Origin of the sequence: Pseudogemmobacter bohemicus (genome assembly GCF_003290025.1) — a bacterium.
Lineage (GTDB): Bacteria > Pseudomonadota > Alphaproteobacteria > Rhodobacterales > Rhodobacteraceae > Pseudogemmobacter > Pseudogemmobacter bohemicus.
On record NZ_QNHG01000002.1, the window covers coordinates 167,119 to 222,173 of the forward strand.

59 protein-coding genes (2 of these 59 only partly in view) are annotated in these 55,055 nt (G+C 63.3%); 30 read left to right on the forward strand and 29 right to left on the reverse strand.

Annotated features, from left to right (window positions below; translation table 11 throughout):
- From DRF71_RS08815 to DRF71_RS08830, 4 genes are all read left to right on the forward strand, one after another.
- A protein-coding gene (locus DRF71_RS08815) for a sugar-binding transcriptional regulator (protein ID WP_112310215.1) crosses the window boundary here: on the forward strand, positions 1-475 show its 3' portion. Its footprint begins 473 nt before the window's first position; only the last 475 of its 948 coding nucleotides appear in the window; its start codon lies off the left edge, out of view; it ends in the stop codon at positions 473-475.
- Positions 476-487: 12 nt separating this feature from the next.
- The gene (locus tag DRF71_RS08820; protein WP_112310216.1) at positions 488-1,267 is read left to right on the forward strand and encodes a triose-phosphate isomerase; all 780 of its coding nucleotides are present in this window, start codon (positions 488-490) and stop codon (positions 1,265-1,267) included.
- Positions 1,268-1,277: 10 nt separating this feature from the next.
- Positions 1,278-1,739 carry a D-erythrulose-4-phosphate isomerase gene (gene derI, locus DRF71_RS08825; protein WP_112310217.1) on the forward strand — a complete coding sequence of 154 codons (462 nt, stop codon included), beginning with the start codon at positions 1,278-1,280 and terminating at the stop codon, positions 1,737-1,739.
- A gap of 106 nt (positions 1,740-1,845) precedes the next feature.
- Positions 1,846-2,823: a class 1 fructose-bisphosphatase gene (locus DRF71_RS08830; protein ID WP_112310218.1), complete on the forward strand. Its 978-nt coding sequence runs from the start codon at positions 1,846-1,848 to the stop codon at positions 2,821-2,823.
- A 9-nt stretch (positions 2,824-2,832) separates the two neighbouring features.
- Here the strand turns inward: DRF71_RS08830 and DRF71_RS08835 are convergent, their stop codons facing one another.
- The 5 genes from DRF71_RS08835 to DRF71_RS08855 form a co-directional block, all read right to left on the reverse strand.
- Positions 2,833-3,759, reverse strand: coding sequence for a glutaminase (locus DRF71_RS08835; protein ID WP_112310219.1), 927 nt, complete (start codon positions 3,757-3,759; stop codon positions 2,833-2,835).
- Positions 3,760-3,798: 39 nt separating this feature from the next.
- On the reverse strand, positions 3,799-5,082 hold the full coding sequence (locus DRF71_RS08840; protein ID WP_112310220.1) for a F390 synthetase-related protein: 1,284 nt from the start codon (positions 5,080-5,082) through the stop codon (positions 3,799-3,801).
- Entirely contained in the window at positions 5,079-5,807 is a 729-nt protein-coding gene (locus DRF71_RS08845) for an MBL fold metallo-hydrolase (RefSeq protein ID WP_232831404.1), read from the reverse strand. Before DRF71_RS08845 ends, DRF71_RS08840 begins: the two co-directional genes overlap by 4 nt.
- A 73-nt stretch (positions 5,808-5,880) precedes the next feature.
- Positions 5,881-6,855, reverse strand: coding sequence for an NAD-dependent epimerase/dehydratase family protein (locus tag DRF71_RS08850; RefSeq protein ID WP_112310222.1), 975 nt, complete (start codon positions 6,853-6,855; stop codon positions 5,881-5,883).
- Positions 6,855-7,868, reverse strand: a complete 1,014-nt coding sequence (locus DRF71_RS08855) for a 3-oxoacyl-[acyl-carrier-protein] synthase III C-terminal domain-containing protein (protein ID WP_112310223.1) — start codon at positions 7,866-7,868, stop codon at positions 6,855-6,857. The genes DRF71_RS08850 and DRF71_RS08855 overlap by 1 nt, the downstream gene beginning before the upstream one ends.
- Before the next feature lie 106 nt (positions 7,869-7,974).
- Between DRF71_RS08855 and DRF71_RS08860 the strand changes: the two genes are divergently transcribed.
- From DRF71_RS08860 to tnpB, 5 genes are all read left to right on the forward strand, one after another.
- Positions 7,975-8,574, forward strand: coding sequence for a TetR/AcrR family transcriptional regulator (locus DRF71_RS08860; RefSeq protein ID WP_112310224.1), 600 nt, complete (start codon positions 7,975-7,977; stop codon positions 8,572-8,574).
- 3 nt (positions 8,575-8,577) lie between these two features.
- Positions 8,578-9,612, forward strand: coding sequence for a sulfotransferase (locus DRF71_RS08865; protein WP_112310225.1), 1,035 nt, complete (start codon positions 8,578-8,580; stop codon positions 9,610-9,612).
- Positions 9,613-9,789: 177 nt separating this feature from the next.
- The gene (locus tag DRF71_RS08870) at positions 9,790-10,293 is read left to right on the forward strand and encodes a hypothetical protein (protein ID WP_112310226.1); all 504 of its coding nucleotides are present in this window, start codon (positions 9,790-9,792) and stop codon (positions 10,291-10,293) included.
- Positions 10,294-10,488: 195 nt separating this feature from the next.
- Positions 10,489-10,878, forward strand: coding sequence for a transposase (locus DRF71_RS08875; protein ID WP_112310227.1), 390 nt, complete (start codon positions 10,489-10,491; stop codon positions 10,876-10,878).
- A gap of 26 nt (positions 10,879-10,904) precedes the next feature.
- Entirely contained in the window at positions 10,905-11,060 is a 156-nt protein-coding gene (gene tnpB / locus DRF71_RS08880; RefSeq protein WP_157971000.1) for an IS66 family insertion sequence element accessory protein TnpB, read from the forward strand.
- Positions 11,061-11,259: 199 nt separating this feature from the next.
- Here tnpB and DRF71_RS08885 read toward each other — a convergent pair whose 3' ends face one another.
- The 6 genes from DRF71_RS08885 to DRF71_RS08910 all read right to left on the reverse strand — a co-directional run bounded on the left by DRF71_RS08885 (position 11,260) and on the right by DRF71_RS08910 (position 15,351).
- Complete coding sequence (locus DRF71_RS08885; RefSeq protein WP_112310229.1) at positions 11,260-12,054, reverse strand: DUF1217 domain-containing protein; 795 nt, start codon at positions 12,052-12,054, stop codon at positions 11,260-11,262.
- A 1-nt stretch (position 12,055) separates the two neighbouring features.
- Positions 12,056-12,460 (reverse strand): flagellar biosynthesis repressor FlbT, encoded by a 405-nt coding sequence (gene flbT / locus DRF71_RS08890; protein WP_112310230.1) that lies wholly within the window; start codon positions 12,458-12,460, stop codon positions 12,056-12,058.
- Entirely contained in the window at positions 12,457-12,828 is a 372-nt protein-coding gene (flaF, locus tag DRF71_RS08895) for a flagellar biosynthesis regulator FlaF (protein WP_112310231.1), read from the reverse strand. Before flaF ends, flbT begins: the two co-directional genes overlap by 4 nt.
- A 68-nt stretch (positions 12,829-12,896) precedes the next feature.
- On the reverse strand, positions 12,897-14,453 hold the full coding sequence (locus DRF71_RS08900; protein WP_112310232.1) for a flagellin N-terminal helical domain-containing protein: 1,557 nt from the start codon (positions 14,451-14,453) through the stop codon (positions 12,897-12,899).
- 375 nt (positions 14,454-14,828) lie between these two features.
- Entirely contained in the window at positions 14,829-15,143 is a 315-nt protein-coding gene (locus DRF71_RS08905; RefSeq protein WP_112310233.1) for a flagellar biosynthesis protein FlgN, read from the reverse strand.
- Positions 15,133-15,351 (reverse strand): rod-binding protein, encoded by a 219-nt coding sequence (locus tag DRF71_RS08910; protein ID WP_408634535.1) that lies wholly within the window; start codon positions 15,349-15,351, stop codon positions 15,133-15,135. The genes DRF71_RS08905 and DRF71_RS08910 overlap by 11 nt, the downstream gene beginning before the upstream one ends.
- A gap of 1,329 nt (positions 15,352-16,680) precedes the next feature.
- On the opposite strand from DRF71_RS08910, the gene DRF71_RS27360 reads away from it, so the two are divergent.
- Both DRF71_RS27360 and DRF71_RS08920 read left to right on the forward strand, forming a co-directional pair.
- On the forward strand, positions 16,681-17,502 hold the full coding sequence (locus DRF71_RS27360; protein WP_157971001.1) for a flagellar hook-length control protein FliK: 822 nt from the start codon (positions 16,681-16,683) through the stop codon (positions 17,500-17,502).
- An 8-nt stretch (positions 17,503-17,510) separates the two neighbouring features.
- The gene (locus DRF71_RS08920) at positions 17,511-18,170 is read left to right on the forward strand and encodes a flagellar hook capping FlgD N-terminal domain-containing protein (protein WP_112310236.1); all 660 of its coding nucleotides are present in this window, start codon (positions 17,511-17,513) and stop codon (positions 18,168-18,170) included.
- A gap of 24 nt (positions 18,171-18,194) precedes the next feature.
- Here the strand turns inward: DRF71_RS08920 and ubiB are convergent, their stop codons facing one another.
- Together ubiB and ubiE are read right to left on the reverse strand one after the other, a co-directional pair.
- Positions 18,195-19,736 carry a 2-polyprenylphenol 6-hydroxylase gene (gene ubiB, locus DRF71_RS08925; RefSeq protein ID WP_112310237.1) on the reverse strand — a complete coding sequence of 514 codons (1,542 nt, stop codon included), beginning with the start codon at positions 19,734-19,736 and terminating at the stop codon, positions 18,195-18,197.
- A 1-nt stretch (position 19,737) separates the two neighbouring features.
- Positions 19,738-20,487, reverse strand: coding sequence for a bifunctional demethylmenaquinone methyltransferase/2-methoxy-6-polyprenyl-1,4-benzoquinol methylase UbiE (gene ubiE, locus DRF71_RS08930; protein ID WP_112310238.1), 750 nt, complete (start codon positions 20,485-20,487; stop codon positions 19,738-19,740).
- Between the two features lie 147 nt (positions 20,488-20,634).
- On the opposite strand from ubiE, the gene mutM reads away from it, so the two are divergent.
- From mutM to gyrB, 9 genes are all read left to right on the forward strand, one after another.
- Complete coding sequence (gene mutM, locus DRF71_RS08935; protein ID WP_112310239.1) at positions 20,635-21,501, forward strand: bifunctional DNA-formamidopyrimidine glycosylase/DNA-(apurinic or apyrimidinic site) lyase; 867 nt, start codon at positions 20,635-20,637, stop codon at positions 21,499-21,501.
- Positions 21,502-21,568: 67 nt separating this feature from the next.
- The gene (locus DRF71_RS08940; RefSeq protein WP_112310240.1) at positions 21,569-22,345 is read left to right on the forward strand and encodes an enoyl-CoA hydratase; all 777 of its coding nucleotides are present in this window, start codon (positions 21,569-21,571) and stop codon (positions 22,343-22,345) included.
- A gap of 163 nt (positions 22,346-22,508) precedes the next feature.
- On the forward strand, positions 22,509-22,781 hold the full coding sequence (gene rpsT / locus DRF71_RS08945; protein ID WP_112310241.1) for a 30S ribosomal protein S20: 273 nt from the start codon (positions 22,509-22,511) through the stop codon (positions 22,779-22,781).
- A gap of 668 nt (positions 22,782-23,449) precedes the next feature.
- On the forward strand, positions 23,450-24,841 hold the full coding sequence (dnaA, locus tag DRF71_RS08950; RefSeq protein ID WP_112310242.1) for a chromosomal replication initiator protein DnaA: 1,392 nt from the start codon (positions 23,450-23,452) through the stop codon (positions 24,839-24,841).
- 178 nt (positions 24,842-25,019) lie between these two features.
- On the forward strand, positions 25,020-26,138 hold the full coding sequence (gene dnaN / locus DRF71_RS08955; protein WP_112310243.1) for a DNA polymerase III subunit beta: 1,119 nt from the start codon (positions 25,020-25,022) through the stop codon (positions 26,136-26,138).
- 64 nt (positions 26,139-26,202) lie between these two features.
- A complete protein-coding gene (gene recF / locus DRF71_RS08960) occupies positions 26,203-27,291 on the forward strand; it encodes a DNA replication/repair protein RecF (protein WP_112310244.1) in 1,089 nt (362 codons plus the stop codon).
- Complete coding sequence (locus tag DRF71_RS08965) at positions 27,288-27,716, forward strand: VOC family protein (protein WP_112310245.1); 429 nt, start codon at positions 27,288-27,290, stop codon at positions 27,714-27,716. The genes recF and DRF71_RS08965 overlap by 4 nt, the downstream gene beginning before the upstream one ends.
- A 4-nt stretch (positions 27,717-27,720) precedes the next feature.
- Positions 27,721-28,341, forward strand: coding sequence for a LysE family translocator (locus DRF71_RS08970; protein ID WP_112310246.1), 621 nt, complete (start codon positions 27,721-27,723; stop codon positions 28,339-28,341).
- Positions 28,342-28,422: 81 nt separating this feature from the next.
- On the forward strand, positions 28,423-30,873 hold the full coding sequence (gene gyrB / locus DRF71_RS08975) for a DNA topoisomerase (ATP-hydrolyzing) subunit B (protein WP_112310247.1): 2,451 nt from the start codon (positions 28,423-28,425) through the stop codon (positions 30,871-30,873).
- Between the two features lie 57 nt (positions 30,874-30,930).
- Here the strand turns inward: gyrB and DRF71_RS08980 are convergent, their stop codons facing one another.
- The 5 genes from DRF71_RS08980 to DRF71_RS09000 all read right to left on the reverse strand — a co-directional run bounded on the left by DRF71_RS08980 (position 30,931) and on the right by DRF71_RS09000 (position 35,373).
- Positions 30,931-32,166 carry a saccharopine dehydrogenase family protein gene (locus DRF71_RS08980; RefSeq protein ID WP_112310248.1) on the reverse strand — a complete coding sequence of 412 codons (1,236 nt, stop codon included), beginning with the start codon at positions 32,164-32,166 and terminating at the stop codon, positions 30,931-30,933.
- Between the two features lie 50 nt (positions 32,167-32,216).
- On the reverse strand, positions 32,217-33,311 hold the full coding sequence (locus DRF71_RS08985) for a carboxynorspermidine decarboxylase (RefSeq protein ID WP_112310249.1): 1,095 nt from the start codon (positions 33,309-33,311) through the stop codon (positions 32,217-32,219).
- Positions 33,312-33,447: 136 nt separating this feature from the next.
- Positions 33,448-34,290, reverse strand: coding sequence for an alpha/beta hydrolase family esterase (locus DRF71_RS08990; protein WP_112310250.1), 843 nt, complete (start codon positions 34,288-34,290; stop codon positions 33,448-33,450).
- A gap of 122 nt (positions 34,291-34,412) precedes the next feature.
- A complete protein-coding gene (locus tag DRF71_RS08995; protein ID WP_112310251.1) occupies positions 34,413-35,117 on the reverse strand; it encodes a winged helix-turn-helix domain-containing protein in 705 nt (234 codons plus the stop codon).
- Entirely contained in the window at positions 35,089-35,373 is a 285-nt protein-coding gene (locus DRF71_RS09000) for a hypothetical protein (protein WP_112311230.1), read from the reverse strand. Before DRF71_RS09000 ends, DRF71_RS08995 begins: the two co-directional genes overlap by 29 nt.
- A gap of 292 nt (positions 35,374-35,665) precedes the next feature.
- On the opposite strand from DRF71_RS09000, the gene DRF71_RS09005 reads away from it, so the two are divergent.
- Entirely contained in the window at positions 35,666-36,181 is a 516-nt protein-coding gene (locus DRF71_RS09005; RefSeq protein WP_112310252.1) for a hypothetical protein, read from the forward strand.
- On the opposite strand, the gene DRF71_RS09010 is transcribed toward DRF71_RS09005, so the two are convergent.
- Positions 36,175-36,519, reverse strand: coding sequence for an ArsR/SmtB family transcription factor (locus tag DRF71_RS09010; protein WP_112310253.1), 345 nt, complete (start codon positions 36,517-36,519; stop codon positions 36,175-36,177). The genes DRF71_RS09005 and DRF71_RS09010 overlap by 7 nt on opposite strands.
- Before the next feature lie 513 nt (positions 36,520-37,032).
- Here DRF71_RS09010 and DRF71_RS09015 point away from each other — a divergent pair.
- Genes DRF71_RS09015 through DRF71_RS09035 form a run of 5 tightly spaced genes read left to right on the forward strand, consistent with a single transcriptional unit; the run spans position 37,033 to position 42,449 of the window.
- Positions 37,033-39,405: an ATP-binding protein gene (locus DRF71_RS09015; RefSeq protein WP_112310254.1), complete on the forward strand. Its 2,373-nt coding sequence runs from the start codon at positions 37,033-37,035 to the stop codon at positions 39,403-39,405.
- Positions 39,402-40,055 (forward strand): response regulator transcription factor, encoded by a 654-nt coding sequence (locus tag DRF71_RS09020; RefSeq protein ID WP_112310255.1) that lies wholly within the window; start codon positions 39,402-39,404, stop codon positions 40,053-40,055. Before DRF71_RS09015 ends, DRF71_RS09020 begins: the two co-directional genes overlap by 4 nt.
- Positions 40,056-40,057: 2 nt before the next feature.
- Positions 40,058-40,822: a LamB/YcsF family protein gene (locus DRF71_RS09025; RefSeq protein WP_112310256.1), complete on the forward strand. Its 765-nt coding sequence runs from the start codon at positions 40,058-40,060 to the stop codon at positions 40,820-40,822.
- A 6-nt stretch (positions 40,823-40,828) separates the two neighbouring features.
- The gene (locus DRF71_RS09030; protein WP_112310257.1) at positions 40,829-41,506 is read left to right on the forward strand and encodes a 5-oxoprolinase subunit B family protein; all 678 of its coding nucleotides are present in this window, start codon (positions 40,829-40,831) and stop codon (positions 41,504-41,506) included.
- Positions 41,499-42,449: a 5-oxoprolinase subunit C family protein gene (locus tag DRF71_RS09035; protein WP_112310258.1), complete on the forward strand. Its 951-nt coding sequence runs from the start codon at positions 41,499-41,501 to the stop codon at positions 42,447-42,449. Before DRF71_RS09030 ends, DRF71_RS09035 begins: the two co-directional genes overlap by 8 nt.
- Here DRF71_RS09035 and DRF71_RS09040 read toward each other — a convergent pair.
- The 10 genes from DRF71_RS09040 to DRF71_RS09085 form a co-directional block, all read right to left on the reverse strand.
- On the reverse strand, positions 42,446-42,790 hold the full coding sequence (locus tag DRF71_RS09040) for a hypothetical protein (RefSeq protein WP_112310259.1): 345 nt from the start codon (positions 42,788-42,790) through the stop codon (positions 42,446-42,448). The genes DRF71_RS09035 and DRF71_RS09040 overlap by 4 nt on opposite strands.
- 2 nt (positions 42,791-42,792) lie before the next feature.
- Positions 42,793-43,878, reverse strand: a complete 1,086-nt coding sequence (flhB, locus tag DRF71_RS09045; RefSeq protein ID WP_112310260.1) for a flagellar type III secretion system protein FlhB — start codon at positions 43,876-43,878, stop codon at positions 42,793-42,795.
- Positions 43,878-44,669 (reverse strand): flagellar biosynthetic protein FliR, encoded by a 792-nt coding sequence (locus DRF71_RS09050; protein WP_232831406.1) that lies wholly within the window; start codon positions 44,667-44,669, stop codon positions 43,878-43,880. The genes flhB and DRF71_RS09050 overlap by 1 nt, the downstream gene beginning before the upstream one ends.
- The gene (flhA, locus tag DRF71_RS09055; protein WP_112310261.1) at positions 44,666-46,738 is read right to left on the reverse strand and encodes a flagellar biosynthesis protein FlhA; all 2,073 of its coding nucleotides are present in this window, start codon (positions 46,736-46,738) and stop codon (positions 44,666-44,668) included. The genes DRF71_RS09050 and flhA overlap by 4 nt, the downstream gene beginning before the upstream one ends.
- A gap of 10 nt (positions 46,739-46,748) precedes the next feature.
- On the reverse strand, positions 46,749-47,432 hold the full coding sequence (locus DRF71_RS09060; RefSeq protein ID WP_157971002.1) for a transglycosylase SLT domain-containing protein: 684 nt from the start codon (positions 47,430-47,432) through the stop codon (positions 46,749-46,751).
- A gap of 82 nt (positions 47,433-47,514) precedes the next feature.
- A complete protein-coding gene (locus DRF71_RS09065; protein WP_157971003.1) occupies positions 47,515-49,728 on the reverse strand; it encodes a hypothetical protein in 2,214 nt (737 codons plus the stop codon).
- A gap of 26 nt (positions 49,729-49,754) precedes the next feature.
- Positions 49,755-50,624, reverse strand: coding sequence for a flagellar motor stator protein MotA (gene motA / locus DRF71_RS09070; RefSeq protein WP_112310264.1), 870 nt, complete (start codon positions 50,622-50,624; stop codon positions 49,755-49,757).
- Between the two features lie 91 nt (positions 50,625-50,715).
- Positions 50,716-51,276, reverse strand: coding sequence for a MotE family protein (locus DRF71_RS09075; protein ID WP_112310265.1), 561 nt, complete (start codon positions 51,274-51,276; stop codon positions 50,716-50,718).
- Entirely contained in the window at positions 51,273-51,689 is a 417-nt protein-coding gene (locus tag DRF71_RS09080; RefSeq protein ID WP_112310266.1) for a hypothetical protein, read from the reverse strand. Before DRF71_RS09080 ends, DRF71_RS09075 begins: the two co-directional genes overlap by 4 nt.
- Before the next feature lie 9 nt (positions 51,690-51,698).
- Positions 51,699-52,184: a flagellar basal body-associated FliL family protein gene (locus DRF71_RS09085; RefSeq protein WP_232831408.1), complete on the reverse strand. Its 486-nt coding sequence runs from the start codon at positions 52,182-52,184 to the stop codon at positions 51,699-51,701.
- Between the two features lie 113 nt (positions 52,185-52,297).
- Between DRF71_RS09085 and fliF the strand changes: the two genes are divergently transcribed.
- The 4 genes in view from fliF to fliP are tightly spaced (at most 38 nt apart) and all read left to right on the forward strand, a layout consistent with a single transcriptional unit that may run on beyond the window.
- Positions 52,298-53,890 (forward strand): flagellar basal-body MS-ring/collar protein FliF, encoded by a 1,593-nt coding sequence (fliF, locus tag DRF71_RS09090; RefSeq protein WP_112310267.1) that lies wholly within the window; start codon positions 52,298-52,300, stop codon positions 53,888-53,890.
- Positions 53,890-54,483 (forward strand): flagellar biosynthesis protein, encoded by a 594-nt coding sequence (locus tag DRF71_RS09095; protein WP_112310268.1) that lies wholly within the window; start codon positions 53,890-53,892, stop codon positions 54,481-54,483. Before fliF ends, DRF71_RS09095 begins: the two co-directional genes overlap by 1 nt.
- Positions 54,476-54,745, forward strand: a complete 270-nt coding sequence (locus tag DRF71_RS09100) for a FliM/FliN family flagellar motor switch protein (RefSeq protein WP_112310269.1) — start codon at positions 54,476-54,478, stop codon at positions 54,743-54,745. The genes DRF71_RS09095 and DRF71_RS09100 overlap by 8 nt, the downstream gene beginning before the upstream one ends.
- 38 nt (positions 54,746-54,783) lie before the next feature.
- Positions 54,784-55,055: the start of a flagellar type III secretion system pore protein FliP gene (fliP, locus tag DRF71_RS09105; protein ID WP_112311233.1), read on the forward strand. Its footprint extends 445 nt past the window's final position; 272 of the gene's 717 nt are visible here — the first part of the coding sequence; the start codon lies at positions 54,784-54,786; its stop codon lies beyond the right edge, outside the window.

Consider the following 55,055-nt stretch of genomic DNA (forward strand, 5'->3'; position numbering starts at 1 on the left):
GCATGATGTGATGCACAGCCTGGCCGAGAAAACCGGTGCGAAATCCTTCGTGCTGCCAGTACCGTTCTTCGCCCGCTCGGCGGCGGATCGCGAGGTGCTGCTGTCGCAACCCGGCGTACGCGAGATTTTCGACATGTCTGCCAGCGCCGGGCTGAAACTCGTGGGGATCGGCACGGCGGATGCCGGGGCGGGGCTGGTCGCTTCGGGCATGATAGAGCCGCGCGAGATCGACGAGATCACCGCCGCCGGCGGCATGGGCGAGATGCTGGGTCACTTCTTCGACCCGCTCGGGCGCGAGGTGGAAACCAGCCTGACCGCCCGCACGCTTTCGGTCGGCTTCCGGCCGGGGGCGGACCGCATCGTCGCCATCGCGGGCGGCACCGACAAACACCGCGCCATCCGCGCCGTGCTGGCCAGCGGGCGGCTTTCGGGCCTGATCACCGACGAGCCGACGGCGCGCGCGCTGCTGAACTGAAAAGGGGCAAGAATGGACCAGAAGACCTGGACGGGGAAAACCTGGATCGGCACCAACTGGAAGATGCACAAGGACTGGGCGGCGGCGAAGCGCTTTGCCGAGGGGTTGATCGCGTCTGACAAAGACCGCGATCCGCGCATCCAGCGTTTCATCATCCCGCCCTATCTTTATCTGCGTGAAATCAAAGAGATGCTGAAGGATACTTCGGTGAGGGTCGGCGCGCAGAACATGCATTGGGAATCGGAAGGCGCCTTTACCGGCGAGATTTCCCCGATGATGCTGAAGGATGCCGGGCTCGATATGGTCGAGCTGGGCCATTCCGAGCGGCGCGAGATGTTTGGCGAAACCGATGAGGGCGTCGGCCTGAAAACCGAAGCTGCGATCCGGCATGGTCTCACGCCGCTGATCTGCATTGGCGAAACGCTCGAAGACCGCAATTCGGGCCGCGCAACCGAGGTGCTGGCGAAACAGACCCGCGCCGCGCTGGCGCGCCTTTCGTCCGAGCAGAAACAGGCCGAAATCCTGCTGGCCTATGAGCCGGTCTGGGCCATTGGCGTCAATGGCATCCCGGCAAAAGCCGATTACGCCGATCAACGCCAGGCAGAGATCATCGCTGTCGCCACCGAGGTTCTGGGCCGCCGCGTGGCCTGTCTTTATGGCGGCTCTGTCAATCCCGGCAATTGCGAGGAGCTGATCCAGTGCCCGCATATTGACGGTCTTTTCGTCGGTCGCTCGGCCTGGGAGGTCGAGGGCTATCTGGGTATCATGGCGCAAGTCAGCGCCAAACTGTGAGGGAAACCACATGAAACTCGCAATCGCAGGCGACAGCGCCGGTGAAGGTCTGGCGAAAGTGCTCGCCGAACACCTGAAGGGAAAATTCGAGGTCTCGGAAATCTCGCGCACCGATGCGGGTCCGGATGCGTTTTACGCAAACCTCTCGGACCGGGTGGCCTCGGAAGTCATCGCCGGCAAATATGACCGCGCGATCCTTGTCTGCGGCACCGGCATCGGCGTCTGCATCGCGGCGAATAAAGTGCCGGGCATCCGCGCCGCGCTGACGCATGACACCTATTCCGCCACTCGCGCGGCCTTGTCGAACAATGCCCAGATCATCACCATGGGGGCGCGCGTGATCGGCTCGGAACTCGCGAAAGCCATCGCGGATGCCTGGCTGGCCGAGACCGAAAACTTCGACGCCGCCGGCAAATCGGCCAGCAATGTCGATGCCATCGACGCGGTTGATGCCAAATACAATAAGGGCTGAGCCCCATTGAACAACAAGCCCCCGGGGTCTATCCCCGGCCGGGCTTGTCGGGGCGCGAACCTCCTCCTCCTCCTCTCGCGCCCCGCTTCTTTTGCGGGAGAAGACCATGCTGCGCCTGCCTGCCGACCATGCGCCCGAAGGGATGCTGCTTGAGGATTTTCTCACCGGCAAATCCGGGCCGGTTTCTGTGGTTCGCGCTTTCGCCCAGGCGCTGCCCGGCATTGCGGGGCGGCTGGCGGCGGGGCGGCTTTATTCCGATCCGGCGGCGGTGATCGGCATCAATGAAAGCGGCGACAAGCAAAAGGCGATGGATGACGCGGCGCATCACTATGTGCTGCCCTATCTGCGCGCGGCGGGCGTACGGCTGGTCCTGTCCGAGGAAGCCGAAGAAATCGTCACGCTGAACCCGGAGGGGCTTTGGGATGTGTCGATGGACCCGATTGACGGGTCGAACTCCATCGGGATCGGCGCGCCTTTGGGCATGTTTTTTGCCGTGTTCCCGGCGGGTGGTGCGGATTTCCTGCGCCCCGGGTCTGAGATCGTCGCGGCGGGCTATGCCTCGATCGGCCATTCGCTGGATTATGGGTTCACGCTGGGCCAGGGGGTGAACCTCTTCGGCTACGACCCCGAAGGCCGCGCCTTCCGCCAGACCCATGCCAATGTCACGCTGAAGCCCAGGGCCTCGACCATTGCCTATAATGCCTCGAACCAGCGGCATTGGGCGAAAGGGTTGCAGGACTGGGTCTGCGATGTCGAACTGGGTCGCGACGGCCCCCGCGGGCGCGATTTCAACATGCGCTGGCTGGCAGCGGCGGCGGGGGAGTTGCACCGTATCCTGATCGAGGGCGGTGCCTTTCTGTACCCCGCCGACAGCCGCAAGGGTTACGCGCATGGCCGGCTGCGCACACTTTATGAGGCCTTCCCGATTGCCTTCCTGATCGAACAGGCGGGCGGCAAGGCCACGGATGGCGTCAACACGATCCTGACCCGCCTGCCTCAGGCGCATCACGAACATACGCCGCTGGTATTCGGCGCGGCGGAAGAGGTTGATATCATCCGCGATTACCTGACGCGCCCTGTCTGAACGCTGGCGTCAGAACACCGACCAGCCCATCCGGTGCGACAGCATCTCCAGCGCCTCTGACCCCAGCAGGGAATTCCCGTTGGCGTTCAGCCCCGGCGACCAGACCGCGACCGAGGCCACCCCTGGCACAATCGCCAGAATTCCGCCTCCGACCCCGCTTTTCCCTGGGATACCAACGCGGTAAGCGAAATCACCCGAACCGTCATAATGGCCGCAGGTCATCATCAGCGCATTGATCCGCCGCGCCCGCACAGACGAGATCACCGAGCGCCCGGTGACCGGATTGCGCCCCGCATTGGCCAGAAAGCCGCCGGCCCGGGCCAGTTGGGCGCAGCTCATGGTCACGGCGCAATGGTGGAAATAGACGCCCAGAACATGGTCGGGCGGGTTCATCAGATTGCCCCAGGAATGCAGGTAATTCGCCAGCGCTGCATTGCGAAACCCGGTCGCTTTTTCCGCCCGCGCCACCAAAGGATCGGCGCTGATGGTCTCATCATCCGAGACGAAGCGCAGAAAGCGCAGGATCTCGCCAATCGTCTCGCGCGGCGCGCGGGCATGGGCCAGCAAGGCATCCGCCACCACCAGCGCGCCGGGATTGATGAACGGATTGCGCGGGATGCCCTTTTCCTGCTCCAGCAGCACGATGGAGTTGAAGGCGCTGCCCGACGGCTCCCGCCCGACCCGGCGCCAGAGTGCATCGCCATACATGCCAAGCGCCAGCGTCAGGGTGAAGACCTTGGAAATCGACTGGATCGAAAAGGGCAGATCGGCCTCGCCGGCGGTGAAAAGCCCGCCCTCATTCAGCGCGACCGCGATGCCGAAATGCTGCGGGCTGACATGGGCCAGCGGCGGGATGTAATCGGCGGGCTTGCCGCGCTCCTCGCGGGTGGCGAGGGTGGCGGTGATCTCGTTCAGGATGTCTTGCAGCTTGTCCATGCGCCAAGCCTGCCCGTGGCCGCCGCCCTCTGGCAAGCCCTATGCGCGTTTCACGATTACACGGCGGCGCTTGGCATCCGGGCTTGCAGGCAGACCACGATGGACCTGCATCGCCGGCGCGCGGCATCCCAGCCCGGCAGCCAGTCGGGTAAGCGCGTGTTGCAGAGCCGGGCCGGCAATCTCCGGCACGCTGGTGTCAAGCCAGATATCCAGCCTCTCGCCCTGCTGGATCACCCGGTAATCGCGCACCGGCACCGGGAGGGTCGCCACCGCCTGGCGGATCGCGTCCGAGGGCACCAGGCGCGGGCGCCCATCCACGCCCGGCCACCACAGGATGTCATCGGCGCGCCCCTCGATCCGGGTCAGGCGCTGGCTGGCACAGCCGCAAGGGCAGGGATCGGGGTCGGGGATCAGCACATCATCCAGACGGTAGCGCAGGATCGGCAGGCTCTCCCGGGTAAAATCAGTGATCACCGGGCAAAAGGCGCCGGTCTCGTCGTCGATCACATCACGGTCGAAACGGATATAGCGTTCGTTCAGATGCAGCGATCCATGGCGACAGCTATAGCCGAGAACGCCCTCGGTGCATTGATAGGCCTGATCGGGGCGCAGGCCGAAAACAGTCTCTGTTAAGGTCGAATCTTCGGGTGAGAGTACTTCGGCGACCGAGATGATCCGCTTCGGGGCGATCCCGATCTCGCCCCTCTGCTGCGCCTTTGCGATCAGGCCCAGGATCTGCGCGGGCGCGATCAGCACGGTCGGATTCTGCCGGTTCAGCTCCGGCAAATGCGCCGGGAAATCCGACAAGAGATCATAGAAGCGAAACTGCATCAGCGCATTCGACAGGCTCTCATACAGCGCGTTATTCGCGCGCAGGAAAAACGCGATCCTTTGCCGCGACAAAAGCGGCGCCGGCCAGAACCGGCCGCACATGACGGCAGCCCAGAGCGCGCGCTCGCGCCCATTGGTCAGGAACAGCCCGCGCTGGCCCGAGGTCCCGGTCGAAAGCCCCACCGCCACGCCGCCGATCATGGGCGAGAAATCGCGGCTCTCCTCCGAGCGCAGCGCCACCTCCAGCGCATGATCGCGATGGATGCCGCAAGTGTTGATGCCGGTGAAATGCTCCATCAACCGGGCCTTGTTCATCAGCGGCCAGTCGGCAATCGGGCGGCTGGCATGGGCTGCGTAAAAGGGCGAGCGCGGCATGATGGTCTTGCGCAACCGCGCCATCCCGGCCGCCTGCCACGCCTCGATCTCGGTCCGCGAGCGAAAGCCGCGCCCGTAGCGGGCGGTAAGAAAGGCGCGAAGCGGCGGGGCATTCATGCGAAAGCCTCCGGACAATGCGAGGGCCAGAGGCTGATATCGGGGCGCTGCTGCGCCAGATCGCACAAGGCGGCAAAGGTGGCATGACAGGCGCCCGCATCGCCCAGCCGGCGCAGGGTGATGTCCGGCGGCGGCGCGCGGTCGCGCAGGGCCTGGCGGCTCCAGGCGGCATCGGCGATCAGAAAGGCGGGGCCCGTGCTGGTCTGCGGCAGCAAGAGGCCGAATTGCCCATGTCCATGCCCGGGCAGGCTGACCGCCAACAGGCTGCCATCAGCGGCGAGATCGTAAAAAGGGAAAGGAAGCCCGGTGCCCAGGGCATCCGGCGCCACTGGGAAATCCTCGATAAACTGCGGATGCAGAGACTGAATCCGCTGCCTGAGCCGCTCGGGGCAACCGGCCTTCAACGTGGTGAGGCGGTTGCCCTCTTGCAGATGTTCCCAGGCTTTGCGCGAGGTGATGACCGGCGCTGGCGGAATGTCGAAAAGCCCCGCAACATGGTCGGCGTGAAGATGCGAAAGCAGGATGAGGCCTGGCCGCGCCCCGTGCTTTTCCAACAATGCGGGCAGGCGTTGATCCGGCGGCTGCTGCACGGGGGTCAGCCAGCGGTAGAGCCGCTCGGGAAAGGGGCGCGTCGCGTCAAAAAAAGCCGGGCCGTAGCCAGTATCGAACAGGATATCGCCCAGGGTCGGATGGCGGATCAGCACGGATCCGGCAGGGAAACGCATTGGCCACCAGCTCGCATCGCGGCGCGACAACCGCGCAGGCGCGCTACAATGGCCAACACGAAGGGGGATGATTTCAGGCAGCATAGTCACGGATTCCCTCGGCCAATGTCACCTGCGGAACATAGCGCAGATCAGCCCGCGCCCTGGAGATATCCAGCGTCAGGCTGCGGCCCAGCGAGGCCACGGCCTGGCGGGTCAGCACCGGCTCGACCTGCGGCCGGACCAGGTGATGCAGGGTCTCAAGCCCGGTGGCGATCGCCATGGCAACGCCATAGGACAGATGCCTGCGGCGCGGCGAGAGGCCGAAGAGATCCGCCGCTGCACCGGCAAGCTGCGAGAACCGCCAGGTCTCGCCCGAGGTGATGTTGAACGCCCGCCCTCCCGCCGTTTCCGCATGATCCGCCGCCAGCACCATCGCCCGCGCCGCATCCGAGACATGGGTGATGTCGATCAGCGCCTCGCCGCCGGCAATCAGCGGCAGCGTGCCGCGCCGCATCGCCGTCAGCAGGCGCGGCATCAGCGCACGGTCTCCGCGACCATAGATCGCGCGGGGGCGCAAAGCGACCACCCGCATCGTGCCGGGCTGGTCGTATGACAGGGCCAGCGCCTCGGATTCCGCTTTGGTACGGGCGTAATGGCTGGCAAAGCGGGCGGGCAGCAGAGCATCCTCGGCCAGATCAAAGCGGTCAGTGCCATCGGCATAGATGCTGGGCGAAGAGGCAAAGATGAAACGCTGCACCCCGGACGCGCGCGCGGCCTCCAGCAGGCGGCGGGTTGCATCGACATTCAGCGCCTGGAAATCGGCGGCGCGGCCCCAGGCCGAAGACAGCGCCGCGCAGTGGAAAACAGTCTCTGTGCCGGCCAGAAACGGGGTCAGTGACCCCGGATCGCAGAGGTCAAGCGGCAGAAACCGCGCCCCTTTCTGCGCCAGATCCGCCCCGGCGGCGGCATCGCGCCCCTGGGCGGTGACGCTCATCCCTGCGGCCAGCAACTGGCGCGCGATACCGCCGCCCAGACAGCCGGTCGCCCCTGTGATCAGCACCGCCATCAGTAGCGCACCACCATACCGCCAAGCGACACCCCGGCAGAGGTGCCGACCAGCATCGCAAGATCACCCCGCTTCAGCCGCCCCGAAGTGATCGCATGATGCAAAGCCGTCGGAATCGAGGTGGCGATCTGATTGCCGAGGCTGCCAAAGGTGCGGATCACCTTTTCCAGCGGCACGCCCAGCCGCGCCAGCCCATGATCCAGCGCCGGGCCCGAGGCCTGATGCGGCACGATACAGGCCAGATCGCGGTAGCCGATCCCGGCCTCGGCCATGAGCGCCTTGAGAAAACGCGGCAGATAGCGCGCCGAGATCCGGAAAGCGGTCTGGCCATCCATATGGAAGACATTGGTGCGGCCCAGCAATTCGGGGTCACGGGCACCGCCGTAACGGGTGCCGCCGCCCTCCAGCACGCAGGCGGCCTGACCTTCGGAATAGGTCTCGAAGCGGCTGGCCAGCACGCCCTCCCGATCATCGGCCCCCAGCACCACCGCCGCCGCGCCATCACCGAAAATCGCCGCCGTATCGGGTTCGGCCCAGTCCAGCCCGACCGAGGCGATATCGGCGGAAAAGACCAGCACACGCCGCGCCCGGCCGGCCGCGATCCGCAACGCGGCGAGGTCCAGCGCCTGGACAAAGCTGAGACAGGTCGCGTTCACATCATAGGAGGGCACCCCGGATTTCCCCAGGCCCAGCCGCGCCTGCACCAGCGTCGCGGTCGAGGGAATCGCCTGTTCCATTACCCCGCAGGCACCGAGAATCAGGTCCAGATCGCTGGCTTTCATCCTTGCCGCCCGCAACGCCTGCGCCGCCGCCTCGGCCGCCATCATCGACGAGCTTTCGCCCTGGCCCGCGACATGGCGGACGGCAAGCCCATAGCGCGCCTCGGTGGTGCCATCGGCCCAGCCGAAACGATGGTCGATTTCGGCCGAGGTCAGGCGGTGGCGGGGCAGATAGGTTCCGGTGCCAAGGATGCGCATCGCGGCGGGGGTAACCCGGTTGGACAGACTCGGCATGGCACACCTTATTGAACATTGTTCACTAACTCTTGACCTGCGCCGGGCTTTCCGTCAAGAAGTTTCTGAACAACGTTCAGTTGGCAATACCAGACGGAGGCTGACCATGAGCCGACCACAGCGCGTGCCGCGGGCAGAGCTGCGCCAGGCCATTCTGGAATCGGCGCGTGGCATATTGGACCGCGAGGGGGCGCCCGGCCTCTCCGCCCGCGCCATCGCGCGCGAGATCGGCTATACGGCGGCCTCGATCTACAATGTCTTCGGCTCGATGTCCGACATCCTGATGGAGGTGAACCGCGACACCTTTGCCCGGCTGGAACAGCTGTTCGACAGCCTGCCCGCCACCGGCACTCCGGCGGCGCGGCTGCATCTGATCTGTCAGGCCTATATCTCCTTCATGCGCCGCAACCCGGCTTTGTGGAGCGCCCTTTTCGGCGGCATCCGGCAGCGCGAGAATTTCCCGGACTGGTATGGCGAGGCGATACGCGGGCTGATGGGGCGGCTGGCGCTGCTTTTATGCGAACATGCACCCGAGCTGGACCCGGAACGCGCCGGGCGGCTGACCGAACAGCTTTATGTTGCGGTGCATGGCGCCGTGGCGCTGGAGGTGGATCGCCGGCTCGACATCCTGACCGCGCAGAGTGCCAGCGAGATCGCCGCCTCGGTGCTGGATGCGATGCTCAGCCGATTGAAGCCGAAGGCCTGAGCAGTGAACGGGGCCTTTATTCTGGGTTCGGCGCGCTGCGGCTCGACGCTGGTATCCGATCTGATCCGGCTGCATCCGGAGCTGCTCAGCCTGTCCGAGGTGTTCTCGACCGCCGGCGCCCGGGCCTTTCCGCATGGTCGCCTCACGGCGCGGCAATTCTGGCGCGGTCTGGCCCGGCCCACCCGGATCGGGACGCTGGCCGGCAACCCAAAGCGGGCGCCGCGCGAGTTTCTTTACGGCAGCCAGAAAGGTAATCGCCATGACCCGTTCCACTGCCCGCCGCTCCTCCAGGTGGCGCTGCCGCATCTGAGCGCGGCGCCCGATGATCTGTTCGACGCGCTGGCGGCGGAGGTGGCGGGCTATCCCCGGCAATCGGTGGCCGATCACTACCGACAGCTTTTCGACGGGATGGCACGGCGGCAGAACCGCCGGGTCTGGGTCGAGCGTTCGGGCGGCTCGCTGGTTGCCACGCGGACCCTGGCGGCGCTGTTCCCTAAGGCGCGGCTGGTCCTGCTGACTCGGAGCGGGCCGGAGACTGTGCTCTCGATGTGCGATTATCCCGCGACCCGGCTGGCGGCGCGGATGTGGCACCGGCTGCGTGGTATCGGCATCGACCTGCTGGATCCCCTGCGCCATTACGGGCGCGGGCGGGTCTGGCCGGTCCTGCAGGCGCTGAGCTTTGCCATGCCGGTGACGCCGATGCTTGATGACCCGGCAGAGCCGGAGCTGCTGGCGCGATTCTGGTCGGAAATGATGATCCGGGGCGCGCGGGAACTGGCGGCGCTGCCGGCTTCGCGCTGGCAGCCGCTGTCCTATGAGGCGCTGGTTGCGGCGCCGGAGCGCGAATTGACCGCGCTGGCGAAAGCTCTTGGCGTCGACGCCCCGGCCTCCTGGCTCAGCGAGGCAGGCGCCCTGCCGCTCCCGCGCCCCTCGCGGGCCGCGCAGCTGGCAGTAAAGGACCGCGCGCGGCTTGAAGCCGCCTGCGCTCCGGGTGAGGCTGCACTGGCTGCCCTGACCGCCAGTCGATCTGCGGCGTAAACCTGGACGAAACATGGCATTACGCGGGCGATAAGACCCGGTTTTAATTACTAGAATGCCCGGCTCCAACGCTGTGAAAACCTCGTCTTAATCACGCTCCTGCTTTGCTGATCCTCGCGACGGGTGAGGGTTGGGTGGCCTGATGACCCCGCCGCTTTTGGTGGAAAGGGGTTTGTCATGAATCGTGTCTCGGCCCGATTGCGGGTGGGGTTTCTTGTTCTTTGTGTTGCGGGCATTGTCGGGGTCCTTCCGCCCACCGGCCCGCGCGAGGCGGATGCGCAGGTGCGCCCGACCCATATGGGGGCCGTCAAGACGGGGACGGTAAAGGTCGTGCGCTCGGATCCCGGCGGACTGATCGGTGTGCGCAACCGCGAGGTTCAGCGTCTGCGCGCCAGCGGCGACCGTGTCGAGCTGCGCGGCACCTGCAATTCTGCTTGCACCATGTATCTCGGGCTGGACAATATCTGTATCGACCGCCGCGCGAGCTTCGGCTTTCACGGACCCAGTTCTTACGGCAAGCCGCTGCCGGTACCCGAGTTCGAGCGCTGGTCGCAGATCATGGCGCAAAGCTACCGCGAGCCCTTGAAAAGCTGGTTCCTGGAAACGGCGCGGCACAATATCTCGGGCCAGATCCGGCTGAGCGGGACCGAGCTGATCCGCCTCGGCTACCCGGAATGCTAGCCAGTTGATCCAGGGGTCTACAGGGGGCCCACCCCCGGTGCGCGGTTCGGGCTGCAATGACGTTGTTTCAGGCCTCTGATTGTGAAGTTTTTATCGCAAGAATCATGTTTCGTAATCGTTTCCTGGCTCCCAGCTTCCGGCTCTCATCGTGATGGGTTCTTTGGACCCTGGTGCTTGTTGGAATGGATTTTCTCCATGGAGACTACATTGGAGGTTCTCCCGGTTGGCGGTCGTGGCCGTCGGAACCGGAAGCGGCCTGATGAGGTGAAGGCCCCGATCGTGGCGGCGACGCTGACGCCGGGTATCACGGTGCATGCCGTGGCGCGGCGTCATGGTGTTCCGGCGAACCACGTTTTTGCCTGGCGCATACTGGCGCGGAAAGGGCGGCTGGTGCTGCCAGCGCCGGAGGGTCCGGTGGAATTTGCCTCGTTGATGATTGGCCCCGTTGGTGATGGACCGCGTTGTGCCGTGGGCGCTGTGGAGCGGCCCGAGATCATCGCGGGCGCGGTGGCGATCCGTTTGGAAACCGGAGCCTCGGCGGAGCGGATTGCGTCGGTCGTGCGCGCCCTGGCTGCCAGCCCATGATGTTCCCCTTGAACCAGGTGCGGATCATGGTCGCGACGAAGCCGGTCGACTTCCGGAAGGGGCATGACGGCCTGGCTGCACTGGTGTCGTCGGTGCGGCGCAAGGAACCGTTCACGGGCACGGGCACGGGCACGGTGTTTGTGTTCCGCTCGCGCCGGGCTGACAGGCTGAAGCTGCTTTAGTGGGATGGCACGGGTCTGGTGATGGCCTGCAAGCCGCCGATTGCGAAGGGTTCGTGCCGAATACTGTCGAAGCGGTAGCTATGAGCACATCGCTCCTTACGGGAAGGCTTCGACCGGGTCATAAGGCAACCCTGACGGCATAGAGGCGCAACCCGCATAGCGCCGCAGAAAGCAATCCCGCAACAGATCCGATACTCTGTTAACCTGATCTGCGCGCCAGCAACACGAGGGCGTTCTGAGCAGGGGATACGCTGGCGGTTGTCAGCGAGTCGCGTACTATATAGTTTCTGACCAGTTTCTCCATTTTCCCCGCGTCAGCAAATTGACTCACTGATGAATTGCCAAACTGGCTTTGTGTGCGGGATTTGAGAACACGCAGCTGTTGATCGATATCGAGATTACTGAACCCGGTTGGCAGACCAAGGGCCTTTTCGAAGACCTGACGCAGCGGCTTGTTGCCCATAATGGTAAACCATTTCGTATCCTCACTCGCTGAGGATTGCGCCAGTTTCCCAAGCTCTCTTTCCGTATTCAATGCAAGGCGGAAGGAGTCGTTTTTCTCTCCCACCGCCGCTTCGAACTGACGCGCATAATATTGATTCAGCAGGGCATCCGCAAAGCCATCATCAAGGGTCTTTGGCACCTGGGTTCCATCCAGACCAAAGCTCGCGGCAAAGGCACGGTAGCTTTTATCGGCAAGCCTGTTGGACAGGTCACTCGCGGAATCAACGCCGTCGGAAAGGACCTTTCTGACAAAGGCCTTTGCGTTGATATCCTGCTCCAGCCCGAAGGCGGAGAGCGCGACCTTCAGCAACCGGCGATCAGAAACCAGATCCTCGGCAGAGGTTACGGTTCCGATCTTATCGCGAAAATACTGCGCCTCGCGCTGATTCACCTGGGACTGCTGGAATGCCTTTTCCTGCGCTGGCAGGGTTCGTTTGAGCAAGAGCCAGCCGCCATAACCATCGGCCGGCAGAACTGGCTGAAAGCTCATCTCAACCCCCACCCGTTGCCATGAGTCGGCTCTCGCGGGGCAAAAGCCCCCGAAGCGCCTTGAGAACCTGATAGTGCTGCTCTTCCAGCACGGCCTGGCTTGCCAGCGTCAGCAAGCGGCGGCTGTCGGGATCGGTCAGCACCTGGCTGAGCTGCTCGATCCCGCGCAAGAGCTGCGACCTCGTGTCCCCAGGAACTGCATCACCGGAAAGCACCAGCTGGGCGATATAGCAGACCCGGCGCACCGGCGTATTGGCCTCTTCCGGATGCAGGGCATCACGCAACCGGAGAATATTCGCATTGGGCGTCATCACGGCAAGACGCGAGCGCTTGTCGCCGTTTTCGATCACCGCACCATTGATCAGGACCCGTTCATGCGGCCCCAGTTTCAGAACCAGCCCGGTCATGTGGCTGCTCCTTCACCACGCAGGCCCCGCAGGACAGCCTTGTTGATTTCGATAAGCACGCCGGCATCAGCACTGTTCTGACGGATTTTCCGGCTATGTTCGGCGGTGAAGCGATAGAGATAAAACAGGCGCGCCCGCAGCAGATCGGGAAGGCCATTGCCCGGCCCGGCGACATCGGCGGCGAGAGTCGACCAGAGTTTTTCGTTGCTGAAAACAGCCTCGAGAAAACCGCTGAGATCTTCCTTGCGCCGCTGATCTGCGGCAACCAGACGCTGGGTGATGCGCGCGATAACCTCGTATTCGGCCATGCGCGGCGTGCGGATCGGCGCGGTGGGCTGTGCATAGGCAAGGTTGGAGCTGAGAGTCATTCTGACAGGTTCCGTTATTGAGGTAATTCAATAGGATGGCCGGGACCCCAAGGCCCCGGCCAGGGGCCTTAACGGAACAGTGACAGCAGGTTCTGCGGTTGCTGATTGGCGATGGAAAGCGCCTGGATGCCCAGCTGTTGCTGGACCTGAAGCGCCTGGAGACGGGCCGAAGCCTCCTCCATATCGGCATCGACAAGCGTGCCGATCCCCGCAGTCATCGCATCGGTCAGAGACGAGACAAAGCTGGTCTGGGTGTCGATCCGGCCCTGGGCCGAGCCGAATTCGGCGGCGGCATCAATGGCCTTATTGATCATGGTCTCGATATTGGTCAGCGCGGCGCGCGCGCCTTCGGCGGTGGTCACGTCGATTGCATCAAGACCGAACAGCCCGCCCGAAGCCTTGCCATTCACGGTGCCGGAGCTGGCCGCAATCGCACGGGCGGTATCGGAAGAGTTGTCGATATTCAGCTGCCAGGCGCCGGTTGAGCTCTGGCCAACTTTGGTGGTGAGACCGGGCACATCGCCGGCATCGATTGCGATCTTCAGGCCGCGCACGACATCCTCGGTGGTTTCGCCCTTGCCTGCGATATAGCTATAGGCGACGCCACCGACATTGAGCGTGTAACCGTCGCCATCTTTGACGGCATTGCCACCAAAGACATAGGTTTCGGCTCGTTGCCCGATGGTCGCGACCGAACCGGCGACGGTGCCCTGACCAGCGGTCGGGATGGTCGGTGCGGCCATGCCGGCGACATGTTCAACGGTCACCTCCTCGAAAGCCCGGCTCGACTGAATATCGACGTTCGCGGTACCGTTCAGAACCGCCGTTACGCCCTCAAGGCCCAGCTTGTTGACCTCGCTGATCATGCGGGTCGCTGATTCGGCCGCCGTCATCGCGACGCCTGTATCATTGGTGAAGGTGACGGTCTGGCCGTTGATCTTCAGCGTTGCCGAAGCACCGATCGCCAGCGCAGCACCGGCCAGGCGGGCCGAATTTGCGCCATTGGTGATGCTGGTTACAGCGGTGCCGGCCTTGTCCACCGGAGCGCTGATATTGCCGGTGATCACTGCAACCCCTGCCAGGATCTGCGGCGACCCGGTGGAAACGCCCAGGGTGCCGTTGCTGGCACTGAGGTCCTGACGGGCAACCGTGATATCCGAGGTGGTGACACCCGAATCCGACCGATCCAGCGAGGCGAGGAATTTCACATCATCGGTGCCGGAAACCAGATTCAGGCCGCTGAACTGGGCGCCGCTGACGATACCGGCGATCTGATTACGCAGCGCGTCGATATCGGTTTGCAGCTTTTCGCGCGGCACATTCTCGCTTTGTGCCGAGACGATTTTCTCTTTCATATTGTTGAGAAGGCCTTCGATCTTCTCCGATGCCTCGCGGGCGACCGAGAGCGAGGACGAGCCGAGTGCGAGGCTGTCCGAGATGCCCTTGAACCCTTTCACGTCGGATTCCATCACCTTCGAGATCGACCAGACCGCAGCATTGTCGCGTGCGGTGGCGACGGTCTTGCCGGTGGAAATCTCCGACTGGACCTTGTTCATATTGCCATTGATGGATTTGAGGGTCTGCAGCGCGACCATTGCGCTGGAATTCGTCAGGATGGACGACATTTGATTTTCCTCTGGCTGCCCTGGGTGCTTTGCACAGGGGCGAAAGCGCCGCCCTTTCGGGCGACAGTTCCGGCGTTCTGGCCGTTGCCGGGGGGCGACCCTCAGCGCCATCCCCACATCGGGATGCAATTGCAGCTTCGCAGCACATCCCTGCCAATTTGTTAATTCCGCATACCCGTTCACGGGTGAATAGAGCGGATTTTACGCGATTGCTCTCCACCTGTTCCCGGTCTTTTGCGACCTCGGAAATATGCCCGGCCATCAGAATAATGCAGGAAACTCAGACCATAGAATGGCGTCACACGGGATTGGCGCCGGGATCAGGAACCCAGCGACACGGGCTGACATCAGTCTTCGATACCAGTCACTGCTCTCTCAGATCCGCCGCGACCGGCCGGCCTCATCAGACTGTACCCGCCCACGCTGGCCGCGTGAATCATAGGTCGAAAACGAACCCGGACGGCTGAGCCGGCCTTTTGCCGCAGCCACGCCGCGCGCCGCCGCCTCGAACAATCCGACATTCGCATCCGCCATCGCCCGGATGAGATCAAGCGATTCGGTATCCTCCCCGGGCAAGGCGTCAATCGCGGCGCCGGTCTCCTGGGCCAGCACCTCCAGCGCATCAAAATCGCCCTCCAGCAGGGCGCGGCGTGTCTGTTCCAGCAGGTCGATCAGGCGTTCAGAGTGCATTCACATCGCCTCCCATCGCGCGAAACAGCGTTTCGGCGAGGCCGATTCCGCCGCGCTCCACCATCAGTTTCGCCTGTTCGGCCCGCAGAAACGATCCGAATTGCTCTTCGCCAATACCGCCGCCAAAGCTCTCGGAAGCAGCCCCAAGGCCGCTCCGGGCTAGCATTTCGGTCAGAAAGACCACCTCCATCTCCTGGGCTTTTTCCATCAGGCGATTCGGGTTGGTATTCGGTTTCAGGGCCCGGAACTGACCCGCCACGAACTGGATTTCTGTCATAAGATCGAGTCCTTTTATGTTGAATTTTCCAACTCTGGGGCTGTTCCGGTAAACATCCGGTAACCCGATGCTGGCAAAAACGAGGGGACTCAGAAGAGATTCCCGCATATGCAGACCGTTCAGACCAGCCTGCCGCTTCTTCGGATGCTATCGCCTGCCGGCCCCGGCCAGGGAGGTGGAAAGACCGCCGAAAGCGGCCAGCACGGCGCAGAGCTTTTTGCCCTGCATCTTGCACGCGACGCGGCAGAGGCACCGCCGCTCCCCGAGATCGCACCGGGGCCCGGATCGGGGCAGTCGCCAGAGACGGCCGACACCACAAATGCCGCCGACGAAGACGTCGCCGGGGAAGAGTTTTCGGCCAGCGCAGCACAGGATACGGATCAGCCAAAGGTCACTTTGCCGCCTTTCGCCCTGGCACCGGGCTATACGCTGGCGTCTGCACCTGCTCCCGAAGGGGAAGGAGACGAAAGAGCTGCCGAAATCGCGCACCCCCCGGATGCACAGGAATCGCTCGCCGCAGCGGCAAACGATCCGGTGTTCTTCAGCAAAGGAAAGCCAGCCGGTTCGGCGGTCGCAGCCAATGCCCCTGCCCTCGGCGCGCCGGTTCAGATACCCGATACTGAAAGATCTGCGCGCCCGGCCAACCCGGCCGGAACGGCTGCGCCTGGTCAACCCAACCAATTGGCTGACGGCTTTCGTGACGGGACCAGCGCCCCCCCTCTCAATACGTCGCCAGGACCTTCCGATTCACCACCGGGCGCGGCTGATGTCCCCCGATCAAACGCCGGAAGTCTTCGCGAGGCTCCGTCCGGAACAAGTGTCCCGCTCCCGGTTGCGGCACCGCCCGCCAGCCTGCCGCCTGCCGCGCCGCCGGAAGGTTACCTCTGGCTATTGGAGGAATCGGTGCCTTCTGTCAGCGAGATTGCGGCGAAGGGGGTTGCACCCGAAACGCGCCTTCTCTCCGGCACCGCACTGACAGATATCGCGCCGCGTTCTGGAATCGCACCACCGTGGTCCCAGATTGGCCCGCCGGAGAGCGCGCGGGCGGTGCCTGCCAGTTTGCCATTCGAAGCGTCGAAATCACCGGATATCGGGGGCCACCTGCCGGTTTCGGAAAGCCCCGATGCGCCGCAGCCATCCGGTCATGCCGCCGCAAAGCCCGCGCAGATGCCCACCTTGACAGGTGATCCTGAGGTCAGCGTCGAAACGGCCCCACGCTCTCCGGCGCCGACCTCGGAAACTCAGCCCAAAGCGCATCATATGGCTGCTGCCTGGCCCCCCGCCGCAACACCGTCTGAACTTCCCCGCCAGCCGGCCATCGCCGGGGATGTCAGCAGAGCCTTTGAAGCCAGGGCCCTGGGTGCCCGGGCCGAGATCCATTCCGCCAGAACCGCACCGATATTCCCCAATGACCCGGCGGCCCAGCCCGGCGGCGATGAGGCGCAAGCAACCGAGACCCGGGAACCCGGTCGCAGCGCCACATTCCCCGCGCCTGTATTGGCGGGCACGACGACATCCGCCACTGCCGGATCCGGAGCAGCCCCTGCATTTGACCCCTCTGCCGCTTTCCAGCCGATCAATGCCGAAGCCGGTCCGGTAACGACTCTTAATATGCCGACGGGACGCGATATCACAGCGCATCACATGGTGCCGGTGTCACGCCCTGAAATGCCCGCTCAGATCCCGACGCAGATCAGCCATGCCCTTGTCAGCGCCAGCGGCCCGGTGACCGAGCTGCGCCTCTCTCCGGATGAACTGGGGACGATCCGGATCGAGCTGAAAACAGACCGCGAGAAAGTAACCGTCACCCTTTTGGCGGAGCGGCCGGAAACGCTTGACCTCTTGCGGCGCCATTCCGACCGCCTGGTGGCCGAGTTCAGGGCGGCCGGTTTCAGCGAAATGAGCCTTGGATTCGGCAATCTCGCTGCGGGCGAACAGAGCAACTCACAGGCCGGCCCAGGTACGGCTGGGCATGAGGCACCCGAGACACCGCCCCTGAGCGCCGACATTTCCGCCTCCCGCGCGCCTGACATCGCCGAGCTCCGCCTTGCTCCGCAAACCTCGCTTTATCTCAGACTGTAGGATAAGACATGCAAGTCAATGCGTTGAACGCCGCGTACGGATCCTCCCAGGCATCCTCTGGCAATTCCGCCATCTCGTCGGATTTCACGACGTTCCTCAAGATGCTCACGGTTCAGATGCAGAATCAGGACCCGATGAATCCGATGGAATCCACCGATTTCGCGGTGCAGCTGGCCACCTTCTCCGGTGTCGAGCAACAGGTGCAGACCAATCAGTTGCTCAGCGCCATGGCGGGGGAGTTCTCGCTGATGGGTATGGCTCAACTCGCCGGCTGGGTCGGCCAGGAAGCAAGGGCGGCGGCGGATGTGGTCTGGTTCGGCGGCAGTCCGGTGACGCTTTCACCGAACCCGGCTTCGACCGCAGACCAGGTGGTGCTGGTTGTGAATGACGAGCGCGGCAATCTGGTCTCACGCGAAGAGCTGCCGGTTTCGGCCGAACCCTATCAATGGCTTGGGGCGGATGCGGCCGGTAACCGCCTGCCGGATGGCCGCTATATCCTGACCCTGGAAAGCTGGCGCGAGGGCGAAATGCTGGGCGAGGATTCGGTCGAATATTACGGGCGGGTCGTCGAGGCCAGGGGAGGCACCACCGGCACAATGCTGGTTTTTGAGGGTGGAATCGAGGTTCCCTCCAGCTCCGTCACCGCGCTGCGTCTGGCCCAGAACTGACTGGCCCAGCACTGAACTGCTCTGTCAGAACAGTTTTGCGAGCAGCACGGCAACGCCAAGCACACCAAGCGTCATCGCGGCCGAGAGCGCCAGCACGGTTGCCCAACCAAAACCCTGAACCGGCCGCTGCATCTGGTTGCGTTCGTCAAGGGCGACAAGCCGCGCCTCGGCCAGCGCCGGAAGCCGTGGCAGAAAACGCGCCAGGACGCGGCTGGTGCGCCAGAGATCGCGCAGCACTGCCTTGGGCCCGATGCTGGTGCGGATATAGGATTCGACCACAGGCCGGGCGACTTCCCACATGTTCAGATGCGGGTCGAGGCTGCGGGCCACACCTTCGACCACAACCATCGTGCGCTGCAACAGGATCAGCTCGGTCCGGGTCTCCATCCCGAAGCGCTCGGTCACCTCAAAAAGGTAAGCCAGCAGCCGCGCCATCGAGATCCGGCTCGCTTCCATACCAAAAATCGGCTCGCCCACTGCGCGCAGCGCGCGGGCGAATTCGTCGATATTGCGGTCGGCCGGAACATAGCCGGCCTCGAAATGCACCTCGGCGACGCGGCGATAATCCTTCTGGATGAAACCCATCAGGATCTCGGCATAGACACGGCGGGTATATTCGTCGATCCGCCCCATGATCCCGAAATCATAGACGATCAGATCGCCGTTCGGCGCGACCTTCAGATTGCCCTGATGCATATCGGCATGGAAAAACCCATCGCGCAGCGCATGCGACAGGAACAGCGTCAGCACCCGCCGGCCCAGTTCGGCGCGGTCGATTCCGGCGGCATCAATGGCGGCGATCTCATTGAGACCGATCCCCTCGGCCCAGTCGATGGTCAGCACCGTCCGACCCGAGAGATCCCAATGCGGGCGCGGCACGACAAGCCGGTCGTCCTTTGCAGTATGTTCAGCAAATTCAGCGGCTTCGGCGCATTCCAGCCGCAGATCCAGCTCGCCCTGCACCACTCCGTCGAAATGCGCGACCACATCCGAGGGCCGCAGCCGGCGCGAGAACGGCGCCAGCCGCTCCATCCATTTCGCGGCGTAATAGAAGGCGTCGATATCCTTGCGGAAGGCACGCTCGATCCCCGGGCGCAGCACTTTCACCGCCACTTCCGCGCCGCTGTCACGCAGCCTGGCATGGTGGACCTGGGCGATCGAAGCCGCCGCAACCGGCTCGGACAGCTCGGAATAAAGCTCCTCCGCCGGGGCACCGAATTCAGCGGCGATGATCGCACGCGCCTGGTCCATCGGGAAGGGCGGCAGCTTGTCCTGCAGGTATTTCAGCTGATTGGCCAGTTCGGCACCGACAATATCCGGACGGGTCGAGAGCACCTGGCCCAGTTTGATATAGGCCGGCCCAAGCGCGGTGATCGCCCGCGTCACCGGCGGCAGCGCCGGATCGCCCTTCAGCCCGAGGAAGCGGAACGGCCGCCCCAGCAGGCGCGCGGCAAAGCGCAGCCGTGGCGAGACCTCCATCGCCTCCAGCGCCACGACCATCGCCCCGGTGCGTTCAAACGTCGCGCCGGTGCGGATCAGCCGCCAAATGTTATGCGGTCCGCGCATCTCAGACCTTCCAGCCCGAATGCAGCGCCGCGATCCCCATCGAGAGGTTGCGGTATTTCACCAGATCGAACCCGGCCTTGCGGATCATGTCGGCAAAGACCTCTTGCGCGGGGAATTGGCGGATCGACTCCACCAGATATTGATAGGAATCACGGTCTCCTGTCACCATCTGGCCCATCGGTGGGATGATGTTGAAAGAGTAGAGGTCGTAAATCTTCTGCATCATGTCATTCGGGATCTGGCTGAATTCCAGCACCATCAGCCGCCCGCCGGGTCGCAACACGCGATAGGCCTCGGACAAAGCATCCTGAATCCGCGTCACGTTCCGGATGCCGAAACTGATCGTATAGGTGTCAAACGAGTTCGCGGCGAAGGGCAGCGCCATCGCGTCGCCCACCACCCAGTCGAGGTGATCGGCCATGCTGGCAGCCTCGGCGCGCTCGCGCCCGGCGATCAGCATGTTTTCGGTCATGTCGCAAACCACCGCCGAAGCGCCGGGCGCGCGGCCCAGATAGCGGAAGGCCACATCGCCGGTGCCGCCCGCCACATCCAGCAGCCTTGTGCCCGGGCGCGGCGCCAGCCAGTCCATCATCGCATCCTTCCAGATACGGTGGATGCCGACCGACATCAGGTCATTCATAATGTCATATTTCGAGGCGACCGAGGAAAAGACGCCATGAACCAGGCCCGCCTTCTCCTCCTCCCGCACGTCGCGAAAGCCGAAATGGGTGGTTTTGTCCTGGTCTGACATGGTTTTCGTCCGGTTTGCGCAACGGGTAGCGGCTCTGCCCCGGGGGATATACCGCAAGAGCGCCCGGGGAAACCAGTCAATCCGCGCAGCCTCTTGGAGCCGGGCGCTGAAACGCCTAGATTTCCGCGATCAGCCGGAGCGACCAGAATGCCAGAACTGCCCGAAGTGGAAACCGTGCGGCGCGGCCTTGAGCCGGTGATGACCGGGCAGCGGATCGTCACCGCGCAGGTGAACCGGCCCGATCTGCGCTGGCCCTTTCCGCCGGGGATGGCCGGGCGGCTGACCGGCGCGCGGGTCGACGCGCTGCGGCGGCGGTCGAAATATATCCTCGCCGATCTCTCGACCGGAGAGACGCTGCTCATTCATCTTGGCATGTCCGGGCGGATGCTGATTTCGGGGGCTCAGGCCGGAAATACACAGGTCGGGGGCTTCCATCACGACCACCCCGCGCCGGCAAAGCATGACCATGTCGTGCTGGATATGGAGGGCGGCGCGCGGGTCACCTTCAACGATGCACGCCGCTTTGGCGCGATGGATCTCTTGCCGACCGCGACAGCAGAGGCGCATCCGCTGCTTGCCGTGATCGGGCCGGAGCCACTGGGCAACGGGTTCAGCGGCGCATACCTTGCGGCACGGCTGGCGGGGCGCAGGACACCGGTGAAATCGGCGCTGCTGGATCAGGGCATCCTCGCGGGCCTTGGCAATATCTATGTCTGCGAGGTGCTGTTTCGCGCCGGCATCGCTCCGGACCGGCTGGCGGGCGAGCTGTCCGCGGCCCAGGCTCAGGGGCTGGTGCCGCTGATCCGCGAGGTGCTTTCCGAGGCGATTGAGGCCGGGGGGTCCTCGCTGAAAGATTACCGCCAGGCCGATGGCGAGCTGGGCTATTTCCAGCACAGTTTCCGTGTCTATGGCCGCGAGGGCGGCCCCTGCACGACAGCCGGCTGCAAAGGGCAGATTTCGCGCATCATCCAGGCCGGAAGATCGTCATTCTATTGTCCGGTTTGCCAGCGATAAGGGCCCGGCTTGCCTTCCTGCCCCTCTGGTGCCAGGAGTCACCGCAGTCTTAACCGGAGATCCCGCGATGGCCTATGAAACCCTGATCGTCGAGATCGAGGATTACACCTGTCTCATCCGTCTCAACCGCCCCGACGCGCTGAATGCGCTGAATTCGCAGCTGATGAGAGAACTGGCACAGGCCGTCACCGCCGCCGACAAGAATGACAAGGTGCGCTGCATCGTGATCACCGGCAGCGAGAAGGCCTTCGCCGCCGGGGCCGATGTGAAAGAGATGGCCGGCAAGGGCTTTACCGATGTGTTTTTCGACAATCTCTTCGGCCCCGAGGCCGAGGCGATCATGCATTGCCGCACCCCGATCCTCGCGGCGGTCTCGGGCTATTGCCTCGGCGGCGGCTGCGAGCTGGCGATGCTGTGCGATTTCATCATCGCCTCGGACACCGCGAAATTCGGCCAGCCCGAGATCAATCTCGGCATCTGTGCCGGCATGGGTGGCACCCAGCGGCTGACCCGCCTTGTCGGCAAGTCGAAGAGCATGGATATGCATCTGACCGGCCGTTTCATGGAGGCCACCGAGGCCGAGCGTTCGGGCCTCGTCAGCCGCATCTTCCCGGCCAAGACCCTGCTGGAAGAGGCGCTGAAGATCGCCACCAAGATTTCCGAAAAGTCGATGATCACCGCGATGATCGTCAAGGAAGCGGTGAACCGGGCCGAGGAAACCAGCCTCGCCGAGGGGCTTTTGTTCGAGCGCCGCATGTTCCACGCCGCTTTCGCGACCGAAGACCAGAAAGAAGGCATGGCCGCCTTCCTGGAAAAGCGCACGCCGCAATTCCGCGACCGCTGATTCCGGTTTGCAATCCCCGGGCCTTTCGCGTAAAGGCTCCGCCAGACATGCGCGTGGGCCCGCTTAGGCATTTGTGATTCCCGTCCTCGGGGCCGTTCTGGCCATATGGGCGGGACCATCGGGTTTCGTGCATTTACAGTTTGAAATCCGAAGGACAAAGCCCATGGCCAATACCGATCAGTCGAAAAAACGCGCCCGCCAGAGCGAAGCACGCTATGCCGTGAACAAAGCCCGTCGTTCGCGCATCCGCACCTTCCTGCGCAAAGTCGAGGAAGCCATCGCTTCGGGCGACCAGGCTGCGGCTGCGGCTGCACTGAAAGCCGCTCAGCCCGAGCTCGCCCGTGGCGTGACCAAAGGCGTTCTGCACAAGAACACCGTTGCACGCAAAATGTCGCGCCTTTCGGCGCGCGTAAAAACCACCGGCGCAACCGCCTGATCAGATTTCGTCATCCCGGCACTGTCGGGAAGACCGGGGCGCGACCTGCAAGGGTTGCGCCCTTTTCTATGTGCCGCCCCGCCGTGCCGCGTGATCCGCGCCCCGCGTGACACCAGGTCGCGGTACAGCGAATCCCTGACCCGGCTGCGGGCCGATTCCCGGCCATGAACCCGTCAATCCCGGCCATGAAAAATTTCCACGCCAGGGGATTACGCGCAGAAATCTGCTGATGACGCTGCGTCATGCAAGCGATGAGCGTAGCGCTTCTGCCGCCCCTTTGGGATTCGCGGCGACGGACACCCTGTCAAGCAAGTTGTTCAGTTGCATAGCCCGCTCGCGGCTTGCTAATTTGACCAAGCGATTCATTTCATCCTGGGGGACAGGGAGATGTCGTGAACCTGAAATCACAACCGACGCTTTGGGCTGCCAGCCAATAAGATCGGGGATTATGGTTTGTGATCAACTGGATAGGGCCATTTATCTGGCTTCTTTCCGATGCCCGGCCGGTGCAGCCAGTCTGCCCGGCATGTCAGTTTTTGTCCCACGGCAGAGAGTGACCCTCTGGCCTTTCCCGTCTGATGGCGGGCAGAGGCAGAGGATTCGGTTTCGCAAATTCGACCGCGCCGCATCGGGCGGGGCGGTCAGGCGATTGGGCAGGTCTGGTTAGAATGACGAATGAAACTTGGGGGCAGATCCGGGAAGGGCTTATCAACCGGGTCGGGCGTAATAATTATACAACCTGGATCGAGCCGCTGCGCCTGTCGCAGCTGAAGGGCGGTGTGGCCCTTTTCGAAGTTCCAACGCCGTTTTTTGGCGATTGGGTGCAGCGCAATTATGCGGATCACATCCGCAATCAGCTGGTGAATGCCGGCGCTCCGGTGGAGCGGCTGGAATTCCTGGTCGGGCACGACGCTTTGCGCGCCGCCGCGACGCCGGCCGCAACCTCTCCGATGTCCGGGTGTGTGGCCGGCGCGCAACAGGCCCCGCAGAGCCGGTCGCGCGCGCCCCAGGATGAGGATCTCCCCGGCGCTCCGCTGGATGGTCGCTTTACCTTTGACAGTTTCGTGGTCGGCAAGCCGAATGAGCTGGCCCATGCCGCCGCCCGCCGGGTGGCCGAAGGCGGCCCGGTCACCTTCAACCCGCTTTTCCTTTATGGCGGGGTCGGCCTCGGGAAGACCCACCTGATGCATGCCATCGCGCATGAGCTGCGCGAGCAGAAACCGGATCTGAAAGTGCTCTACCTCTCGGCCGAGCAATTCATGTATCGCTTCATCCAGGCCTTGCGCGACAAACAGGTGATGGATTTCAAATCGCTGTTCCGTTCAGTCGATGTGCTGATGGTAGATGATGTGCAATTCATCGCCGGCAAGGATTCGACCCAGGAGGAATTCTTCCATACGTTCAATGCGCTGGTCGATCAGAACAAGCAGATCATCATCTCGGCCGACCGCGCCCCGGGTGAGATCAAGGATCTGGAAGACCGCATCAAGTCGCGCCTGCAATGCGGCCTGGTGGTCGATCTGCACCCCACCGATTACGAGCTGCGCCTCGGTATCCTGCAGCAGAAGGCCGAGTTCTACCGCGGTCAATATGGTGGCCTTGCGATCAGCCAGGGCGTGCTGGAATTCCTCGCTCATCGCATAACGACCAATGTGCGGGTGCTCGAAGGAGCCCTGACCCGGCTTTACGCCTTTGCCTCACTGGTCGGGCGCGAAATCACGCTGGATCTCGCGCAGGACTGCCTTGCGGATATTCTGCGCGCCTCGGATCGCAAATTGTCGATCGAGGAAATCCAGCGCAAGGTGGCCGAGCATTACAATGTCCGTCTCTCGGACCTGATCGGGCCCAAGCGGCTGCGCACCATTGCCCGGCCGCGCCAGGTGGCCATGTATCTCTCGAAACAGCTGACCTCGCGCTCGCTGCCCGAAATCGGTCGCCGTTTTGGCGGGCGGGACCATACCACCATCATGCACGGCGTCAGGAAAATCGAAGAGCTTGCAGCCACTGACAGCCAGCTTGCCGACGATATCCAGCTGCTCAAGCGGCTTTTGCAGGGCTGAACGCCCGATTTCTTCAAAGAAATCGGTCCGGAGTTTTGAAAAACTCCGGGCAGCGTGAGGCAGATGCGGCACGGTCTTGACGAGGCTGGCAAAGCTTCGCAAAGTCAGGCAAAACAGGCAGCCGGGCTTCCCGGCCTGCTTTGTGCGCCCTGGATGCGGGGCAAGGGGATTTGGACGAATGAAACTTTCGATCGAACGCGCATCGCTTCTGAAAGCGCTGGCTCAGGCTCAATCCGTTGTCGAGCGACGCAATACGATCCCGATCCTCGCCAATGTGCTGATCGAGGCCGAAGGCGCACAGGTTTCATTTCGCGCCACCGATCTTGATATCGAGGTCGTCGACCGCACCGATGCCATGGTCGAACGCGCCGGTGCCACCACCGTTTCGGCGGTGATGCTGCATGAGATCGTGCGCAAGCTGCCCGATGGGGCACTGGTCAATCTTTCCGAAGATGGCGCCTCGGGGCGGCTGACGATCACCGCCGGGCGCTCGACCTTCAGCCTGGCGACGCTGCCGAAGGAAGATTTCCCGGTCATGGCCTCGTCGGAATACAGCACGAATTACTCTGCCCCGGCGGCCGATCTGCGCCGCCTGTTCGACAAGGCGAAATTCGCCATCTCGACCGAAGAGACCCGCTATTATCTGAACGGCGTCTATCTGCATGTCTCGACCAGCGAGGACGGGCCGGTGCTGCGCGCGGTGGCGACCGATGGTCACCGGCTGGCGCGGATCGACGCAGCCCTGCCTGCGGGCGCCGAGGAAATGCCGGGTGTGATCGTACCGCGCAAAACCGTCAACGAGCTGCGCAAGCTTTTGGATGATGACGAGGCGAAAATCGCGGTTTCGGTTTCGGAAACCAAGATTCGTTTTGCGACCCCCGCAATCACGCTGACCTCGAAAGTGATCGACGGCACTTTCCCGGATTATACCCGCGTGATCCCGCAGAATAACACACGCCGGCTTGAGGTCGATGCCAGCGAATTCGCCAAAGCGGTTGATCGGGTCGCGACGGTGTCGTCCGAGCGCTCACGCGCGGTGAAGCTGTCGCTGGATGAGGACCGGCTGGTGCTTTCGGTCAATGCGCCTGACAGCGGTGCGGCCGAGGAAGAACTGGCGGTTGCGTATGGGGATGAGCGGCTGGAGATCGGCTTCAACGCGAAATATCTGCTGGAAATCGCCAGCCAGGTGGATCGCGAGAATGCGGTTTTCCTGTTCAATTCCTCGGGCGATCCGACGCTGATGCGCGAGGGGAATGACACCTCGGCGGTCTATGTCGTGATGCCGATGCGCGTCTGATCGGGCCGGCGGGGGCTTTGCGCCCCCGCACCCCCGCAGAGTATTTTTCTCAAGAGGAAATGCCCTGGCTGGACTTGTTGTCAGCTCGCTGTCTCTCTCGCATTTCCGCAGCCACCGGGTCTTGCGGCTGAACTTTGATGGCCGGCCGGTGGCGATTTCCGGCACCAATGGTGCGGGGAAAACCAATATTCTGGAGGCGGTATCACTGCTGTCTCCAGGACGCGGTTTGCGCGGGGCTCCGGGCGAGGAATTCATCCGGCGGCCTGAGGAGCTTGGCTGGAAAATCGCCGCCGATATCGCCGGACCCGGCGGTCTGCACCGGATCGAGACCTGGGCGGAACCCGGAGGGGCACGTCAGGTGCGGCTGGATGAGAAGGCCTCGACCCAGGTGGCGCTTGGCCAGGTGATGCGGGTTCTGTGGCTGGTGCCGGCGATGGACCGGCTCTGGCTGGAAGGGGCCGAGGGGCGGCGCAAGTTCCTCGACCGCATGGCTTTGTCGTTTTTTCCTGATCATGCCGAGGCGGCACTGGCCTATGAAAAGGCTATGCGGCAGCGCAACCGGCTGTTTCGTGATGAGGTCCGCGACCCGCATTGGTATGGCGCGCTTGAGGCCCGGATGGCCGGGACCGGCGCGATCCTTGATGCCAACCGAAATGCCGTTCTCGCCCGTCTGGCGATGGCGCAGGCCGGGGCGGTTTCGGCCTTTCCGCGCGGCGATCTCAGCCTGACCCATCCCGAAGCCTGGGCTGGTGATCTCGCGGCCGCGCTGGCTGCCAACCGTCGGCGCGATATGGCGGCTGGTCGGGCGCTGATCGGGCCGCATCGCGCCGATCTTGAGGCGATCTATGCCGATAAGGGCGTGCCGGTCGCGCTCTGTTCCACTGGCGAGCAGAAGGCGTTGCTGATCTCGCTGATCCTCGCCAATGCCCGTGCGCTGGCAGCCGAGACCGGCTTTGCGCCGGTTTTGCTGCTGGATGAGGTGGCGGCGCATCTGGATGCGGGCCGGCGTGCGGCGCTTTATGACGAGATCTGTGCGCTTGGTGCCCAGGCGCTAATGACCGGGACGGATGCCTCGCTGTTTGACAGCCTCGACGGAAGGGCGCAGACACTGATCGTCGCCACCGAGGGTGGCCAGTCGCGAGTAGAGCAATGACCCCGCAGCGCGTTACCCTGATCACCCTTGGCGTGGCCGATCTGGCCTCTGCCCGCGGCTTTTACGCAAGGCTTGGCTGGCGCGAACATGGCGAGAGCCAGGAGGGTGTTGCGTTTTTCCAGATCAACGGCCTGGCGCTGGCCTTGTTCGGTCGCGAGGCATTGGCGGCGGATCAGGGGCGGCCTGGCGCCACGCTTGGCAGCGGGGCGGTGACCCTGGCGCAGAATTTCGCGAGCGAGGCCGAAGTTGATGCGGCCTATGCTGCCGCATTGGCGGCGGGCGCAACCGCGTTGAAGACCCCCGAAAAAGTTTTCTGGGGTGGCTATTCCGGCTATTGGGCCGATGCGGATGGCCATGTCTGGGAGGTGGCGATGAACCCGTTCTGGCCGCTGAACGAAGATGGCAGCCTGACCTTGCCGGAGTGAGCCCATGACTGTGACGCTTTGGCAATTGCTGGTCTATGCCGGCGCGATGGCGGCGCTTTGGGCGGTGCCGGGCCCGGTCTGGGTGGCGCTGCTGGCGCGCGCCCTTTCCGGCGGGTTTGCGGCGGCCTGGCCTTTGGCGGTGGGCGTTGCACTTGGCGACCTCGCCTGGCCTTTCGCCGCGATCATGGGGATGAGCTGGATCCTCAGCCAATATGGCGGCTTTCTCGAGATCCTGCGCTGGCTGGCGGCTGCGATTTTCCTGCTGATGGGCGTCATGCTGCTGCGCGCGCCGGGCGGTGCCATTTCTGCCGACAGCCGCCTGACGAAGCCCGGGATCATTGCGGGCTTTACCGTCGGCCTTGCGGCGGTGATCGGCAACCCCAAGGCGATCCTGTTCTATATGGGGGCGCTGCCCGGGTTCTTCTCGCTCGACCAGCTGAACAGCTGGGACATTCTGGCGATCATCTCGATTTCCGCCTTCGTTCCGATGCTGGGGAACCTTGCTCTGGCGCTGTTTCTGGACCGGGCGCGGGCGCTGTTGCAAAGCCCGGAGGCGCTCAGACGGCTCAACATCGCGGCGGGGGTGATGCTGATCCTCGTGGCCCTGCTTATCCCCTTCCTCTGACTACAAAATCTTGTGGCAGATGCGTGACATTCCCGCTCTGAACCGCTATAAATCGCGTGCAATCTGAGGGGTTACGTGACTATGGCTGAAGAAGCCCGCAAGCCCGCCGAGTACGGTGCCGATTCCATCAAAGTTCTCAAGGGGTTGGAAGCCGTTCGCAAGCGGCCCGGCATGTATATTGGCGATACCGATGACGGCTCGGGCCTCCATCATATGGTCTATGAGGTCGTCGATAACGGCATCGACGAGGCACTGGCCGGTCACGCCACCGAAGTGGTGGTGACGATCCACGAGGACGACTCCGTTTCGGTGCGCGACAATGGCCGCGGCATCCCGGTCGGCATCCACGCGGAAGAGGGTGTTTCCGCCGCCGAAGTCATTATGACCCAGCTGCATGCCGGCGGGAAATTCAACAATACCGATGACAGCGGCAATGCCTACAAGGTGTCGGGCGGTTTGCACGGGGTCGGTGTTTCCGTGGTGAACGCGCTGTCGGAATGGCTCGACCTGACCGTCTGGCGCGACGACAAGGAATATAAGGGCCGGTTCGAGTTCGGCGACTGCACCACCCATGTCTATGAGGCAGGCCCGGCGCCGGGAAAACGCGGCACCGAGGTGCGGTTTCTGGCATCGGCCAAGACCAACCGCGCGGATGGGACGTTTTCCAACCTGGAATACAGCTTCAAGACGCTGGAGCACCGGCTGCGGGAACTGGCCTTCCTGAACTCCGGCGTCCGGATCGAGCTGATCGACCTGCGCGGCTCCGAGCCGCAGCATATCGAATTGCATTATGACGGCGGCGTGCGGGAATTCGTGAAATATCTCGACCGCTCGAAACAGTCGGTGATGCCCGAGCCGATCTATATCGTCGGTGAGCGCAACGGCATCGGTGTCGAGGTCGCGATGTGGTGGAACGACACCTATCACGAAAACGTCCTGCCCTTTACCAACAACATCCCGCAGCGCGATGGCGGCACCCATATGGCGGGCTTTCGCGGCGCGCTGACCCGGACGATCACCTCCTATGCGCAGACCTCTGGCATTGCGAAGCGGGAAAAGATCGACTTTACCGGCGATGATGCACGTGAGGGGCTGACCTGCGTGCTTTCGGTCAAGGTGCCGGATCCGAAATTCTCCAGCCAGACCAAGGACAAGCTGGTCTCAAGCGAGGTGCGCCCGGCGGTCGAGAACCTGGTCAATGAAAAACTGGGCGAATGGTTCGAGGAGAACCCGGCGATTGCGAAAGTGATCGTCGGCAAGATCCTTGAGGCGGCGCTGGCCCGCGAAGCGGCGCGCAAAGCGCGCGAGCTGACGCGGCGCAAGACGGCGATGGATGTGAATTTCAACGCCGCGAAGCTCAAGGATTGCACCGAGAAAGACCCGTCGAAATCTGAGGTTTTCCTCGTCGAGGGTGACTCGGCCGGCGGCTCGGCACAGACCGGGCGCGACCGGAAAAACCAGGCCATTCTGCCCCTGCGCGGCAAGATCCTGAACGTGGAACGCGCGCGGTTCGACAAGATGCTCGGGAGCCAGGAGATCGGCAACCTGGTGATGGCGCTTGGCACCGGGATCGGGCGCGATGAGTTCAATATCGAAAAGCTGCGCTACCACAAGGTCGTCATAATGACCGACGCGGATGTCGACGGCGCGCATATCCGGACGCTGCTTCTGACTTTCTTCTTCCGTCAGATGCCAGCGTTGATCGAAGGCGGCTATCTCTATATCGCGCAGCCGCCGCTCTACAAGGTGGCGCGCGGCAAGTCCGAGGTTTATCTGAAAGACCAGGCCGCTCTGGAAGATTACCTTTTGGAGCAAGGGCTTGAAGGTGCAGTGCTGCGTCTTGCAACTGGCGAGGAACTCGCCGGGGCCGATCTTGCGCGGGTGCTTGATGGCGCCCGCCAGTTCCGCCGGATCCTTGACGCCTTCCCGGTCCATTATCCGCGTCAGATCCTGGAACAGGCGGCGCTGGCCGGCGCCTTCGATGCCGGCGCGGCGGATCACGACCTTCAGGCGGTGGCCGATCTGGTGGCAAAGCGCCTTGACCTCGTGGCGGCGGAATATGAGCGTGGCTGGTCCGGCCGGATCACCCAGGACCACGGCATCCGCCTGTCGCGCCTGCTGCGCGGCGTCGAGGAGTTGCGGACGCTGGACGGCGCCGTGCTGCGCTCGGGTGAGGCGCGCAGGCTGGCCCAGGTCGCGGCAAACCACCGCGATGTCTATCGCAACCCGGCCCGCCTTGTGCGCAAGGATCGCGAACAGATGATCCATGGCCCGGTTGATCTCTTGAAATCCATCCTGGCCGAGGGTGAAAAAGGCCTTTCGCTGCAACGGTATAAGGGTCTGGGCGAGATGAACCCCGAGCAGCTGTGGGAGACTACGCTGGACCCCGAGGCCCGCACTTTGCTGCAGGTGAAGATCGACGATGTCACCGAGGCCGATGACATTTTCACCAAGCTGATGGGTGATGTGGTCGAGCCACGGCGGGAATTCATCCAGCAAAACGCGCTGACGGTCGAGAATCTCGATTTCTGATCCCGGTTAAGAAGACCCCCCGCGAGGCTGACGCTTCGCGGGGGTTTTTCTTTGCGCTCAGTAGCTCAGAAGCCGATCGCCATCCTTGTCGACGATGCGCGTTGGCAAGCCGATTTCGTTAAGAAGATTGATAAAAGGCTTCGGATCCAGCTCTTCGGCGTTAACCATGGTGCCGACATCCCAGACGCCTTCCGCAATCAACACCGCAGCCGCAACCGGCGGCACACCGGCGGTGTAGCTGATGCCCTGGCTGCCCACCTCTTCATAGGCCTCTTTATGATCGGCGGTATTATAGATCATCACCTCGACCGGCTTGCCGTCTTTCTCGCCTTTGATGAAATCCGCAATCAGGGTTTTGCCGGTATAACCGGGCGCCAGCGTCGCCGGGTCGGGCAGTACCGCTTTGACGACTTTCAGCGGAATGACCTCCTGGCCTTCAGCCGTTTTCACCGGTTGTTCCGACAAAAGGCCAAGGTTTTTCAACACAGTAAAGACGTTGATATAGTGGTCGCCAAAGCCCATCCAGAAGCGCACATCCGCCTGCGGATAGTTGGCGGCAAGGCTGTGAACCTCGTCATGGCCGGACATATAGGCCTTTTGCGGGCCGACAACCGGCAGATCCCAGGTCTTGCCAATCTCGAACATCTTATTTTCCTGCCAGGCACCGCCCTGCCAGGAATAGACCGTGCCGGTGAATTCGCGGAAGTTGATTTCCGGGTCGAAATTGGTCGCGAAATATTTGCCATGGGAGCCGGCATTGATATCGACGATGTCGATTTCGTTAACCTTGTCCATCATATCGGCGGCGGCGCGCGCCCAAACGTTAACCACGCCAGGATCAAAACCGATGCCCAGAACGGCGGTCACACCCGCCGCTTTGCAAGCCTCGCGCTTTTTCCACTCATAATTACCATACCAGGGCGGGCTCTCGCAGATCTTAGTCGGATCTTCATGAATCGCGGTGTCAATATAGGCCACGCCCGTCTCGATGCAGGCGTCAAGCACCGTCATATTCACGAAAGGGGAACCCACATTGATGACAATCTGAGCACCGGTTTCGCGGATCAGGGCTGCCACCGCCTTGCTGTCCATCGCGTCGACCGAATGGGCGTCAAAGCGGCCCGCGAGTTTCATCGCGTTCTTCTCATGGACTGAGTCAATGATCGCCTCGGCCTTGGCCTTCGTGCGGCTGGCGATATGCAGATCCCCCAGCCGGTCATTCAGCTGCGCCGCCTTATGCGCCACCACCTGCGCGACGCCACCGGCGCCAATGATCAACACGTTGCGTTTCATGGGGAAACCGCCTCCTCTTGAGTTCTGGGGAAGGGGGGACTGTCCGGGCCTCAGCCAAGACTGTCCCGGTAATCGGCATAGCCGAATTCACGCGCGACGGTGAGCGAGCCATCCAGCTCTTTCACCACGATGGATGGCATTTTCACGCCGTTGAACCAGTTTTTCTTGACCATGGTGTAGCCAGCCGCATCCGGAATCGAGATCCGGTCGCCGATCTGCAAGGGCTGCGCGAAACCATATTCGCCGAAAATATCGCCGGCGAGGCAGGATTTGCCGCAAACCATAAAGCGATGCGGGCCGGTATCCTCCATCCGGGCACTCTCGCGATAGATCAGCAGGTCAAGCATATGCGCCTCGACCGAAGAATCCACGATAGCGAGGTCTTTCCCGTTGTTCAGCACGTCGAGCACCGTCACCTCCAGCGAGGTCGTGTTGGTGATCGAGGCCTCCCCCGGCTCAAGAAAGACCTGAACCCCGAACCGGTCCTGAAAGATCCGCAGCCGCTCGGCCAGGGCTTTCAGCGGATAGCCTTCGCCGGTGAAATGAATGCCGCCACCAAGGCTGATCCATTTCAGCCGCCGCAGAAGCGGGCCAAATTCTTCCTCTATCCGCGACAGCTGGCGGTCGAACAGGGCAAAATCGCGGTTTTCGCAATTGTAATGGATCATAAAGCCGGAGATCCGGTCCATCACGCGTTCGATCTTTGCCTGATCCCACTCGCCCAGCCGGCTGAACGGTCGCGCCGGGTCGGCAAGATCAAACCCGCTGGTCGAAAACCGCGGATTCAACCGAAGCCCGCGCTGGATCTGGGCCGACTGGTTGTCGAACCGCTCCATCTGGCTGATCGAGTTGAAGATGATCTTATCGGCGTAACCCACTGCCTCTTCGATCTCGTGATCGGCCCAACCCACGGAATAGGCGTGGGTTTCCTTGCCGAACTTGTCGCGCCCCAGCCGCAGCTCATAAAGCGAGGAGGAGGTCGTGCCATCCATATGCTGCGCCATCTGGTCGAAAACCGGCCAGGTTGCGAAACATTTCAGCGCAAGCAGGCATTTCGCGCCCGACAAGCTGCGCAGCTCATCCATGATCGCCATGTTGCGCGCCAGCGCGGCGCGGTCGATCAGGTAAAAGGGCGTCTGGATCATCGAATCCCCCCGGGTTGCAGCAGAGAACCAACGGCCACACGGCCAGAACGGCCATGTAGGGCCGCCGTCCCCCTGATGCAAGCATCATCAGCGCTGCTTAGCCCGGACTGCGTAACGGCCGGGTGACTGAATGACGTCACTGCGCCGCAAACCAGGTCCAGGCATCGGCGGCGATGGCGGGTGCCGCGTCGTAAAACCAGTGATCATGTCCCGGGATCACCACCAGATCGGTCGGATGGCCAGCCGAGGCCAGCAGCTGCGCCGTGGCACGCATCTGAGTCAGCGGGAAGAGATGGTCCTGATCGCCGACATAGAGGCGGACGGGCACCGTGCTTTCCGGCAGCGAGGTGGCGTAAAGGGCGCCAGCATGGACGGCGATGGCCCGCACGCCCTCGGGCGGGCGGACCGCCAGCGCCAGCGCCATATTGGCACCGGCGGAATGGCCGAAGAGATAGATCCGGCTGCGATCAATCGGGTAGAGTCTCTCCGCATCGCTCAGAACCGCATTCAGGAACTCCGCGCCGTCGCGGTTGTCAGACCAGCCCTGGCTGTCAGCAGCATCCGGGGCGATCAGCACGAGACCCTCGCGCTTTGCGATCTCTTGCCAGGGGGCGATCATATCACGCCCGCTGCGGCCCGAGCCGTGGAAGAGGAGGATGACCGGGGCGGGCTGGCCGGGCTTTGAGCCGTCGAAACTGACCCAGCGTCGGTTGGACTCGCCGAATTCCAGGCTGTGATCGACAACATTCGGCCCGGGATCGGCAGGGGCCTCGCTACGCCGTGCCGCGACAAGGCCCGGAGCGGTGATCTCGGTAAACTCCGCCCCCGATCCGGCGCCGGCAAGATCCGGCCCGGAAACCGGCGCCAGCGCCGTTGCCGGCAGCCATTCTGCAACCAGACGTGGCGCGGCCAGCAGCAATGCCCCGCCCAGCAGCGAGAAGAACAGGAAGGAGAGAAGTGTTGTCAGAAGGCGTTTCATCAGGCATTTCGTCAGCAGCGATGCGGTTTATACCTGCAGTGTCTGCCGGCAGATTGAGACAACCAGAAGGCGCGACGGTGATTTGTTGCGTCTCACTTTAAGAAAGCGGCAACAATCCCGGGTCAGATCATGCGGATCGTTTCTTTCCCCACCGCCAGCACATAGCCGCGCCTTGCAATAGTCTTTACCAGCAACTCGCTGACCAGTTGATTGCCAAGCGCGTCGCGCAGCCGTTTCACCCTTGTGGCGCCCGCCGCCTCTTCGCAATCGGCTTCGGAGCGGCCCGAGATCACGGCCTCGATCTGCACGCCGGTCAGCACCTCGTCATCCATCCGCGCCTCGGCCAGCACCGAAAGCGTTTCCAGCGCAGCCTCGGTCAGGGTGAATTCCAGATCGTTGATATAGACCGCCCGCGCCTCGCGCGAGATCATCAGCGAGGAGACCTGGATCCCAGAGCGCTGGATCGCGCCGATCTTGCGGTTCAGCACGATGATCATCACAAGGAAGACCAGCGCCGCCACCAGCAGCGCCGAGGAAAACACCAGCAGCACGAAGATCACCATGCGATAACTGGTCAGCACCTCGGTAAAGGCAGTGCCCGAGCCGGCAAGGATTTCCAGCAGCCTGATCTCGGCCCCGGCGCGCAGATCGTCATTCTCGACGAAGATCCGCTCGACCCGGGCGTTGAATTCATTGGCATCGGGCAGGTTCAGGAACAGAAACAGCGCCGCCGCGAAAAGGATCAGCACGATCCCCGCAATGCCGAAGGTTACGACCCGGTTGCCCTGTTTCAGGCTGTCAGTAACGAAGGAACCAGGACCCGGCATTGGCTCTCCTCTCATCCAGCCCTTCCGGCCCGAATGTGGACAGGACATTCAGCAAAGTCCAGCCATCGGCGGCCAGACGCGGCTTCAGCTCGGCCCCGGCCTTGCCAGGAGAGCAATTGCCATCAGAGACCTGCGCCACCCCGTAATGAAGTTGCAGCGGGTCATCCTTTTTGGCCTTGTAATCTGCATAGCAGTCAGCCGCCGCAGGCCCGGCAAGGGCCAGCGCCAATATGGCGGCAAGCGTGGTTCTGATCATCTCCGGCTCCATCGTCGGAATACTGCCCATCCCTTAACGGGGCGTTATCGTTTCCACGCCAATCTGCGGAAATCCGCCTGGATATTCAATATCCGGCAGGGTTGCGGGCGGCTGATATCCGATATCACCCGGGCGGCGGCCGGCTGTTATCACCTGGCCGGGCGGCGATATTGCACGACTTGCGGGGCCCGGGCCAGGTCAGGCCATCCGGTGCCCAACCCTGGCGGATCTCCCACATCATCCCTGATCAGACGGGCACGGACTGCGAAAACGACAAACACAGGAGGCATCCATGCAGCTTAACAGGACCAATGACCTCGCCGCAGCCCGGCCGCAAATCCGCGCGCAATCGGCTGATTTCGATTTTGGCCATTCCCGCGCAGCCGGCCAGAGCCGCAAGCAGCGCCCGGGCCTCGCCGCCGGCCTTGTGGCCTTTGCCTTCGCGGTGTCGATGTTCCTGCCGGTCGGCGCCAGGGCCGAGCCGGCCTGGCAGACCTATCCCGATCAGCTGAGCGAGCCCGCCCGCCCCGGGGACGGGCTGGGCACCATCCTGATCGAAAGCAAACGCCGGGAGCCTGCCGGCTGGGACAAGTCGCATCGCAAGCCCCTGCCCTCGGCCTGCTCGATGCAGATCGACGGACGGCGCGGTGGTTTCAGCGGCTATTCCGAAAACTGCCTGCGCAATCAGGGCGTGCGTGGAAAGCTGCCGCGCGACTGCGCCACCAATGCCCGCATCTTCGGGCAGCGGGACCGGGTGTTTTCCTCGCAATGCCTGCGCGATGCCGGCTTTGTCCTGCGTGACTACTGACCGGGGCGGGATTGCTGACCGGGCTGATCGCGGCAAAAGCTGTCATAAAGGGCGGACATCACCCGCATCGCCGGCTCGCTGGCGATGCGGTACCAGATCGTCTGGCCATCGCGGCGCCCGGCAATGATGCGCCCCCGCCGCAACAGCGCCAGGTGCTGCGAGACCGTGGAATCGCGGATACCAAGGAATTCCGCCAGCTGGCCGACCGATTTCTCGCCCTCGACCAGACGGCAGAGGATCAGCAGCCGATGCCGGTTGCCAAGCGCCTTGAGCAGCTCGCTCGCCTCATCAGCGGCGGCAAGCATGGTCTCCGGGTTCAGGTCCAGTGTGGGAAACATGCTGCGATATCTACAGAAAATCGCAGATAAGATCAACCCGCCCCGCCTCCGGGCATAGTCACGCAGAAAAACACCCCCGAGGCCGAGGGGGACTTCGGGGGTGAGATCACCGACAAACGGGTCCGCCGGTGGGCTGCCTTGTAACCGGCAACCACCTTCCGGCGGCCTGACAGGTCACTGACTGAAACGTTAACTCGTTAACTGTAATGGAAACGCCCGTGTACCACGAGCGCTCCATCGCTCAAACCGCCGGTGGTCTGAAACTCGAACTCTACGATTCCGGCCATGCGACTTATTCCATGGCCCCGGAAAAAGTTAAATTCGCGTGGTTACCTAGGCAGAACTGCCTATAAGTTGCCTGGCCTACTGGCATTTGCCTGCGCCAGCCTTTAACCTGCCGGAACCCGGAATCCCGCGATTACAGGCAGATAATTTGCGTACAGGCCCGAAAACTGCGCCTAAACGGCCAAATTCCCGGCAGCCCCAGGCCAGCCTGTCCTGCGGGAACACCTGATGCGGTACTCACTGCGGATCCTGCTCGCCTTCTGCCTTGCCGGCCTGCAGCTTATCGCCGTGCTTCTGGTGGTCTTTTCCTCTTATTTCACCTCGGAACGCGCGCTGATCGCCCATGCGCGTGACCTGCTGCGCGATGTCGGCACCAATGCGATCGAACATTCCAAAGGCTTTCTGAATCCCGCACAGGGCGCCGCCGAGCTGGCGGCCAGGCTGGCGCAGAACCAGGTGGTGGCCAGCGACGACCATGCCCGGCTTGAACAGCTGTTGTTTCAGCAATTGCAGATCTCGCCGCAATTTGCCGGCGTCTATTTCGGCGGTGAGGATGGCAGTTTTGTCATGGTCTCGCGCACGCCCGATGAGGCAGGCCCCTTCCGGACCAAGCTGATCAATATCGAAAACGGCACCCGGCGGGTCGAGCTGATCTGGCGCCGCGACGATTTCTCGATCGTGTCCCGCCGGCTGACACCCGAAGACCCCTATGACCCGCGCGAGCGCTCGTGGTTCCTGCTGGCAAAAGAACAGCTGGGCACGGTCTGGACCGATCCCTATATCTTTTTCTCGTCGCAACAGCCCGGCATCACCCTGGCTGCGCCGGTTCTGCGCCCGGTCAATGGGCGGCGGGGTGCCGGCGGCACGCCCCGTTCGATCTGGGGCGTGGTCGGCGTCGATATCGAGATCAACCGCATCTCGGATTTCCTGTCGCGGCTGCAGATCGGCGTTTCTGGCAAGGCCTTGATCATCCACAAGAATGGCGATGTCATCGCCCATCCGGATCTGAGCCTCTTGCGCATCACCGCCGAAGACGGCTCGCTGCGGTTCGCCAGTATCGGGGAAATCGACGACCCCATCGCGCGCGCCGCCTTTGCGCCGCTGGCCCAAACCGGCGCGTTGCAGGTGGGCCAGGTCACGCCCTCGCAATTCACCTATGAGGGCGAATCCTATGTCTCGACCGTGATGCCGACGATCAGCGGCAAGCTGCCCTGGACCATCGGCGTCTATGCGCCCGAGAGCGACTTCACCGCCGTGATCAAGGAAAACCGGTCGCAAAATATCTGGATCGCCGTACTGGTTGCGGCGATCACCGGCCTTGCGGGGTTGTTTCTCGCCGATTACATCTACCGCCCGGTACGCGCCTTTGCGGTTCGTAATGCATTGATTTCTCAAGGGGAAGTTGATCCCTCTGCCGCGCCGCCCCGCACCTATAAAGAGCTGGAGCGCGCCAATTCCACCCTGATGCAGCAGATCGCCGCCCGCCGCGAGGCCGAGCGCGAATATGGCCAGACCTTCGAGCTGTCCTCGCGCGCGATGGCGCAGATCTCGCCGGAGGATGGCTCGGTGATCCGCGCCAATGGCAGATTTGCCGAACTGGTCGGCGCCCCCTCGCCCGAGGCGGTGATCGGCCGCAAGGTGAATGACGTGGCGCATCCCGACGATCTTGCGGCCTATGCCTGCTCCAACGGGCCGGTGCTGAACGAGAACAGCGGCGCCGAGGCCAGCCAGGAAATGCGCTGGTTCCGCCGCGACGGCACGATGATCTGGGTCAAGCTGAACTCGATCATCATCCGCGACGAGGCCGGAAAACCGCTCCATGGCGTGCTGACCGTCGACGACATCACCGAGGAAAAGGCCCGCGCCGGCAAGATCGACCAGCTGAACCGCGACCTCTCGCATATGGCACGGGGCAATACGATGGGGCAGATGGCGGCCGGTCTTGCGCATGAGCTGAACCAGCCCCTGACCGCGATTTCGCAAAATGCCGACACCGCGCTGCTGGCGCTGCAACTGGGCAAATGGACCGATGGCGAGCTGCGCGAATTGCTGGCCGAGATCGAAAGCCAGTCGCTGCGCGCCGGCGATATCATCCGCGCACTCCGGGGGTTTATCCGCAAGGATGAGGGCGCGCTGGCCCCGTTCGATTTCGCCGAGCTGCTGGGCCAGACGCTGCGCCTCGTCCATGCCGAGGCCAGCGATGCCGGGGTCCGGATCCAGCATGATGTCGGCGAACTGCCGCAGGTGCTGGGCAACCGGGTCCAGGTGGCACAGGTTCTGGTCAATCTCTTGCGCAACGCAATCGAGGCCATCGCACCCGACAGCGAGAATGCGCGTCAGGTGACGGTAACGGTCCGCCCGGTGATGCAGGCGGAGCGCGAAATGCTGGTCGTCGCGGTCGAGGATACCGGGCCGGGCGTCAGCGATTCCATTACGCTTTTCACCCAGTTCGAGACCTCGAAACCCGAGGGGATGGGGCTTGGCCTCTCGATTTGCCGGTCGATCATCGAGGCGAATGGCGGCGCGCTCTGGTATGAAAAGCCGGGGCCACGGGGCGCAAGGTTCTGTTTCACGCTGAACACAGCTGCGGGGGCGGTATGAAAGAGCAGGCATTTCCACCCGAAGACCCCGTGGCCGGGCTGACGGTTTTCCTGGTCGATGATGACGAGGCGATCCGCAATTCCCTGTCCCGCGCGCTGCAAAAGCGCGATTACCGGGTCGAGACTTTCGCCTCCGCTGCCGATTTTCTGATCAGCTTTGACGGCAAGACACCCGGCTGCCTGATCCTCGATTACGGGATGCCGGGGATGAACGGGCTGGAATTGCAGACCTATCTGACCTCGGCCGGCCATGATCTGCCGATCATCTTCATCACCGGCCATGGCGGCGTGCCGGAATCGGTGCAGGCGATCAAGGCCGGGGCGCTGGATTTCCTGGAAAAGCCCTTCCGCCAGTCGGTGCTGATTGAACGGATCGAGACCGCCTTTGCCCTGGTCGCTGACCACCAGGCCGCGCGCGCCGGCAGTGAACGACTGCGGGCGAAGTTCGACCGGCTCACCAGCCGAGAGATTGAAATCGTGCGCCATATGGTCTCGAACCCGTCGGAAACCTCAAGCAAAGAAGTCGGCGCAAGGCTGGGGATCAGCCCGCGCACCGTCGACCATCACCGGGCGCGGATTCTGGAGAAGCTGCAAATCCGCTCGGTCGCAGAGCTGATCTCGATGGCGCAGCATTTCCTGGCGCGGGATTGAGGATGCGGCAAATCGACCTCAACGCCGATCTTGGCGAGGGCTATGGCCCCTGGACGATGGGCGAGGATGCCCGGATGCTGGAGGTCGTCACCTCGGCCAATCTGGCCTGCGGCGGACATGCCGGCGATCCGGAAACCATGTTCACCGCCCTGTCGCTGGCGGCGGCCCGGGGCGTGGTGATCGGCGCGCATCCCGGCTATGCCGACCGCGAGGGGTTTGGCCGACGGGTGATCCCGATGGAGCCGGCCGCCATTACGCGCATGGTAGTGGCGCAGACCGCCGCGCTCCAGGGTCTGGCCGCGCTGGCGGGGACAGAGCTGCGCTATCTGAAGCCCCATGGCGCGCTGTCGGGCCTCGCCGCTGCGAATCCGGTGATTGCCGGTGCGATTGCCGATGCGCTTGCGGCACTGCCGGGCGGTCTGGCGCTGCTGGCGATTTCCGGGACAGCGCTGGAACAGACCGCCCTGGCGCGCGGGCTGCCGGTTTTCTCCGAGATTTTCGCGGATCGCGCCTATCTGCCCGATGGGCAGCTGATGCCACGCAGCCGACCAGGGGCGGTGCTGCATGATGCCGATGAGATTTCTGAACGGCTGATCGGATATCTCGACAGCGGGCTCATGCCGGTTGCAGGCGGCGACCCCATTCCGCTGAACGCCCATTCCGTTTGCATCCATGGCGACACGCCGGGGGCTGCGGATCTGGCACTCCGGCTGCGCGACCGGCTTGCTGCGGCGGGGGTCGCGATCAGACCCTTCCTGCCCGGCTGACCCGGCATGGCCGCGCCGCGCTTTCGCCCCGTTGCCGAACATGGCCTGCTGGTCGAGTTCGGCGAAGGTGTGGATACGGGCCTGCACCGCCAGGTGATGGCGCTGGATGCCGCGCTGAACGCCGCGCCGCCGCCGGCCATGATCGAGACCGTTCCGGGAAATGCCTGCCTGCTGGTGCGCTTTGATTGCCTTGCGACCGATCATGCCGGGATGGAAGCGGCGATCCGTCAGCATCTCGGGCGCGGTGCGTCAGAGCTGCCGGCGGGGCGGCTGCGTGAGATTGCAGTCTGCTATGATGCGCCTTTTGCTCCAGATCTTGAGACCGTGGCGGCGAAGACCGGACAGAGCCGCGAGGCGGTGATTTCGACGCATCTTTTGGGGGAATATGAGGTCTTCCTCTACGGTTTTGCACCGGGCTATGCCTATCTGACCGGCGTGCCCGAGACGATACGCCTGCCGCGCAAAAGCGCTGCGATCCGGGATATTCCCGCTGGTTCCGTGTTGATCGCAGCCTCTCAATGTATTGTTTCTACACTGAAAATGCCGACCGGATGGTGGGTCATCGGCCGATCACCAACCAGGGTCCTGACCGCAGACAGCGACCGTCCCTTTCTGTTCGATCCGGGTGACAGGGTGCGGTTTCGCCGCATCCGCCACGATGATCCGGAGATGCGCCATGTCTGAGGCGAGGCTGCTCGTGCGTTTCGCCGGCCCGCATGTCTCGATCCAGGACGCGGGGCGGCCCGGCTGGGCGCGGTTCGGTGTGCCGCAATCGGGTGCTATGGACCGGCTCGCGCTGAGGGCGGCGAATGCGGCGCTCGGCAATCCGCCCGACGCGCCGGTGATCGAGATTTCGCGCGGCGGGCTGCAGATCGGTTGCGAGGCGGGTGAGATCGGCTTTGCCCTGGCCGGCGGCGGGTTCATGCTGGAGCATGCCGGAAAGCACCCTGGTTCCTGGTCGCGCGGCATTTTGCGGGCCGGTGAAAGCCTGGCGATCAGGCCCGGATACTGGGGCAACTGGTGCTGCCTCGCCTTTGCCGGACGGCTTTCGCTGCGGCAATGGCTGGGCAGTGTGGCGACCCATGGGCCTTCTGGCCTCGGCGGAGGCATCCTGGTGGCGGGGACCAGGCTGGATTTCGATCAGATCCGCCAGCAGCCCGATTTGGCACCGCGTTTCCCCTGCCCGGTTCTTGCCCGGCCAAGGCAGGTGCTGCGCGTAACCCAAGGGCCGCAGGAGCGTTACTTCCCCGCCGAGGCCCTGCGGGAATTGTATGAAGGCCCCTGGCGGGTGACCTCTGCCGCGGACCGGATGGGAACGCGTCTGCGCGGTCCCGCGATTGCACCGCGCGCGCCGCTCGATATGGCGTCCGAACCGCTGGCGCGCGGCTCGGTTCAGGTCGCGGGCGATGGCGTGGCCACCATTCTCACCGCTGACCATCAGACCACCGGCGGTTACCCCCGGATCGCCACTGTGCTCGATTGCGATCTCGACGCATTTGCCCAGACAGCGCCCGGCCGGATTGTAGCCTTCGAGCCGGTCCTGGCGACCGAGGCGGTCTCGCTCGCCCGCCTGCGCCAGGTAGCTATAGCGCGATATCTGGCAGGTCTTTCCCAAGTGTTCCGCTAGATCCTGGGCTTTCGCTTTTCTTCCTGCAGCTTTGCCAGGACCTGATCGCGTCCGAAAGCCTGCCGGGCCGAGGCGAGTTCAGAGCGCCAGACTACCTCCTGCCGCGCCAGTTGCTGATTCAGCCTTGCCCGACGCCCGGCTGCCCATCCTTCATAGACCAGAAACCGATGCGCCTCGGTCATATCCTGCATGGCATCGGCATCCGGAAGCCGGTTCAGCGCCGCCAGCTTTTCCTTCGTCGCCTCCCGCTCGGCCGCAGCTTTCGCGAGACTTGCGGCACGCAGTTCCAGCACCATACCGGCCATTTTCCGCAACCGGAGCAGGCGTTCGGCCCTTTTCATCGCTACCTCCGCTTTCTGACTTTTTCGCGCATCATAGAAGCGAAGCGGATTGCGGCTGCCACGGCGGCATAATGCTCGCGCCGGATTTCCTGGCCGATTTCGGTTACGCCATAAATCGCCCGCGCCGTGGCCGGGTCGCGCCGGATCGGCACCCCGGCCTCCTGGGCACGTTCGCGAATCCGCGCCGCTATTTCATCAACACCCTTCGCCACACAGACCGGAGCGCCGCCCCGCAGCCGATCCCATTTCAGCGCAACGGCGTAATGGGTCGGATTCACGATCACCACATCCGCGCCCGGCACATCTGCAAGCATCTGCCGGGTCGCGATCTCCTGCGCGCGACGCCGGCGATCAGCCTTCAGATACGGATCCCCCTCGCTCTCTTTCATCTCATCGGTGAGTTCTTTGCGTGTCATCCGGTTGCGCCGCAGGAATTCCATCCGCTGCCAGAGAAAATCCACAGCGCCGAAAACCGTGTTCAGCGCGACAACCAGCACCAGGAAAGCGGCCAGCAATTCGACAATCAGCAGCGCCACCTGGCCGGCCTCAAACCTGGTGCTGCCGATGATCTGATCGGCGCGGTTATACAGGAAAAACCCCAGCGCCAGCGAGATCAGAACCATTTTCACCGTTTTCTTGAGGAAATCGACGAGACCGCCGCGCCCGAATTTCTGCCCGAAATTGCCGATGATCGAGATGCGCGAGACCTTCATCTGCAGCTTTGACGGGGCGAAGGCGAACCCTTTCGAGACGATCAGCCAGATCACGATCAAGGCGGCCGGCACCAGCATCAGGGCCAGAATCGGCCCCGCCATCGACAGGGCCGCCGTGCCGATCACCGCCGCCGCACCCTGATCGCCGGGGCCGGGCAGCCGGTCGACCTGATCGAGGAAGGTCACCGCGACCCCTCCGGTATAGCGCAGGACCACGGTGCCAAAGATCGCGCCAGCCAGCAGAAGCCCACCACCGGAAATCGCGGCATGGATGTCTTCGGACCGGATCGCATCTCCCTCTTCCCGCGCCCTTTCCAGCCGGCGGGGTGTCGGGTCGAACTGCCTGGAATCCTTGTCACTGTCGGAATCGGACATCACCAGGCTCCGAACGGGTCAAGCAGGCGGCCGGCCAGCGCATCCTGCCAGCTTTGCAGCAGGAAGGGGCTGGCCAGGGCCAGCAGGATCAGCCCGCCCAGAGTCAGCGCCGGTGCGCCGATAAAGGTCACCATCAGCGAAGGCATCGCCCGATTGATCGCGCCGAGTGCGAGATTGTAAAGCAATGCTGCCAGGATGAAGGGGGCGGAAAGCGTGAAGGCAAGCGCGAAGGCCCGCGCGCTGAGGCCAAGCGCCCAACGTGAAATCTCGCCCGGGTCGGGCAGCTGACCGGGGGGCAGGATGTCATAGGAATAGACCAGCAATTCGACCGAGCGCACCAGCCCGCCCATGGTGCAAAACAGCACCAGCCCGCCAAGCGTCAGCAGGTTTGAGACGATGGGCTGTGGCTCCGGCCCGGTTCCGTTGAACATCTGGGCAAGCGAGACGGACTGGCCGATCATGGTCCCGGCGATTTGCAGGCAAAGGATCATCAGACGCAGAGTGAAGCCGAGGAGAAGCCCGGCGAGGACCTCGACCCCGGCGCTGCCGGGGGTAAATGTCATGCCTTGCAGTCTGGTACCCGGCAGCGGTGCCTCAAGAACGGCGGGGAGGACGATGGCGGTCATCACAAGCACGGCCGTCATTTTCACCCTTTGCGGCAGAAAGCTTTCCCCGAAGCCGGGAAGCAGCGCGACCGCCGCGCCCACCCGCAGGAAGACCAGTCCTGCCTGCCAGATCACAGGCTCAGCAATGCCGAAAATAACGCTCAGCTGGGCGATCAGCCCGGTCACGCGGCCACCTGACCGAAAAGGGCCGGCCGGCTGTCGGCACCGATTTCCTCATAGGAGAGTACCGGCACCCTGAGGCCGCGCGCCTGAATCACGGTGCGCAAGAACCGGCGGCGGGAGGCGGAGGTGACGATTGCGGGCGAGGCGCCGCTTTCACCTGCCTGGCCAAGCCGCTCGGCAATGCCATTGGCGAGCTTGGCGAAAAGATCGGGCGGCAAGGCGACGTCGCGGAGCCCGCGATCGCTATCGGTCTGATGCGCCTGGAATGTCCGCTCCCATTCCGGGGCAAGCTGGATCAGCGGCACGGTTCCATCCTCGCGCCGGTGTTCGGCAACGATCTGGAAGCCAAGCCGCTGACGGACATGCTCACAGACCGCTTCGGGGGAGCCGAAACTGCGCGCCTCGGCAACGGCCTCAAGGATCAGAGGCAGGTTTCTGACCGAGACCCGCTCCTCCAGCAGCAGCCGCATCACCGCATGCAGCAGATCCATCGGCACCTTGTCGGGGATCATGTCATCGAGGAGACGACGATTCGCCTCGGCCCGGGCGCGGTCCGACAGATCGGTGAATTCGTCGAGCAGCCGCCGCAGGCCCCGCAACGACAAGAGCCGCGACAGGCTCGATTTCAGCACTTCGAGCAGATGGGTGGCGAGCACCTCGGCCGGCGACACCACGGTCAGACCGGAGAGAACGGCATCCTCCTGATGCTCCGGCCGGATCCAGCGCGCGGGGGCGCCATAGACCGGCTCTTTGACATCCTCGCCCTCGGGCGCGATGGCACCTTCCGACATGAGGACAAGCACGCAATCCGGCACCAGCCGGTCGGTTACCTTCGCAACCCCCTGGATGCGGATCCGGTAATGACCGCCGGGCAGCATTGCCTCGTCGGTCAGCCGGATCTCGGGCAGAATCAGCCCATAGGTCGAGGCGATGTGATTGCGCATGCTGGCAATCCGCCCATCCAGCCCCGTTGCAGGATCCAGTGCCATATCCACGAGATTGGGTGAAAACTCGATATGAATCTCATCGAAATCAAGCACATCACCAATATGCTGCTTTGCCGCCACCTGAGCGTTGCTGACCTCGGGTTCGGGTTTTTCGGCGGGTTTTTTCCAGACCATCCGCGCCAGCCCGGCAAGAATGGCCGCCACACAGATGAAGGGCAGAAACGGCATCCCCGGAAGAACCGCGAGAACCGCCATCAGGCCCGCCACAGTGGCCAGAGCCGCCGGGTAGCGCCCCAATTGTTCGACCAGGCTGATATTGACCGCGCCTTTCGTGCCGCCACGCGCCAGCAAAAGAGCCGCCGCGACCGAGATGATCACCGCCGGAATCTGGCCGACCAACCCGTCCCCTACGGTGAGAATCGCATAGGTCGAAAAGGCCCGCGCCGCATCCATCCCGTGCATACCGATGCCGACCGCGAGACCCACGACAAAGTTCAGGGCGGTGATCAGCAGACCTGCAACCGCATCGCCCTTCACGAATTTCGAGGCACCATCGAGCGAGCCGAAAAACGTGGTTTCGGCCAGTTCGGTTTCCCGGCGACTGCGCGCCTCTTCATGGGTGATCGCCCCCGCCGACATATCGGCATCGATTGCCAGCTGGCGCCCCGGCATCCCGTCAAGCGCAAAGCGCGCGCCCACCTCGGCCATACGCCCGGCGCCCTTAGTGATCACGATGAAATTCACAATCATAATGACGATGAACACCACGAGACCAAGCACGATATTGCCGCCCATGATGAAATTCGCGAAGCCTTCGATCACATGGCCTGCGGCGGCGGTGCCGGTATGGCCCTCGCTGATGATCAGCCGTGTTGACGAGACATTCAGCGCGAGACGCAGCAGGAGCGAGGCGAGCAAGATGGTCGGGAAGGAGGAGAAGTCGAGCGGACGCTCGACAAAGAGGGTGACCGTCAGCATCAGGATCGCCAGCGAGAAGGACAAAGCCAGCCCGATATCAAGCAAGGCTGGCGGGATCGGCAGGATCATCATCCCGATGACGGCCATCAGGGCCAGCGCCAGCAGAACCGTCGGATGGAACAGATTGCGCACGTTCAGATTCTCCATGGCTCTGTCCTCACGGCGTGTCAAAAAGCGGGCGCGCAGAGCCCGAGACGGTTACGAGCGAGCCGGCGCTTTGAGCATTTCCCATTTGCAACAACGGGTAATTGTTCTCCCGCTCCGGTTCTGCCGACACGGGAACCGCATCATTGCTCTGCCCCTGAAGCGAGGCGTAGATCGGCCGAAAGCGGTTCATGTAGCGTTCGGCCAGTTCGGGCTTAAAGGAATGGTATCCCGCCACGGCCTTATCCCAGCTGCCCGTCTGATCCCTGAGCCGCGACAGAAAACCGGCCGCGTAATCCGCATTCTGTTGCGGGTCGATCATCGCGGCGGTGGAGGCAAATGCCTCGCCATGCCAGCGCCAGTTCAGCTGAAAGCAGCCAATATCAACATTTGTCACGCCCCGGGCGATGGCGGCATCAAGCCATTCCAGCGCCTTATACTGGCTGTCGAACCACATGCTGTCACCGGCCTGGTTCAGCGCCCAGGGCCATGGTTCCGGCCCATTTGCACCCTGCCGGCCACTCTCCGTCATAGCAACGGCGAGCAGGATTTCCCTGGGAACGCCAGAGCTTTGCGCCGCACTGTGGATGGCGTCGAGGCATTGCTGCGCGTACCCGGCCCCCTGCGCCGAGGGCGCAAAGCCCGGCCAACAGACGACAAGCAAGGGGAAGGCGGTAGCGAAATTGTATCGTGACATTCTGTCTGATCCACAGGGCCCGAACATCAGTCCGGAGCAATGGTGCCAGCCCGACTATTGCGCACTGGTGGTTGCCAAAGTGTTACGGAAACTGGCCTGGCACTGCCTGCAGCAGCCCGTTTACCGCTTCGCGTGCGCTTTCGCTTTCGCCGGCGAGCCGGTTGCCCCGGGCCAGAATGCCCTCGCCCGACGCGTCAGCCAAAGGAGGCAACAACATCGCGGCTGCCGGACTGAGACCGGCGGTGTCGCTTTGGGCAATATAGCCCCAGTCGCCGGCCCAGAACTCGGCACGAAGCGCCGCTTGTTGGTCACCGCTTGCCAGCAAAATGGCGGCCGCAGCATCTGCATTGCCGAGCTGAATGGCGGCCCGCGCCCGCAACGCATCCGCCTCATCCCCTGCCAGCCCAGCAAGCAGGCGCACCGCAAGCCTCGCATCCCGGATCGCCAGAGCAGCTTCGGCACCAAGCAGGCGATCCGGATCAGTCTGTAGGGCATCTTTCGGACCCAGCCAGTTCAGCGCCTCTTGCGCAAAGCCGAAATCCAGCAACCTCCGGGCGACCCGCCTGTCGGTGTCTTTGTTGGTAGAGGGTGGTGTGGACTGCTTCAGTGCCTGGGTCAGCAGCACCTCATCAGGCGCGCCAGCTGCCGCAAGCTCCCACAAATCACCCGTGGCACCCGGGGCCTCTGTCAGAAGATCGAAAGCGCTGCGGTAATCGCCGGACATTGCAAGGGCAAGGATCTCGGCACGTCGGATGCGGGGATACTCTTCACTCCCACGCAACTCCGCTGAAAGTGCGGAGAGTTGCGCCGACAGATCATGCGAAACCATGCGATTGCCGGCAAAGGCCGATTCCGCCAGAAGTATCGCCGCCTCAGCCGCCGTGTTGCCCGGATCTGTGAACACCTCTTCCGCGATTTTTGCCGCCTGGCCAGCATTGCCCGTGGCAAGTTCGACACCGGCATCCATAAGCTGGACCTGTTGTCCGGGTGAACCGGGCGCGCGCAGCGTCGCATCCCGCAAGCGGCGCGCAGTTGTTTCATCGCCATGTGCCGTGAAGTAGGCCACGAGAACCGGCGCCAGATGACGCCGCAAATCCTGGGAAAGCGAAGAAAAACTTCGGGTTATGGCGGCCAGATCTGGCGTGGTCCGAGGTGCTTCCCCGCCAGCGACGGCGAGCGCAAGCATTGCCCAGAGGGCTGCCGGAGAATCGCAGCTTTCCATGCCAACGAAAGCGCCGTGAGGTGCAGGCTCCAGGTCAACGAGATAGCTGAGATCATCCAGGATTGCCTGGCTTTCCGCCTCACCCGCAGGCAGGAGCGCGAGGATCTGCCGTGCCTCTGCTCCGAAACCGAGCGCGATATGGCCCCTGGCTGCATCGAGAATATTGGCGGCCACAGGCTGATCAAACTCGGTGAGTAAATTCCTGCGCCGGTCACTCAGCGCTGCCAGCGGCGATTCATCCGGCAACCATGTCGCGATATCGGTCATGCGATCGGGAAGACAGGGCTTTCCCTCTGCCGTCAGATTTGGCCCCGGAGATCGATCAGTGCCGGCCCAAAGACCAGGCATTTCACCGTTTGAAATACGCAGACCAGGTGCATCGGCAAATGGGGCCTTAGCTGCTTCCGGCAGATCTTCGAGACTTCCAGGCTCGACCACGCCTTCAAGGATGCCGCGACTGATTTGCCGTAAAAGCGTATCGCGTAACGGGTCAAGCAGAAAGAAAGCCTCGTCGCTGGCTTCTTCCTCATTGATATCAGGCTGAGGCATCTGGCCATAGCCAGCGATTTCAAGCCAGTCATAGTTGGTTTTTCCGGCACCAGCCCTGGCGGGCGAGGATCCGGGCGCCGCTTTGATCCTCGGGAAAACAGGGAAGTCGGGAGGGGGCGCGGCGGTATTCCCACCCCTGACAGTGCTGCGGAAATTCAATGGTTTCTCGTACTCGGAGTCGGCGGGTGCGAGACCGTTCCTGACATCAATGGCGACAATCCCGGGCCGGACCTCAAACGCGATCGCGTAACAGGCGCAGACCAGATCCATTTGCAGGAAACCCGTTTCCCCATCGCGCCGAAGCGCGGAAATCCGGGATCTTGGTATCTTGTCAAAAGCCTGACTGAGATCGAACCCGGTGACCGCATCTCCTGCCCGAAAGCCATAGCCCCCTTCTGTCCGGCCGAACTGCCAGGCGCCGGAGAACGGTGCCTCAATCACAATTCGTGTGAAATCAGCATGTTCTCCGCCTCGAATTCGGGCAATCTCGGACTGCGCAACCGATGGCGAGGCAAGGGCGAGCAAAATCGCCGAAAACCGGAAACAGCGCATCATGCTGCCTCCTGTTTCAGTGCGCGCAGCGCCTCCTCCAGATCACCGAATTCGGGGCGCATGTGATGCGGGGTGTTCTGCCGACCCACCTCGATACAGATATTCGCCGGATGGCGATGCAAATTCGCGATCAGAACCTCTCGGATCAAATTGTAGAAATGCCCGTCCTCCTCGACCACAGTGCGCACGCGCGAGGCGAAGGGACCCATCAGGCCATAGGCGAGGAACACCCCGAGAAAGGTTCCCACCAGCGCGCCGCCGATCATCTTGCCCAACACCTCGGGCGGTTGATCGATCGAGGACATCGTCTTGATCACCCCAAGCACCGCCGCAACAATCCCGAGCGCGGGCAGCCCGTCGGCCATGGTCTGCATCGCATGGCTGGAATGGAGCGCATGTTGCATCTGCACCTCCATCCGCTTGTCGAGCACCTCCTCCACCTGATGGGGGTCGTCATAGTTCATCGAAGCCGCGCGCAGCGTGTCGCAGATCAGATCAACTGCTTCATGGTCGGCCTGGATCCGGGGGTATTTGCCGAATATCGTCGAGGCGCCCGGATTCTCGACATGCTCTTCCAGCGCAACCGGATTCGCACGGGCCAGCCGGACCAGTTCAAACAAAAGGCAAAGCAGGTCGCGGTAATCCTCCGGCTTCCAGCGCGGCCCCTTGAAGACCTTGCCGATGTCGCGCATGGCCTGTTTCACGCCAGACATGCCATTCGAGATCAGGAAGGCCCCGATGGCAGCCCCGCCGATCATCGCCAGCTCAAAGGGCAGTGCTTTCAGAATGATCCCGAGCTTGCCGCCGGCCGCAGTATAGCCACCGAAGACCATGATGAAGATCACTGCTATGCCGACCACACCGATCATGAGAAATATTCCTGCCTTGGTTCTCGCCAGCCTGGGCGGAAGCCGTTAAAAAAACGCCAGGGTCGCCGGCCCACTGACCAGCAATCCGGGGTTATTCGCGCGGAGCGGCCGCATTTCGCCCGGCGAGAATCGCACTGACGGCATAGGCCTTGTCAGGCGCCATTCCGGTGAGGATCGCGGCAGCGGCATCGGGCCGCATCCGACCAAGGAACCCCGCCGCGAATTGTGAATCCATCGCGCTGAAAAGCAGCGCGGCATCCTTTGGCTTCATCGATTCGTAAACCGTTGTAAGTCTTGCGAGATCCGCCTCGGCAGCCCCATCCGCCAGCGCGAGCGTGGCCCGCAATTCGGTCTCGGTCTCGCGAAGTGCCTCCATCCGGCCATCGAGAACCTCGCTGGCCAGATCCAGTGCCGCTGCCCGGTCCGCAAGTGCGGCCTCCTGGGCGGTCACCCGCGCCTCCCGCGCCGAAAGGGCAGCGGCGAGCTCCTGCGGCAACGGGGCGCAACTTTCAGCCTCTGCCTCCGGTGCCGGATCCGCCCCGGCCGCCCAGGCAATCGAGGTTCCGAGACCATCGCCGAATCTGACCGCGCCGGAGGCGGCAAAGAGGAGCGCAATCAGCATCAACGTGCTGCGGCCGGGGCGGCGGCTCATTCTGTGGCTTCCATAGCTTGCCCGCGCCGGCGTACCAGCCGGATACGGCGCGGGTCGTCGCCATAAGCCTCTTGCATCGGTTCGGCCGGACGAGCAGGCGCGGCGCGTGGCACGGCATTTGGCGGCGCCGCCGGAATGTCATGCATCGAGGCCACCAGCAGTTCGAGCCGCATCGAAAGCTCCTCTGCCCGGCCGGTCAGCACTGCAAGCCGCTGGCCGGAGTGACCAGCCACCAGCTGCGCCTTTTCCAGCGCGCGCGTCATTTCATCGACCTGAGAGGACAGCACAGCAATCGCACCGCCCATCCCGGTTTCCAGCGTGGTGAAGCGCCGCAGACGCGCCGCCAGAACATAGCAGTAAATCGCGGCCCCCAGAGTCGCGGCCAGCAGCAGAATATCGGCTATCAAGGTCATTTCAGGCCCTCAGTTCAGGACAAATTCGGTGATGAGAAGATCGCGCACCCGGCCCTCGCCGGTGACGATCTGGATGCGCCGCAACATCTGCGCCCTGAGCCGCGTCATCGCGCCCGGATCATCGAAACCGGCGGGATCGACCGCGCGCAGATAGCTGTTCAGAACATCAAGAACCCGCGGCATCAGCAGGGTGACCTCGGCCGCGTTGGCCCTGGCCACCTCGATCTGAGCCGCGAATCGCAGATGCCGCCCCGGCGCCCCGGGCGGCAGCGAGATCAGGATCTGCTCAACAGGGACATAGGCGATATCGGGCATGCCCTGCACCCTGGCCGGCGCCCCATGCCCGCCGCCCATCAGAAGACCGGATTGCATGACATAGAATCCCGCCCCGCCGGCCCCGATCGCCAGCACCAGCCCGATCAGCAGCGGCAGTCTCGAGCGCTTTTTCTCCGCCCCCTCCACCGCTTCCTCTGCAGGAATCGCAATATCCGACACGTCAGCCTCCGTTTCGCCATGAGAACGAAGATAGACCGGAGGGAACTAACCGATTGTTAATCCAGATCCTTCATTTCTGGTCTTGTCAGGAAAGAATTCCGGCGGAGAGAAAAGTGCAGAATGTGATCTCGATCTGGAACGGGCTGGAACTGCGGCGCAAGATGATTCTTGTGGGCGCTACAATCGCAGTTTTCCTTGCGGTTCTTGCCCTTTCACGCCTGTCGGGCGGCAGCCCCCAGGTGCTGCTTTACGCCGGGCTGAATGGCCGGGCTGCGGGTGAGGTGGTCACGGCGCTGGATCAGCGCGGCGTCCCCTATGAGGTGCGGGGCGATTCGATCTGGGTCGATGCCGCCAGCCGGGATTCGCTCAGAATGTCGCTGGCCGGTGAAGGGCTGCCCTCGGCTGGTGGCGCGGGCTATGAGCTGCTCGATACGCTGTCGGGATTCGGCACCACGGCGCAGATGTTCGACGCCGCATATTGGCGCGCGAAAGAAGGGGAGCTTGCCCGGACGATTCTGGCTGTGCCGGATGTGCGTGCCGCGCGGGTGCATATTTCGCAAGGCCCGGCCGATCCGTTCCGGCGCGGCAACACGCCAACCGCCAGCGTTACGGTGACAACCGCCTCGGGCCGCATCTCGGATGATCAGGCGCGGGCGCTGAAACATCTGGTGGCCTCGGCCATCAGCGGCATGACCCCGGCGGATGTGCAGGTGATCGACACCACAGGCGGGCTGGTTTCGCCTGCGGAAGATGGCACTTCGGGCTCGGCCAGCGACCGCGCGAAAGAGATCCGGCAAAGCGTCGAGCGGCTGCTTGCGGCCCGGGTCGGGCCGGGCAAGGCGGTTGTTGAGGTCTCGCTGGAGCTGCAGACCGAGCGCGAGCAGATTACCGAGAGACGATTCGACCCCGAGGGTCGCGTCGCCATCTCGACCGATACCGAAGAAAAAAGCAGCCAGAATTCCGAGCCAGGCGGCGATGTGACGGTCGCCTCCAACCTGCCCGAGGGCGATACGACCGCCGGTGCAGGTGGCCAGGCGCAATCCACCGAGACCCGGGAGCGGGTGAATTACGAGATATCCGAGACCCAGAGGGAATTACTGCGCGGCCCCGGCGGCATTCGCCGGATGTCGGTCGCCGTGCTGATCGACGGGCAGACGGTTACCGCCCAGGATGGCACGCAATCCTGGCAGCCCCGCAGTGATAGCGAGATATCAGCGCTGCGTGAGCTGGTCGCGGCGGCGGCGGGGATCGACGAATCGCGGGGCGACAGCCTGACGCTCAAATCTCTCGAATTTCAGCCGCTTACCGCCGAGGGTACCGAGGCCACCACCGGTTTCCTCGCCGGTTTCGGCCCGCTCGACACGATGACGCTGATCCAGATCGCCGCCCTTACTGTCGTGGCGCTGATTCTCATGCTCTTCGTTTTGCGTCCGATCCTGGCCTCGGGCCGCGCTGCCGCGCTGCCGGCGCCGCCTTTGCCGCTGCAATTGCCCGGACTGGATACTTCCGGCGCGCCCGACACCGTTCTGAACGGCGAGATCGACAGCGGTTTCAGCCTGCCGGATCTGCCGATGGTGGATTTCTCGGGCGGTGATCAGCTGCAGGAAGACCCGGTGGAAAGACTGCAGCGGCTGATCCGCGAGCGTCAGGCGGAATCGATCGAGATCCTGCGCGGCTGGCTTGGCCCGGATGAGGAGCGCACCTGATGCCCTTGCCGCAGCTTGAGGTCTTCGAGGCCGCGCGCAACCCCGGCCGGGATGTGGTCGTTACCGATACGGCCTCGGTCGAAGAGAACCGCGCCGCCGCCTGGGAACAGGGTTACCGCGCCGGCTGGGATGATTGCGAGGCAGCCCATACCAGGAATGGCGAACAGGTCCGGGCCGAGCTGGAGCGGAATCTGATGGTGCTGGCCTTCACCTGGCAGGAGGCGCGCGCGCATATTCTGGGCGCGATGGAGCCGCTGCTGCAGGAGATCGTGAACCGCCTCCTGCCCGATATGGCGCGCGAGGCGCTCGGACCCGTTCTCGTCGAACAGATGATGCCGGTGATGGAGGCTGCGGCCGAACAGCCGGCCAGCCTGACACTACATCCCTCGGCCCGCCCCCAGGTCGAGGCGCTTTTGTCCCGGACCCCGGGCCTTTTGTTCGAGATTTCCGAAGACAGCGGCCTCGGCGAGGCGCAGGTCTTCCTCAGGCTCGGCCCGCGAGAGATCAGCATCGATCTCACCCGTGTCACGAATACCATCATCAGGTCCGTTCAGGACTTTTTCACCCTGTCGCAGGAGAACCCCGATGGATGAACTCGCAAGCTCCAGCCCCTTCGCCCAGGTCCCGATCGAGATCACCATCTCGGTGGGTCGCGCCCGGCCGAAAGTGCAGGAACTTCTCCGGCTCGGCAAGGATACGGTCCTGGCGCTGGATCGCCGCGTTGATGATCCGGTGGAACTCTATGTCGGCGACCGGCTGATTGCGCGCGGCGAACTGACCGAACTGGAAGGGGACAAGGCCGGCCAGCTGGCCGTACGCCTGACCGAGGTTGCCAATCTCAAGAGCGGATTGTGAACGCATTTCTCCCGATCCCCGCCTGGAAATGGGCCACTCTGACCTGCACCTTGTTGTTGATCCTGCTGCTCTCCGGCCTGCCGGCGCTGGCTCAGGAAATCACGCTGGATCTGGGTGGCGAGGAGACGCTTGCCTCTCGCTCGGTCCAGCTGCTGCTGATGATCACCGTGCTGTCGATCCTGCCGGGTCTGGCGGTGATGGTCACCTGTTTCCCCTTTATCGTGACGGTTCTGTCGATCCTGCGTCAGGGCCTCGGGCTGCAACAGGCGCCGCCCAATATGTTGATCATCACACTGGCGATGTTCCTGAC

Excerpts from the sequence above, each read along its gene's own strand:
- DRF71_RS08820 (WP_112310216.1), top strand. The coding sequence starts at position 488 with ATGGACCAGAAGACCTGGACGGGGAAAACCTGGATCGGCACCAACTGG.
- derI (WP_112310217.1), top strand. The coding sequence starts at position 1,278 with ATGAAACTCGCAATCGCAGGCGACAGCGCCGGTGAAGGTCTGGCGAAA.
- DRF71_RS08830 (WP_112310218.1), top strand. The coding sequence starts at position 1,846 with ATGCTGCGCCTGCCTGCCGACCATGCGCCCGAAGGGATGCTGCTTGAG.
- DRF71_RS08835 (WP_112310219.1), bottom strand. The coding sequence starts at position 3,759 with ATGGACAAGCTGCAAGACATCCTGAACGAGATCACCGCCACCCTCGCC.
- DRF71_RS08840 (WP_112310220.1), bottom strand. The coding sequence starts at position 5,082 with ATGAATGCCCCGCCGCTTCGCGCCTTTCTTACCGCCCGCTACGGGCGC.
- DRF71_RS08845 (WP_232831404.1), bottom strand. The coding sequence starts at position 5,807 with ATGCGTTTCCCTGCCGGATCCGTGCTGATCCGCCATCCGACCCTGGGC.
- DRF71_RS08850 (WP_112310222.1), bottom strand. The coding sequence starts at position 6,855 with ATGGCGGTGCTGATCACAGGGGCGACCGGCTGTCTGGGCGGCGGTATC.
- DRF71_RS08855 (WP_112310223.1), bottom strand. The coding sequence starts at position 7,868 with ATGCCGAGTCTGTCCAACCGGGTTACCCCCGCCGCGATGCGCATCCTT.
- DRF71_RS08860 (WP_112310224.1), top strand. The coding sequence starts at position 7,975 with ATGAGCCGACCACAGCGCGTGCCGCGGGCAGAGCTGCGCCAGGCCATT.
- DRF71_RS08870 (WP_112310226.1), top strand. The coding sequence starts at position 9,790 with ATGAATCGTGTCTCGGCCCGATTGCGGGTGGGGTTTCTTGTTCTTTGT.
- DRF71_RS08875 (WP_112310227.1), top strand. The coding sequence starts at position 10,489 with ATGGAGACTACATTGGAGGTTCTCCCGGTTGGCGGTCGTGGCCGTCGG.
- tnpB (WP_157971000.1), top strand. The coding sequence starts at position 10,905 with ATGGTCGCGACGAAGCCGGTCGACTTCCGGAAGGGGCATGACGGCCTG.
- DRF71_RS08885 (WP_112310229.1), bottom strand. The coding sequence starts at position 12,054 with ATGAGCTTTCAGCCAGTTCTGCCGGCCGATGGTTATGGCGGCTGGCTC.
- flbT (WP_112310230.1), bottom strand. The coding sequence starts at position 12,460 with ATGACCGGGCTGGTTCTGAAACTGGGGCCGCATGAACGGGTCCTGATC.
- flaF (WP_112310231.1), bottom strand. The coding sequence starts at position 12,828 with ATGACTCTCAGCTCCAACCTTGCCTATGCACAGCCCACCGCGCCGATC.
- DRF71_RS08900 (WP_112310232.1), bottom strand. The coding sequence starts at position 14,453 with ATGTCGTCCATCCTGACGAATTCCAGCGCAATGGTCGCGCTGCAGACC.
- DRF71_RS08905 (WP_112310233.1), bottom strand. The coding sequence starts at position 15,143 with ATGCACTCTGAACGCCTGATCGACCTGCTGGAACAGACACGCCGCGCC.
- DRF71_RS08910 (WP_408634535.1), bottom strand. The coding sequence starts at position 15,351 with ATGGAAAAAGCCCAGGAGATGGAGGTGGTCTTTCTGACCGAAATGCTA.
- DRF71_RS27360 (WP_157971001.1), top strand. The coding sequence starts at position 16,681 with ATGGCTGCTGCCTGGCCCCCCGCCGCAACACCGTCTGAACTTCCCCGC.
- DRF71_RS08920 (WP_112310236.1), top strand. The coding sequence starts at position 17,511 with ATGCAAGTCAATGCGTTGAACGCCGCGTACGGATCCTCCCAGGCATCC.
- ubiB (WP_112310237.1), bottom strand. The coding sequence starts at position 19,736 with ATGCGCGGACCGCATAACATTTGGCGGCTGATCCGCACCGGCGCGACG.
- ubiE (WP_112310238.1), bottom strand. The coding sequence starts at position 20,487 with ATGTCAGACCAGGACAAAACCACCCATTTCGGCTTTCGCGACGTGCGG.
- mutM (WP_112310239.1), top strand. The coding sequence starts at position 20,635 with ATGCCAGAACTGCCCGAAGTGGAAACCGTGCGGCGCGGCCTTGAGCCG.
- DRF71_RS08940 (WP_112310240.1), top strand. The coding sequence starts at position 21,569 with ATGGCCTATGAAACCCTGATCGTCGAGATCGAGGATTACACCTGTCTC.
- rpsT (WP_112310241.1), top strand. The coding sequence starts at position 22,509 with ATGGCCAATACCGATCAGTCGAAAAAACGCGCCCGCCAGAGCGAAGCA.
- dnaA (WP_112310242.1), top strand. The coding sequence starts at position 23,450 with ATGACGAATGAAACTTGGGGGCAGATCCGGGAAGGGCTTATCAACCGG.
- dnaN (WP_112310243.1), top strand. The coding sequence starts at position 25,020 with ATGAAACTTTCGATCGAACGCGCATCGCTTCTGAAAGCGCTGGCTCAG.
- DRF71_RS08965 (WP_112310245.1), top strand. The coding sequence starts at position 27,288 with ATGACCCCGCAGCGCGTTACCCTGATCACCCTTGGCGTGGCCGATCTG.
- DRF71_RS08970 (WP_112310246.1), top strand. The coding sequence starts at position 27,721 with ATGACTGTGACGCTTTGGCAATTGCTGGTCTATGCCGGCGCGATGGCG.
- gyrB (WP_112310247.1), top strand. The coding sequence starts at position 28,423 with ATGGCTGAAGAAGCCCGCAAGCCCGCCGAGTACGGTGCCGATTCCATC.
- DRF71_RS08980 (WP_112310248.1), bottom strand. The coding sequence starts at position 32,166 with ATGAAACGCAACGTGTTGATCATTGGCGCCGGTGGCGTCGCGCAGGTG.
- DRF71_RS08985 (WP_112310249.1), bottom strand. The coding sequence starts at position 33,311 with ATGATCCAGACGCCCTTTTACCTGATCGACCGCGCCGCGCTGGCGCGC.
- DRF71_RS08990 (WP_112310250.1), bottom strand. The coding sequence starts at position 34,290 with ATGAAACGCCTTCTGACAACACTTCTCTCCTTCCTGTTCTTCTCGCTG.
- DRF71_RS08995 (WP_112310251.1), bottom strand. The coding sequence starts at position 35,117 with ATGCCGGGTCCTGGTTCCTTCGTTACTGACAGCCTGAAACAGGGCAAC.
- DRF71_RS09000 (WP_112311230.1), bottom strand. The coding sequence starts at position 35,373 with ATGATCAGAACCACGCTTGCCGCCATATTGGCGCTGGCCCTTGCCGGG.
- DRF71_RS09005 (WP_112310252.1), top strand. The coding sequence starts at position 35,666 with ATGCAGCTTAACAGGACCAATGACCTCGCCGCAGCCCGGCCGCAAATC.
- DRF71_RS09010 (WP_112310253.1), bottom strand. The coding sequence starts at position 36,519 with ATGTTTCCCACACTGGACCTGAACCCGGAGACCATGCTTGCCGCCGCT.
- DRF71_RS09015 (WP_112310254.1), top strand. The coding sequence starts at position 37,033 with ATGCGGTACTCACTGCGGATCCTGCTCGCCTTCTGCCTTGCCGGCCTG.
- DRF71_RS09020 (WP_112310255.1), top strand. The coding sequence starts at position 39,402 with ATGAAAGAGCAGGCATTTCCACCCGAAGACCCCGTGGCCGGGCTGACG.
- DRF71_RS09025 (WP_112310256.1), top strand. The coding sequence starts at position 40,058 with ATGCGGCAAATCGACCTCAACGCCGATCTTGGCGAGGGCTATGGCCCC.
- DRF71_RS09030 (WP_112310257.1), top strand. The coding sequence starts at position 40,829 with ATGGCCGCGCCGCGCTTTCGCCCCGTTGCCGAACATGGCCTGCTGGTC.
- DRF71_RS09035 (WP_112310258.1), top strand. The coding sequence starts at position 41,499 with ATGTCTGAGGCGAGGCTGCTCGTGCGTTTCGCCGGCCCGCATGTCTCG.
- DRF71_RS09040 (WP_112310259.1), bottom strand. The coding sequence starts at position 42,790 with ATGAAAAGGGCCGAACGCCTGCTCCGGTTGCGGAAAATGGCCGGTATG.
- flhB (WP_112310260.1), bottom strand. The coding sequence starts at position 43,878 with ATGTCCGATTCCGACAGTGACAAGGATTCCAGGCAGTTCGACCCGACA.
- flhA (WP_112310261.1), bottom strand. The coding sequence starts at position 46,738 with ATGGAGAATCTGAACGTGCGCAATCTGTTCCATCCGACGGTTCTGCTG.
- DRF71_RS09060 (WP_157971002.1), bottom strand. The coding sequence starts at position 47,432 with ATGTCACGATACAATTTCGCTACCGCCTTCCCCTTGCTTGTCGTCTGT.
- motA (WP_112310264.1), bottom strand. The coding sequence starts at position 50,624 with ATGATCGGTGTGGTCGGCATAGCAGTGATCTTCATCATGGTCTTCGGT.
- DRF71_RS09075 (WP_112310265.1), bottom strand. The coding sequence starts at position 51,276 with ATGAGCCGCCGCCCCGGCCGCAGCACGTTGATGCTGATTGCGCTCCTC.
- DRF71_RS09080 (WP_112310266.1), bottom strand. The coding sequence starts at position 51,689 with ATGACCTTGATAGCCGATATTCTGCTGCTGGCCGCGACTCTGGGGGCC.
- DRF71_RS09095 (WP_112310268.1), top strand. The coding sequence starts at position 53,890 with ATGCCCTTGCCGCAGCTTGAGGTCTTCGAGGCCGCGCGCAACCCCGGC.
- DRF71_RS09100 (WP_112310269.1), top strand. The coding sequence starts at position 54,476 with ATGGATGAACTCGCAAGCTCCAGCCCCTTCGCCCAGGTCCCGATCGAG.